Origin of the sequence: Leptospira jelokensis (genome assembly GCF_004769635.1) — a bacterium.
Classification (GTDB): domain Bacteria; phylum Spirochaetota; class Leptospiria; order Leptospirales; family Leptospiraceae; genus Leptospira_A; species Leptospira_A jelokensis.
Map to the genome: position 1 here is coordinate 230686 of NZ_RQGH01000033.1, position 57671 is coordinate 288356.

Consider the following 57671-nt stretch of genomic DNA (forward strand, 5'->3'; position numbering starts at 1 on the left):
TTTGATTCAGAACAAGCTGGTTCCGCACTTGTTCCACCAAAAAACACTTGGGCTATCGGAAAATGGAAAACAAAATCCAATATTGCAAGGATCCAATTACACAATGACGGAACTTGTGAAATGGGTTACGAAACAGCAAAAATGTTATGCACTTGGACAGAAAAAGGAGAAAAGGTCATTGTTAGCCTAGAAGCAACCTTACCGCTCACCAATACTGATATCTTAGAAATCAAACGTAGAGGGAACGTCACTTCACCTACGATTGAAATCAATGGTAAACATGAATTTATCTTAAACCAAGACGAAGTGTAATGAAACTTACTTTAGGTTGTCTCTACCCAAGTTGACCAAATTGTTTCCACCACAGTAGTTTCATTTTCTACTGTGGTTTCAAAATACAAAACCGCATTTTGATAAGCCTTCCCCGAAAGATCTCTAACTGGTGTTAACAGTATGAGTTCACCATTTAGCTCTTTTTCTAATTTTTGAATGGTTTCCCATTCATCAAGTTTTCCTTGTTTTGGATAAGGCAAAACCAAAAGCCCAGAAACAGATTGAAGTTTTGTTTTTCTTTTTTTCCGAACTTCCCACAAAATTCGACCAATCGAATAACGAAAATTAAATTCAGAAACAGGTTGTACTTGCGTAATACCATTTTCTCTAAATAAAAATCCATCAATGGCACAAGGACCAGAATATTCCTTCGGAATTAAATTGTTTAAGTTTTTGACCAAATCATAAACCAAAGGAAGGAAAATAGGTTCGTATTCGTTCTCTCCTCCCCCAATCCGAATCCCACGAAATCCACCATCCGGATCGATCCACATTGATGTGGATGTCAGGTAAAAAAATTCACCTTCTTTCACATCCCAAAGCGTTGAAAAATCAAAATACCGGGTTTCTCCCACCCAATCCTCACAAACAACAGGAAATCCAAACAATCGTTTTTGGACTTGAGACAACTTCCATGAATCAGAAGGGGTTTTAAAGATGATATGATTCCTTCCTGCAAGTCCGTATTCACTCTTTAATACAACGGGTAGTTTTGCCTCTTCCATTTCAGCAAACAGATGTTCTTCGGATGTAATCACTTTGGCAGGGAGTGGGGAATAGTGTTTGCGAAAATCTAGTTGTGTGACCTTTGAATTTAAATACCGAGCCATTTCCAATTGAATGGGATCAATTTGGAGTTCACCTTCTTCCCAATTGTGACGTTTCCCCCATTCAATGAGAGTCACATCTCCTAACAATCCTCCCGCTTGGTATGGGATACCTGGTGTGAACCCCTTCTCTTTCCAATGAGAATACAATGTTTCACTAGGAAGTTCCTCTACATAAACATAATCTTCTTCATTTGTGATGGGGAAAAAAAGTTTTTCCAAACAACGATTCCTCCTTTTTAAAGAGGAATCGAGATTCAGTGGAGAAGAATGGAGGCGATACTCAAATAATGAGTCGAGGTAGTATAACTTTGGCACCAATCAATAGATGCGTCGGATGGCGGTTGCTATCCTTTGCACATTATCTTTTGTTAAGTTAGGATAAATGGGAATACAATGTCCTCTTTGGAATAACCTTTCAGCATTTGGATATTCTAAATGGTTTTCTTCCAAAACTCGATGGAGTGGTTCCTCTACGGTTCGTTGTGTTCCAATATGAATGGATTTAAAATACCTTTGGATCTCTTCATAATTTTGTCCAGAAACAACAATCGGGAACCTTTGGAACGTATCTTCATTTGGATTTTGGAAATAGGTTTCAAGGCGTGAATTTTGCACTGCTTGTAAATACGCAGATGCAATTTTTTTCTTACGTTCTAAAATCACTCCGAGTTTAGACAATTGTTCGATCCCTAAAGCAGCTTGGTAGTCTACTAAGTTATAATCATACTTTGGCTCACCAAAATTACGTTTGGCGGAGGAACCTGATTTATAAGACTTAACACTGTTGGCTAATTGACTTTCTGCTGTGATGATCATCGCACCGTTTCCTGTTGTGATGATGTTTTCAGCACTGAGTCCACAAATGGCGATCTTTGATTGTTTGCCTACTGTGATGGATTCAGAAGTCGCACCAATGGCTTCTGTGAAGTCTTCGATTACTTCCAAGCCTTCAATGGAATATTCATGCAAACGAATTAGGGATCCAAAACTATGATCAAACAATGCAAACTTTGCGCCGGATTCATTTTTTTTACGTAAAAACTCTTCTGGGCAAAGATGGAAGGAATTGCGTTTCAGATCCACTATGACTGGTTTTGCTTGGATGAGAAAAATGGCGTCCAAAGCCGAGATCGGTGCATAACTTGAAAGTAACACAGAATCCCCTGACTTTACACCTAACGCAAGTAATGCGAGGTGATAAGCAGATGTTAACGAATTGGTAGAGATTGCATATTTAATTTTGAATGTATGGCAAAAGGTCTTTTCAAATCGTTCTACGATCTCGCCATTGGAAAGGTGTTCTTCCACGAGACATTCTAAGACACCTTTCAGATCTTCTCTCGAAAGGGTAGGTTTGAAGAATTCGATGTTTTTTTCTTTTCGAATTGGTCTTTGTATTGTTTCGGTGCTCATCCAACAGCACTCCTCTATATTATGTCACTTAAGTACTCGATTCGTGAATTATGTCACTTCATTTTTCGAAATGCGAACATAATTTTATAAAATCCCGAGAAAATTGGTTCTGAGTGGACAAAGTTCTAAAAAAAATGACCGAAACCATGGACCAAAAACACTCCCGTAGGGCCAAACGCCTCCGCGAAAACCAAGGAATCCGATCCCTTATGGAAGATTTGGGAAAACAAACGGGCCACCCCGATGAAATCCCTCTCGGTGGAGGCAATCCCGCTCACATCCCAGAAGCGGAAGCGGTATTCCACGAAACCTTTGCCAACTTGACTAAAGATCCTGCCTTTCGTTCCTTACTTGGTGACTACCAAGCACCCATTGGCAACGACCACTTCCGAGAAATTGCAGCAGAATCCCTTTCTTCGCATCTCGGTGCAAATTTAAGAAAAGAAAACATCGCCTTTTTTAATGGCAGTCAAAATGCCTATTCCTATCTTCTCAATTTGCATTCAGGTATCATGGCAGATGGAAGTTTTAAAAAAATACTTTTGCCAATTGTCCCAGAATACATTGGTTATGCGGACCAAACCATATCGGAAGGTGTTTTTGTAGCAAACCCACCAAACGTTATCCAAACGGGAAAAAATCGTTTTCGGTATGAACTCAACAAATCGTCATTCGATCTGACTGACGTGGGAGTCCTTGCCATTTCTAGGCCAACCAATCCAACGGGGAACGTGATGAATTTATCCGATCTCGAATGGATGGAAGGAAAAACAAAAGAACAAAACATTCCCATTCTCATCGACTTGGCTTATGGGAATCCCTTTCCAAACCTGATTGGGAAAGAAGATCCAATCCATTTTGGTGAAGGACGAACCCTTTCCTTAAGTTTTTCTAAAATTGGATTACCTGGTGTGAGATTGGGCATTGTGATCTCTAATGAGGAAACCATCGAAATACTCTCTTCCTTTGCTGCTGTAGGTAATCTTGCTGTTGGAAATTTAGGAGTGTTTATGATGGAACAACTCTTCCAAAAAAACCTCCTCTCCCAACTCTCCGCAAACATCTTACGTCCGTTTTATGAATCTAGGCGTGATTTCGCATTAGAACAATTCACACTTGCGTTTCAAAAAATGGGTGTTGCATTCGAAATCCATGACCCAATGGGAGGTTTTTTCCTTTGGATACGGTTTCCCAAACTATCGATTTCCAATCACCAATTGTATCACCTTTGTAAAGATAAACGACTCTTCATCGTATCAGGACATTATTTCTTTCCAGGACTAAACACTGATTTTTCGCATACGAAAGAATGCATACGTTTGACATATTGCCGTAAGGAAGAAGAATTAGCCAGGGGAGCCCAAATCCTTGCTGAAATTGTGGCCTCTCACCAGGCGAAATCCGAATGAGCGAAGATAGCATCGATTTATCAGACACAGTCTTAGAGAATCCTTCCTCCAAGGATGAATCTTCTTCCGAAAGGCCTTCCGCTCAATCTTATATTTTTTTATCGGACTCCGTTGGGAGCCTGACTCCCACAGCTCGTTGTATCCTGGACGAACTGAAAGACTGGCACAAACGTGTGGAAAAACATGGAAGTAAGGAAAAACATGCATCCTACCTCATGACTGTGGACAAACTTCCCGAAGCACTTGGAAAGTACACAAACCTAGGAGCGCAAGGCAGATCTGAAAACTCCATCCACCATGCACTGCGCCAAATTTTAGACATAGACCACCGTGGCCAAAACAGGGCCGCCTATGCATACCCTTATCTCATACGAAACGGCAGTAAAATCTCTTCTAAAATTGCCCTCGTAGCACCACAAAACGAGAATAAGACGGACACCCAACCATATAGACAAGCTTGTTTTCGATTTTCACAAGAACTCATCAAAGTATTACTCGAAAACCGAGCCAAAAAAGGAAGGAATTGGGACGAAGAAAACCCGGGAGCCTTACTTTTACAAAAAAACAAAGATGGAAATACTTGGTTGTACCCTAAGTTAGGTTCTCTCGAAGCAGAAATCTCTTCGCTTGTTAGAAAAGGATTTGGGAACTTACCTTACATCCCAATGCCAGATTTTTTACAGGACTTCACTTTGTTTGCTCGAGAACAAAACCTTGCCCTACCGATTTTATCAGATTATCATATCGTTATCGACGAACTCAATATTTTACCCGATGGAAGTTTCAAACGACTGCCTGAAGTAGTGAACCAGATCCTTGCCCACTTAAATGGATTGGAACATTTTACAAAAGAACAACTCACCAAACTTGCTAAAGATGCAAAATACGAATCCTTTTTGGCTCAGTTTAACGAATACACAGCAACTCCAAAATTTTCATCCTTAGAAGCTAAGATGAATCCGGAAGAGGAAGTGAAAAAGTTTTTATCCATCATTGAAAACTTTCCTTACCCCGTAGAAAAAAACAACAGATCTCTTTCGATCAAAGAAACAATAGACCTTAGTGTTAAAATTTTAAAACGCCTTTCTGAAGAAAAGGGATCTGTATTAACAAGAAAGGATGATAACATCTACGGAACGGTTAAAAATGCCGTTATCAGCAAAATCCCCGAACATACAAAAAATCATAATACACTGCTTCGCATCAACTTTGAAGAAGAAGTTGCTAATGCGGGCATCACTGCACCTGAAAAAGTATCTGAATACATCAAACGTTTGAAAGACGATGTTTTGTCTGAACATTCCTATCATGAAGAAAAAACTCCAGATGGCAGGTCGGTGTATTATGTGGTGGACCATGGGTATATGGCTGCGGTCATTCACAAACTTGCGTTTGAAGGGAGAACCAATCCCGAATACAAAAAACAATTGGGTTATGCCAAAATCATCAACCATAAACTTTCCAACCCAAAACACCCAGGTCTCAATAGCAAACTCAAACCCGAGTTAATCGCCAAACTCAATGCCGATGTGAAAAACATGGAAGTGGAGGAGTTGGAAAAAGAAAGATCCAACGAAATCCGATCTCGTTTTAATGTGGTGCCAGGAATTTTAACCTTTGTGGTAAGCACAATGATTTTCATTACAGGTGCATATTACCTACGTTCGGCGATGCCAATCTTTTTTGGAGTTCCTTTTTCAGTGGTGCTAGGGTTTTTAGCTGCCATCTACTTCAGAGAAAAAACAACAGAAGAAATTCGAGAAGATATCAAAAACTCAGGAAAGTTTTCAGGTGTGGGTGATTGGGGAAAACCAAGTTATTCATCTGGTTCCACCCCAAGTTACGAAGAAGAACAAGAAACAAATAAAAAAGAAGAAAAACTTTCCCATATATACAAAGCAGCAGACAATTTTGTTTTTCCAAAACGTTTTAATAAAATCACAGACAAAGTGTTAGATCCTAAATCTTTACGTTCACGCATTTACGAAAATTTAGATAATATCAAACGAAATAACATGACCCTGGCCAAAGAAAAGGACGAGGACAAAGTTGCATCCACCGTTGAATATGCAGTTTTACAATCTGTTTCGACCATTGTCATACCCGACGATGTGGCTGTCCGAGACCTGCCAAACACCATCCTCATCAACCGAAATGATATGAAATCTGCCCTTTTCCGAAGCCAATTGGCAGATTTTTACCGCGAAGAGATGAATAAAAAGAAGTTCGATAAAAAATTAGTCAAATACTACACCTATCTCATCAACACCGTTGAGATGGAGTATTACAAATACCTTCCGAAAAAACGAGTTTAGAAACTAAAATCATTTGATTCTCTGTGGGACATACCTCCTATGGAGTTGATGTATCAAAACGGTATCGTACAATTTCCTATCATCATCATTGATGAAGATTTTCGTTCCGAAAATGCCAGTGGTCTTGGCATTCGAGCTATTGCAAAGGCCTTAGAAGGGGAAGGGATCGAAGTTCTGGGTGTGACCAGTTACGGAGACCTCACGAGTTTTGTACAACAACAGAGTCGGGCATGTGGGTTTATCCTTTCCATCGATGATGAAGAATTCACACCGGAAACGGAAGGTGAAGTACCAGATGCACTCCGCCAGCTGAAAGACTTTGTCACCCAAGTGCGCCACAGAAACGCAGACATCCCACTCTTTTTATATGGGGAAACAAGGACAAGCCGCCACATTCCCAACAGTATCTTAAAAGAACTCCATGGCTTCATTCATATGTTTGAAGACACGCCTGAGTTTATGGCACGTGCCATCCATAGAGAAGTAAAATCATATTTAGATAGTTTACCACCTCCATTCTTTCGCGCACTTACGCAATATGCACATGATGGAAGTTATAGTTGGCATTGCCCTGGCCACTCAGGTGGTGTTGCTTTTTTAAAAAGTCCTGTAGGCCAAATGTTCCATCAGTTTTTTGGTGAGAACATGTTACGAGCTGACGTATGTAATGCGGTAGATGAACTAGGCCAACTTCTAGATCATACTGGACCAATATCAGCCAGTGAACGAAATGCCGCGAGGATTTTCCAATGTGACAGTTTGTACTTTGTAACAAATGGAACTTCCACTTCCAATAAAATTGTTTGGCATAGTACGGTTGCTCCTGGCGACGTTGTAATCGTTGACCGCAATTGTCACAAAAGTATTTTACATGCCATCACGATGACTGGGGCCATCCCCGTATTTTTAATGCCAACAAGAAACCATTTTGGGATCATTGGCCCGATTCCCAAATCCGAATTCACTTGGGAAAACATCCAAAAAAAGATCGCAGAACACCCGTTTGCAAAACATGTTAAAGGGAATCCACGAATTCTTACCATCACCCAAAGTACATACGATGGAATTTTATACAATGTCGAAGACATTAAATCAGAGTTAGATGGCAAAATTTCAACCCTCCATTTTGATGAAGCATGGTTACCACATGCTGCCTTCCATCGTTTTTACACTGGAATGCATGCCATTGGTTCAGACAGGCCTCGTCCGAAAGAAAGTATGATCTTTGCCACACAATCCACTCACAAACTTCTCGCAGGTTTGTCACAAGCAAGCCAGATCCTCGTCCAAAACAGTGAAAAAGAAACCTTAGATCGAAATTTATTCAACGAAGCATTTTTAATGCACACAAGTACAAGTCCACAGTATGCCATCATTGCCTCTTGCGATGTGGCTGCAGCTATGATGGAATCTCCTGGTGGGAATGCTCTTGTCGAAGAGTCCATTGAGGAAGCTTTGGATTTCAGACGTGCGATGCGAAAGGTTGACTTGGAATTAGAAGAAGATTGGTGGTTTAGTGTTTGGGGACCAGAGGCCCTCGCCGAAGAAGGTGCAGGCGAACGGGATGAATGGATCCTAAAGGCAAACGATCGTTGGCATGGATTTGGTGACATAGCGGAAGGATTTAATATGTTAGATCCGATCAAAGCCACTGTCATCACTCCTGGTATGAGTGTGGAAGGGGAATTTGCTGATTGGGGGATCCCTGCTCTAATCCTCACCAAATACTTGGCGGAACATGGAATCATCGTAGAAAAAACAGGACTTTATAGTTTTTTTATCATGTTTACCATTGGGATCACAAAAGGCCGATGGAATACCATGGTCACCGAATTACAACAGTTCAAAGATGATTATGATTCAAACCAACCTCTTTGGAGAGTGATGCCAAAGTTTACGGCAGCCTATCCAAAATATGATCGGATTGGATTACGAGACCTTTGCCAATCCATGCATGAAGTCTATCGTGCAAATAACATTTCTCACCTAACAACTGAAATGTATTTGAGTCCTATGATCCCTGCAATGAAACCATCGGAAGCATTTGCCAAAATGGCCCACCGCGATATCGAACGAGTTCCGATTGATGAATTGGAAGGAAGGATTACCTCAGTACTCCTCACTCCCTACCCACCGGGAATCCCTCTCCTTATCCCTGGCGAAAAATTTAACTCAACGATCATTCGGTATCTACAGTTTGCACGTGAGTTCAATTCAAAGTTCCCTGGATTTGAGACTGACATCCATGGACTTGTAGAAGAAAAATCAGAGACAGGCCACCTAACGTATTTCGTAGATTGTGTGATGGAATCCTAAAAAAAGATTTTTAAGTACGCATACGATGGTTTCTAAAACCAGAGGGTGTTTGCCAAATTACCCTTTGGTTTTAGGAAACGGATTCCCAAGACAAAGTACGAACGTATCACCTGCCGAAAACAATTCCGTACATCACTCGATTCGATGGAATGATTCGATTCCATCCTACACTTCCATCCAGAAGGAGCAATCCATCACAAGCAATCAATGTACTTGGTTTACGATATCCATCCATCATTCCCATTCCATCATCCGGACTACATCCTTTAGGCAATCTTCTCGAACGGAAATTTCTGATTTGGTGATCGGTAATCCTGAATACCATTTCCCATCCGGGAATTTTAAATCCACCCAATAGGTAAAGAGTGTGGTCTCTCCATTATTGTTTTTGATTTCGATATTGAGAAGTTTGAGATCAGATAAACCCGTTTCTTTATAAAAGACTTCTCCGTTTTTGGTGCGGATACGGATTTTTTTGGGAAGCATTTCATAGGTGGTTCCTTTTTTTTCTTCCCGTTTTAATTTGAATTCCCAAGAATCAATTTTGATGGAATCAAGTTCATTCACGTTTAATTTTTTTTTGTATAAAATCCCATCTTTTGTATGTTCAAAGTGAATCACCTGACTACCGCTAGTTGATTCACCACGGACGGTCCGTCCATCGCACAAGGTCAAATTCAAAACCTTGGGTTCTCCCGATTCTTTATCCCCCCTTGCATTCCTTGGTTCCTTGGATTCTTCGCTCGGCATCGTGGGAAGGTTTGGTTCTTTCGGGATTCGTGGTTCTCCGAAGGCGGGCGAAAAAAAACAGAGGGTCCCGAGCCAAAGAAAGAGTCGCAGGCGGAGTAAGTAGTCCATATTCTGACCTTTATCCATGGATGCATTTTTGACTGCAACTTTTCAAACCCTTCCCTTACCCGTACTCGTCCTTGTGATCATAGGTTCCATCCTTGTCCTTGGGAAAGCCGCTGATGTTTTAGTAGACGAAGCTGTTTCCTTATCCGCAAGATGGGGTGTTCCTAAAATGATCATAGGAGCAACGATTGTCAGTTTAGGAACCACACTTCCCGAAGTTTCGGTTTCCGTTCTCGCCGCATTGGAAGGGAATCCAGGAATTGCCCTTGGGAATGCAGTGGGATCTATCATTTGTGACACGGGACTCATCCTTGGCATTGCCATCCTCATCTCCCCACCTGACATAGACAAACGACTCGTGAACCGCCAAGGTTGGATCCAAGTACTCAGTGGATTTTTACTTGTGTTTGCAGCTCTCCCTTGGTCAAACCTAACTTCTGTTTTCTCAACCGGTGGACGCATCGACCAAGGAACCGGGATTGTATTTTTAATTTTACTTGGTGTTTATGTGTATTTGAGCATTCGATGGTCACGTTCAAAACCAGGTGAAGTGGAAGCTGGTCTTGATGACACAACAGAATATGACGAGTCTCCATTTTGGGTCATATTTTTGAAACTTGTTGTGGCAATCACTCTTGTCATTTTGTCTTCCAAAGTCTTAATCCCTTCTGTCCAAGAAACAGCCATTCGGTTGTCTATCCCTGAATCCATCATCGGTGCGACACTCGTTGCGTTTGGAACAAGTTTGCCGGAACTTGTGACAGCCATCCAAGCTTCAAGGCGTGGCCACTCGGAACTTGCAGTCGGTAATATCATCGGAGCCGACATTTTAAATGTATTGTTTGTTTCGGGTGCTGCGGCAGCTGTCACGAGAAATGGACTCGAAGCTCCTGTGAGTTTTTTCAGTTTTTATTTTCCATCGATGCTCATTGTATTAGTTTTATTCCGATTAGGGATTGTCTTTTCAAAAGACAAGATCAAACGCCCGTTTGGCGTATTTTTACTCATCGTGTATGCAATCGCAACGGTTGCTGGATTTATCTTTAAAGGATAAATTGGATATCACTCACCTCCTCTTTTTGCAAAAAATGGGAGGTGTTTTTTTGTTTGTACCACTCTTCATAACCCACTACCTTAGATTCGAACGTATCTCCTCCTATTCCAGTTGTTTCCGCATAGAGCCCTTCAGCACCTTGGCGGATTAACATCTTACCACCTTCATTATCAAATTGTTTGGGATGATCAAAAACAAAGATTTCCCGATTTTGTTCCATGGCACTCATCGCAGTGGAGATAGTTCCCGATTTTTTACCAGATTCCATAATATAAACCTTCTTGGATAACCCAGAGATCACCCGATTGCGTTTGGGAAAAGTCCAACGGGCAGGTTCCGTGTACAATAAAAATTCAGAGATTAACAATTGTTTGGGATCTGATTTGATTTTTTTGTAAAGGTCACGATTGCCTGGTGGGTATTCTATACCAAGTGTGGTGCCAAGCACTCCAACAACTGGAATTCCTAACTCCAAAGCACTAAGGAATGCTTGCCTATCGATCCCAAGTGCCATACCAGAGACAATGGCAACTGCTTCTGATTTGGAAAGTGAGCGAACGAGTGACTTCGTTGCCGTGAGTGAAACAGGTGATGCCTTTCTTGTACCCACAATTGCAACAAGGTTCCTCTGTAACACGTTCACATCTCCCAAACAAACTAAAACGAGTGGGGGATCAAAAATTTCCTTAAGTAACTTGGGATAATTCTTGTCATCATAGGGAAGAAGGAACCATTCAGGATTTTTCTGTTTTTCCCAATCCTCACATTCTTTTAGCCAAACTTGCCAATCTTCTTCGGGAAAAAATTTAGGTAATCTTTGAAACAAAGAATCATAACTTGGATAATCTCGCCAAATCTTAGTTTTGCGTAAAAAAGAGGATACCTTGGGATGACCCAATAGGGAAACTACCACATGGGATTAGGTCAGTTAGATTTGTTTTGGGCCCCAAGAAGACTTAAATTTTTTAAAACATTTTTATAAGACGAGTTTTCTTCCAATGGTTCGCGGATGTTTCCATTTTCTTTCATTTGTTCTAAGATCGATTTGATTCTAGTATATTCTTCGTAAGCAAGTGAGGATTTCCCTATTTGGTAAAGGAAATTCGCCTTTGCAAAACGAGTAGGTACATTATACGGTTCTTTTCTCAAAATTTGATCTAACAAAGAAAATGCGGTTTCAACTTCATCATAACCACTCGAAAGTTTTCCATTCCACGCTTCGTCTTTTAATGAAGAATCAAAATATACCAATGCCAATTGGAATGGGAAACGAGAATCGTCCTTATCGAGTTTTGCCAATTGTTTAAAAAGAGAAATCGCACGACTCCTTCTTGTTTGCTCCCAACCCATATCTTTGGAAGCATTTGCATACGCTACAGCAGTCTCATATAACAACTGCTTATCTAATTTACCGGATTGGATGGCTTTTTCAAAAAATGGTAATGCGGATTCATACGAATGGATTTCAAATCCACCTTGTTTTGCATTGGGAATGGATTCCGTGACCGCTTCTTCATAATAACGAACACCCAAATCGGCAGAACCCGCCCTCATATAAGCACGTGCGATTTTCCAAGAGAGGGCCGCCGATTGGTTGGATTTTTGCACCAACTTACGGATTCGTTTTTCCATCTCTTCCATTTCGGCTTCTTCCAAAGCCAATTTTTCTTTCCAATTGACGATGTCTTTTTCAGAGGTTAACTCACCGCCAATTCGTTTGCGGTATCTGGATTCGGTAAGTGATTTCAGGTATTCGCAACCACAGAAAAAAAAGAGCAAACAGAAAGGTAACACCCACTTTCGTAAGAAAACCAAGGAAAACTCGCTGTTTTTTGTGCCCATCGGTTCGATTTTAGTTTCTTTCTTTTGGATGAAAAGAAAAAAATGTGATTATGTCTCTTAGTTTTCGTAACCTAGGTGAAGGGGATTTGAACCAAATCTTAGATTGGGAAGAATCCTGTTTTCCTGGGGAAACATGGACAGAGAAAATGATCCAAACCCATTTGGAATTCCATGTGGCTTTTGGAATTGGAAACCCAGAGATCCAATGTTATGCGTTAGTATGTGAAACTCCTTGGGAAATTGAAATTTTTAGGATTGCTACTCTTCCGAATTTCAGGAAACAAGGAATCGCAAAACAAATGTTAGAAAATCTTTTTCAAAAATTTCCCAAAAAGGAATTTTTTTTAGAAGTGAAGGAATCCAATGAACCAGCAATCAAACTGTATTTGTCTGTTGGTTTTTTGGAACTGGAGAGACGTAAAAAATATTATCCGGACGGATCAACTGCCGTTCTAATGAAGAGGAATCCCATCGAATGAAAAATGCATATGTAACTGGCGCATCACAAGGAATTGGCAAGGAATTTGTTAGAGCACTCGGCAAAGAGTACAATGTATTTTTAATTTCTAGAACAGAATCCGACTTAAAAAAAGTGATTTTAGATTTAGAACCATCATCGAGAGGAATGCTTAAATATTTTGCTCTTGATCTCACAAAAAAAAAGGATGTTGAGGAACTTGCGAGTATCATAGAAAAAGATAAGGATGCAGAGGTATTGGTAAACAATGCAGGATTTGGAACTGTTGGAGAATTTGCGGCCCTTCCCCTCGAAAAAGAATTAGATGAAGTTAATTTAAATGTAAAAACTTTGGTCCACCTCAGCCACACTGCCCTCAATCGATTCAAAAAAAATAAAAAAGGATTTTTGATCAATGTAGCATCTATTGCTGGTTATTTGCCAGCTCCTGGCAGTGCGATTTATGCCGCAACAAAGGCCTTCGTAAAATCCTTCACGGAATCCATTCACGAAGAAGCAAAAAACTATGGCATCCATGTCCAAGCTTTATGCCCTGGTCTTACTCATTCAGACTTCCATCAGCGTGCCGGCATCAACAAGTCAAAATACCCATCGTTTATGTGGCAGAATGCAGACGAAGTCGTAGAAGAGTCGTTAAATGCACTTAAATACAATGAGGCAGTTTGTATTACAGGTAGTTTTAACCAAGGTGCCATCACTGTATCAGAACTCATCCCTCGTGGTTTTTTGCGGAAACTCAGTGGAAGATATTTAAAACTAGAAGAGGAATAAAATGGATGTTGCAAAACTAGATACTTGGTATCGTAGACTCCTTGTTTTATCTTCTATTGTTTGTGGTGGATTTCAAGTATACTACGAAGGGAATCTATGGATCAATGCAACCTTTGTTGTGCTCATGGCGGGAATGGTGGGTTATTATACCAACTTCCTTGCGATTAAAATGTTATTCCAACCGAAACATGGAAAGGTGCTCGGATGGTCAGGCCTTGTTCCCAAAAACAAATCTAAAATCGCCAAATCCTTAGGGGAAAGTATCCAAAGCAATTTATTACACCCAGACATCATCCTTGCCTATATTTATGAAAGGAATTTGGTGGAGACAGGCATCCAAAAGATAGTCAAAGAGATCGATGAAGCCATCCACAACGAAGAAATTCGTACATTGCTTGTCACAAAAATTATATCCATGTTAAAGGAAAGAGGGCCAGAAATTTTAGAGGTTATCTTTGATTTTTCAGAAGAGACCATGAAAAAAATGGCAGAACGTCCCGAAGAAGTGCAGAAACTTTGGGAGTATACAAGAAACCGTCTAACATACTATCTAACGGAAGAAACCAATCGTGAAGAACTTGGGCAACAACTCCGCGTCATTTTACTCGAAGAAATGCCAAAACTTGCAAACCTTCTGAACGAAGGATTGGAAGAGTATTTAAAAACAAGGAGTACACTGGGTAAAATTGGGATCGGTGTCAAAAAAATATTTTCATTCAACGAAGATGCCATCCGCGAACTATTAGAACGATTTGTGAAAGATCCAGAAACATCCGATCAATTTATGAAAATGATGGATGATATGATGGCAGGTTTACAAGAAAGACTCAACTCCAAAGAAACACAAGAGTTCATCACTGGAAAAATTTCCAATTGGTTGGAAGCAAGTGGTGATTACGCCAGGCAAAATCTATTGCCATCAGGAATTGAACGCCTGCAAGCTTACCTGGATGATCCAAACAACTGGGAAGAGATCGAAAAAAATTTTTTTCGCGCTGTTGATTGGGTAAAAAAACGCCTACTGGAATTTATGAATAGCGAGGAAGGAAAGACCTATCTCAAAACCAATATTGAAAAGTTTGTTCATAATATCAATGTGACAGCACTAGTCGAAGAAAGGGTGATGGCTCTTGATACCGATGACTTAGAAAAAATGATTTTAGATAATACCGGTGGTAATCTCGTCGTAATACAATTTTTAGGTGGAATCCTTGGGATGATTGCGGGTCTCATCCAGGTTCATATCTATTTTGCAGTTCCTGTTGGCGCATTGGTTTTGGTTACATACATTGCACATTACCGTAACCAAAAGAAATTTAATACTCAAATGGAGTCCTAAAAACAATCATTATGAAATCCCTTCAAAAATCAATCATCCTGTTTTGTATTCTTATTACATTTGGAATCCATTTCCAATGTTCCTCCAAAACCAAGTTCCAAAAATTAGAGACCAAACAATTGGATTCGGGGCTTGTGTATGTGATACGACCTGAACACACTGCACTTGCCCTCTGGGATTACGAATGTATGATCTCCAAGTATCCAGATAAATTTTCCACCTCTGTCAATCCAACACCTATGTACAAAATGGATTTGGCGAATGGATCATTGGCTTATGTGAGACTTGCACAAGGAACGTATCGATTGGATGTGACTGGAAAACCTGACGCAACAAAGGTGTTTCAGATCAAATCAGGGGAAGAAAAATTTTTTGAACTCAAAATCTTCAGCGAAACAAAAATGTCTAAAAGTGAAATGATGTTTCGAGAAGTGAATAAAGAAGAAACACTTTCCGAAATCCTATCGGTTCCATTTTTTATCGAAGTAAAACCTGAATCAATATAAATGCCGGTTGAGTAACAAAAGGAAGTCTTTGGCAAATTTAGACTGACCTAAATTCATCCAATCCACATGGCCACCCCCTCTGATTTCCCAAAATACCTTTGGTTCACCAGCCAAACCGAAGATCTCTTTTCCATTATCAAAAAAGACAACGGTATCTTCCGTTCCGTGGATCACAAGCATCGGGATTGGCGCCAAACTGGCAATGGAATCTTTGGGGCTTGTTCCATCATGGAAAATCCAAGAGAATAAATTTCCCATAGGAGGAAAGATCACATGGTTCATCGTTTCTTTGACTACCTTACGATACGAAGCAAAGGATCCATCAATACATAATAGTACAACATGGTTTTTCCCTTCCCATTCAGCCAATGAACGCATTGCAATCGCTCCACCCAAACTTTGGCCATACACAATGAGTTTCACACCTTTTTCTTTTGCTTCTTTTAAGGCAAAGTCCAAAACCAGTTTGCTATCATCGATATTGTCATAAGGATCGGGTTCTCCTTCCGATTCACCATAACCTCGATAATCAAATGTGATGAGTTCATAACCGTGATTCACAAGCCAAGCAAGTGATAAAAAATGAGAACTCATGTTTTGACCATTCCCATGGAACTGCAAAATGACTGCTTTGGGAGTATCCACTTTTTGATTTTTAATTTTCCAAACATTGAGTCCCAGATTGTCTTTTGTTTGGATGAATTCGGATGAATAAGTAAAACCCATTTGTTTGGGAGTAAAATACGTTTGTTTCGTTGGATGGTAGTACAACGAGGAACAACCAAAAAGTAAAAAACTAAAACAAATAATGATAAGACAATAAAGTTTCTTCATAAAATCTTTCTCCATTCACTTCTAATCGCAATTCATGTGTATTCGAAAATGCATATCTCAACTTAAAGGTTGCATAGTATGTATTTAAATTCTGACTCAATTGGTAGTTTTGCGCAGTGGCTCCTGAAAAAATTTTCCAAGCCCCCCATTCCTTTTGGTATAACAAACTAAAATTGACTCCATACCGCACATCATTTTCAAACATTCGTCCGTTTTGTGCTTTGACACCAGCAAGGACACTGAGCACTCCTAAACTCAATGGATTTTTTCCAAATTCATTCGTAAAAGTATAACCAAATCTCAAATCAAAATTCCCCACTTGTTTGCGAAGGACTTCGTCATTATTTTTGTAAACAGCAGTTTGGATTCCTGTATCCAACATATAAGAAAAATCTTTTGAGATCCCATTATAAGGACTTAACGATGCAACTTTTATCACACTCATAGAGGTGAGTTCTGGTCTTTTATTTTCATAAGTGCGGACAGTCGTATCAAAAAACGCCAATTCAGAATTAGGTGCATGCCCGCGGCTTACGTTTAACAAATCATGATAAGCGATTCTGTATTGGAATTCCGCAAAATTCCCGAGAGAGGAAGCTCCCCCACCAACCGAAACCCGACTCAATGGGTGAGAAGTTTCGGGAGGAGTCGATAAGGGAATGTCTTCCTTTGTTGTGTATTCATCATTTTGTTTACTCCGGAAAACTAATAGTTTGTCGTAATAGTCTTTATGTTGTTTTGGAATTTCATTTTTGTTGGCATAACGATACCGATAGGTATCAAGTACCGCATCTGTCACAAGGGCCATTCTAAGTTTTTCATTTTCTCCTGGCAAAAACCCTTTGTCGAATCGAATCATCTGCCAGTATACATCTCGTTCTTCTTCTGACATTTCAAAGATTTTGTATTTAATCTTGGAATACAAAGATGGACGGTACTTTTGTGAAAGGACAAATCCTTCTTCTGCTAAGTAAAACTTAATGGTATCACTCGGAGCGACGATCCAACCAGGTTTATTGCTGATTTGTAAATCAGGTTTGGCTACTTCTAAAATTTCCATCAAGTGGTAGGAACAGTTTTCATTGATAAAATAATAATCAAAATCGGCTCGGCCCATCTCCCAAAGGTGACGTAAAAAACGATCTCTCTCTTCTTGCGTAAGATTCAATTTGTATTCCCAAATGTCCCGACTTTCCATATCATTGTATTCGTTTACTTTGATGTAATAAGGAAAAATTGCAAAGGTTCCAGGATACCCACCGGTTAATCCTTTATACGAATAAGAAAATGCATTCATCTCACCTGGGTTTGCCGCATAATTCACACCATAGTCGAGTAACTCAGCGTTTTCATTCACCTTATTATTGAGTTTGAGTAAGGTATGGCCAAACATCGATGCAGGGGCTTGCATATAATAGGATGAAAAAACAATGGAAACTGAGGAAGGATTCAAAGCTTCTTTCCACACTTCAAATCTTGGGCATTTAATCTCTGTTATCCGACCCAAATCAAATGAAAGTTTTTCCTTTAACCAGTGGTAACGTTCAGGAAAGAAGCATTGTGGGTGCAAAAGTCCTTCCGGGATGGGTTCTTCCGTAAAAAAACTATGGAGAGTGGCAATGAGTTCTTTTTCTGGATTGTATTTACCGTCAGGCGATAGGAAATAACGTTTGTTATCCACTTCACTTTCCCATACCCCCCATCTGGTTTTTTTGAATCGCATGAGGCGGTACCAATGCTTTTCTTCCGCCAAATGGATTTCTTGTGATTTTTGGATGAGTTCTTCTAAGTATTGTTTCGCCTTTGGAGATTTGGGAAGGGACTCGCCATGCCTACGAGAGGTTTGGAAATCTAACTCCAAAATGTCTGAGTCATTCAATGGCTCGATTGCAAAAAGTGGTGTGAGTAGAAGGAATGAAAGGTAAAAATAAAAACGGAACAAGAAGTTCACCAGAGTATCCAAATGAAAGAATACTCTGATTTTTTACAAAGGACTAGATTTTACAGTAATTTTTTACTGTTGCATCTTTTTCTAAAGTTTCATGGAGGTTAGACAACATCAAACTTGGATTTGCTTTTGACTCTTCTGTGAAGATTCTAGAGTAGTTTTGTTTCACTACTTCGTTGAAACGAACACCAGATTTACATTCAAAAAGAGAAGCAAGGTTAGAAAGTTTTTCACCTTTACCAGCTGCCATTTCTTGCTCTAAGCTATCAAAGTTCATATGAACGTAGATTTCACGAGCATGCTCTTTTTGTGCAACGCCATCAGCAGTACAGTTTGAAGTTCCTGAAGTGATACCAAAAGTTTGGCTACCAGCAGTTCCGTTTGTTGTCGCTGCAAATACTTGGTTTCCACCAGGCATTACAAGAGTTCCGAGTCCACATCCAGCCATACCGTATTTTGGTGCAGCGGACATTTGAGAAGCGAGGAGAACCATAGAGATTCCGATTGTGGAGATGAGTGTTAACTTTTTCATTTTATTTCATATCTCCTTAGATTTGTGAACAAGATTTCGCGAGGATTTTGTCGCTTTTAACTTCAGATTTTACTGCAGAAAGAACACTTGCAGGAGTAGAATCTTCAGTGATGAGTTTAGCATAGTTTTCTTTTGTTACTTGGCCAAAACGAGACAAAGAATCGCTAGAGCAACCAAGAAGGTTTCCTAAAGACTCTAATTTTTCCCCTTTTCCAGAAGCCATTTCTTGGCCTAAAGAATCGTAGTTCATAGTCACGAACAACTCTTGCACTTTCTCTTGTTTTACAACACCGTCAGCAGTACAGTTGGATGTTCCAGATGTAATCCCAAACGTTTGGTTGTAGTAGATACCATTTGAAGTTGCAGCAAAAATTTGCGTTTTGTCATTAGAAGTAATGATCAACGAGCCTAATCCGCAACCAGCCATACCATATTTTTTTGCTTCTACAGCAGTAGACGTCATTGTGACAGCTACAACAGCAGCAGACAAAAATAGGATTGAGGTAATTCTTTTTCCCATTTCGAAATCTCCTTTTGAAACTTTCGATTCAAATTGGGTCGAAATGTATCAGAGGTTTTCCTTTAGTCAAAAACTTTTTTGAATCCTTTTATGAAATTATCGAAACACAAGGAATCCCAACTCCGTTAGTTGCCCTTATCTATTTAGAATGACTCTAAAATATGTAGTTTGTATTGGTTTTGCCTACAAAGGGATGGTATGAGGTTTGTGGATGCCAAAAATGAAAGCGGCCTTAGGCGAAGTTCAGTGGCAAAGGGATTGGAAAAAAGTAGTCCTTGGTTTCCCTCCATTGTCTGAACTAAGTTCAAATCAAATTGAGAACCCAATCCCCTCTACCATCTAACATCCATTGGCCTTTGGAGGGTAACACAAAGAAGAGGCTCAAGGTCGGTTTTTATGGGGCTTCATACTCTCCACCAGAATAGAATAAAAATGGCCTTTCGTTTTTTATCCCCAAGGTGAATGTTTCACCCAAATTCCTTCCGTAACCTAATATTCGCAAGGTGTTTTGCGACTCCCATTGGCACGGAACTTGTATAAAATTTTCCATTCCACCTAATTCATAATAAATGGTGAGAAGTGGGAAACCTCGTTTGTCTTTTTCCAATTTGAGTTTGGGAATGATGGCAAAAGGTTCCTTTGTGAAAAAGGTTCCAAAATACATTTCGTCAGGAAAACGATTGTCAGGTGTGAATTTTACGCCAATCCCTGCGGCACCTTTTGGGAGTTCTTTGTCATACAATGTAAAAATGGAATTGCCTTCCCAAACTTCAAATTCCACTCTCATAGCATCGATTTTTGGATCTCTGATGGGGATAAGTCCAAATAAGACTCGTAAATCAATGCCAAATCGATTTTCTTTTTCGATTAGGCCTACATCAAACCCCATTAAACTTAGTTTCGGTGGAATCCCTTTTTTGTATTCATGGATTCCCATCGGGGAAATATAATAACCCTCTTCTCCAAAAACGGTTTCCTTTTTTTCCGAAAGGTTTGAGAGGATTGGTTCTGGTCGAATCCCCATTTTTTCCTCCCATAACAATTCCATGATTTCAGTATTTCTTCCTTTCAAATTTCCAGTTTGCAGACCAAGTGTGTTTCCAACCACAAAGGATACAATTTCAGTTTTCGGATCATAGATGAGGTCTGCAAAAAAAGGAGGAAGTGAACCAGAATGCCCATAAAACCAAATGGTTTTTCCATCGACTTCATAATGATTTTTGAGTACTGGTAGTCCCAGTTTCATTTCAAAATTGGCCTTTGGTCCAACTTGGGATTTGTGAAATTCTGCAAAGCTAACCGCTGATAGGAGACCTTTGTTTTGTTTGCTTTTAAAAAAAGCCTTCATAAAAAGTCCCATATCTTCCCCAGTTGTAGAAATTGAACCTGCTGTCAGGTCACGGATCACTGGGCGTATGGTTTGCGTTTTCCAAAACAATCCAGAATAACCTGGGATTAGGTTCGATTCTCTTAAAAATTCGAGTAAAGTCGTCTCTTTCATTCCCGCTTTTTCAAAGATATGTTTTTTGAAGTATCCTTCAATGGATTCACCTGACGCACGTTCAATGATATTTCCCAAAAGGCCAAAACTTAAATTGGAATAAGAATGGATTTTACCTGGTTCATTCCGCTCTAAATTGGAAACGGATTTCGGAAGGGAACGAAACGATTTTAGTATCTCCTCTTCAGTGCTATCAGGAGGCAGGAAAAAACCATGCGCTAAATCAGAGGGAAGTCCTGATTGGTGTGTGAGTAGGTCACGAATGGTGATCTCACGATAACCGACCTTTTTAGACCTCATAGATTTGATTTCAGGTAGGTATTTGGAAACTTGATCATCTAACTTCAATTTACCGGCATCTTGTAACTGCAAAATGGAAATCCCTGTAAAAAGTTTTGTGATACTTCCAATTTTGAATCGGTAACGTTTTCCAGAAGACAGATTCCCAATCTGACCGGAGTGGGTTTCCCCATCTCCCATCATATAAAGATAGGAGATGGATTGAATGGAGGAAGGGGAAAGTGTTTCCCATCGGGATAGAATTTCTTTATGGATTTTGTTTTTTGTAGCTTTGGTGTTGGAAAGAGAAGTATCTCCACTTGATTGGCATTGGAAAAGGAGTGTGAAAAAAAATACAAAGATGATGCGGAATGGAAAAATGGGATCGAGATTCGAAGGTTCGGTTTTACCTTTCCCTTTGGCCTCTCCAGATTCAGTGTTTCGTTCGAGTGTTTTTGTTAGGGATTTTGTTACCTTTCTTTTACCAGACTGAATCTTTTGGTTTTCCTTCGATTTCATACCCTCAAGGAAAAAAAGATTGGATTTAGGAACAAGCCCATAAAATACAAAACCCCCCAAACCTACGGAATGGGGAGTGATCGCTATGCAAAAGAGAAAGAACGACAACGGAGTCCTTTCAACTAGACTCTGTTTGTTGGAACTTTTCTATCGAATGGGAATCGGCAATTAGTCCTGGATCACACTCATCGAGTATTCAGAAATCGCTTCACGGCGTTTTTCTGCATAGTCTTTGTGGAACCATAAGTCTTGCGTGCTTTTAGCAGTTTTTTTGTTACCAATGGTGATTGTCGTCATACAATGGTCCACAGCATACTTCATCGCTTCTTTTCCTGTTTCCCCAAGACCCTTATTTCGTTTTTTACGAGTGATTTCTGCACCTTGTTTGTTAACCTTTGCAACTAACTTGTCATAGTCGGCATCATCAATACAGAAAACAGTTTCTTTTTTTCCCTCTTTCCACTTCACATCCACCTCGTACAATGGTGCTGCCGAAATATTGATAAAACCTAAATCAAAAAGTTCAGGCCAATACTCGTAAAAGAAAGACAACATAAGAGAACGAATGGCATACCCGTCAAAATCCGCATCTGTGATGATACTGATTTTATCGTAATTCAATTCATCGATGGACTTTACCTTTTGGTCGAGAGGAAGGCCAACAATGGCAACGATGTTTTTCATCTCTTCATTTTGTAATGCCTTTGCCAAGGACATACCTTTACAGTTGAGAGGTTTCCCACGGAGTGGGAAAAGACCATGGAGTTTCGGGTTCCTTGCGGGGCGGAGTCCTGCGATCGCAGAGTCCCCTTCCGCAACAAAGAGAATTCGGCCTGGATCGTTTGGTTTGCCTGTCGGTGGCATAAGCTTAGGGATGTTGTTCCGAGACGCCTTACGGAGGCCTTTCTGCGCATCCTCAAGCTGTTTCATCTGGGTTCTACGTTCCATCACCATCTTAATTTCTTCGATGAGGCCTGTTTTTTTCAAAAGTTTGTCCAAATGTTTGTCCACAGACTTTCGGATGTCCTCATTTAAGTCATTGATGAGATAAGACTTATCTTGGGATTTAAAACGTGGGTTGAGGATACGAAGGTTCACATACATGTGAAAACAACTTCTCACATCATTACGAGTACACTGTGTGTTTAGTTTTTTCTCTAAACTCACAATTTGTGATTTTTTACGGATCTCATCACAAAGCCTATTTTCCAAATACTCAATGGCCGATCCCCCTTGTGGGCAAAAAATGGAGTTCACCCAAGTGAGAGTTTTATTTTGTCCTACCACAACATAGGTATCCATATGGATTTGTGATGCGGATGCCTTATCCGAGTAATCCAATTTGTAGTAAACCATTTCGGAGTTACTAAAGATCTCATCAAAACCTTTTTTGAATTTGTATTTTTCTTTTCCAGTTTTGTGAATGAAAACCACTTCCAAACCAGGATTCGACATCGCTATGTCTTGCAGGTATTGCTTCACCAAATTGATGTTAAAAGATGTATCTAAGTTATTAAAATATGCTGGGTTTAACTCAAATTCAACAGTTGTACCGTGGTCCTCTTTTTTGGCAGTTTCTGTTACAGCAGTCATACCTGTTTTGTCACAAGGACCTTTTAACTGTTTGATTTGGTCTGCTGAGAGTAAAGGGCAATCTACGAATGTTCCATGTTCATCATAATACAAATGGACACGTTCCGTATCTTCTTTGGAAAGTTTGAAACTACGAATGACTTTTTTTACGTCATCGTGGATGCTAAACATTTTTTTGTACGCCTTACCACTGTTAATGGTTTTGACTCGAAAAAATGAAGACACCATACGAACAAGTGAAATCCCCACTCCATTTTGTCCCGCCACATGGTCTTCTTTGACTTTATCATCAAAGTTTTCCCCATACATCAAATGCAAGTAAACACCTTCCGCATTTTCCGCAGGAATCCCACGACCATTGTCTTGGATGGTCACACGTTTGCGATCCGTTGACAATTGAACAATGAGTTTGTTCATTTTGTCTTTTTCCGGGATGGTTTTGTCGTTTAAGTTCTTTCTGTATTCATCCACACAGTTCATACATGCTTCATCCAAACACTTCAGTTTGGCTGGGATGTCAGAAAGTTCTTCGTGGACGATGTCATACTTACCAGAGTTATCTTTTGTAAAAAAATGTTGTTCAAATGTGGAAAGGGAGTTTTGCCCAAGCCACATTCCCGTCCGCATCCGAACGTGTTCTACGTTTGATAATTTCTTAAAATTTCGCGAATTTCCTGAGGTTTTTTCAGTTTTTTGAGCCATATTACTTTATTTCGGATCCCATTTTTTCTTCAGTTCATCTAACTCATCTGTCATAAAACCTGTGAGTTTTTTATCATCTTTTTGGAGAGCTGTATACTCAGTGTATTTGGTTTTTGCTTCCACAATGGCTTCTTCACATTTACGAACTTCTTCCAAAGTCATTCGGTAAACGGGAATCGAAGACAACCATTCAAAGTAAACAAATTTGGCGGCCTTTAACTTCTCTTCAAATTCCTTTTTGGATTTAATGCCTGTTACTTTCTCGTTCCACTTTTCTTTGATGAATCGAATGAGCTCTGAGTTTCGATCAATCTTTTCCTTTTCTAAGCCAGCAAGTCGTTTGAATCGACGGATGAGATGGGTTTTACGGAAGTCACAGAATCGTTTGATGATGTCTTCTGGGCTAAAGTTACGAAGTTTCCCTTCATGAGTAATGACGTTTATCGTTAGGACTTCGTTATTTTCTTTGGAAAAAAGTTCTTTGATTTCTTTCTCCGAAGGTTCTTCCCCTTTTTTGGCGACAAGTTCAATTTTAAAAGTTTGGCTCGAATGATCGATATAGTCCTTTAACCAATTGTCTTTTCGTTCAATGAGATCATCTAAGTAATTCACAACCTTTTCACGGTTCCAATTCATGGGAGAATCCACTAAATACAATTTCCCATCTTCTTTTTTGAACCCAAATGTTGTAGACATCACAGTGCTTCCATTGTCATTTTTTGACAATTTCACTTCGCCACCGTACCCTTTGTACCATGGTGTGATCTTTTTCGGTTTTCCCGTTTTTAAATAGGTGACTTGGGAATCGATGACATCACTCAGTTTGTGTGCTGGGATAAAACAACGAAACCCCGTTGCAATCCCTTGGATGTTATTTAAAAGTACAACTGGAACCTTTCCTACAAAATGGATGGGTTCGTCTTCTGTTTCATCGTAATTTTTGACATAATCAATGTCAGGTAAACTTTCAAAAAAACCTAAGTCTTTCGCAAAGTCAGATAGTTTGACTTCTGTATACCTGGGAGATGCAATGGCATTGGGATCGAGGACATCTCCAAACGTTCCTTCTCCATGCACTAACGGATAATTATTCGCAAAGGCAAAGTCTTGTGCCATTTGAGAGAGGGCATCTTGGATGGATCTGTCTCCATGAGGATGGTATCCCATCGCAAGTCCCGCAACTTTTACCGTTTTGGTATGGCGGTTTCTCGCGTCAGAGTTCCACATAGCCCAAAGAATTCGTCGTTGAACAGGCTTTAGGCCATCAATTTCTTGTGGAATGGCTCGCGAATCGCATACATAGCGGGAGTATTTCCTTTGGTCGTCGTTTACTTGGTCTTCAAAGGGGCGTTTCGGATACTGTTCTTCGTTCTTCATGGTTCCAAATGACACACGGGTGCGATGAATTGACTTGTCAAGCGGTTTTCCCTTTTTAGACTGGCGATACGCACCTATCTATGTCACCACAAACTCAAGATTACACCCGTTTTCATTGGCTTTTATGGTTCTTGATTTTTTTTTCAGGATGGAGCTGCCAAAACCTAAATTCCCTTCTCACTCGAGACAGAAAATCGGAAATCCCCGCATCTGTTTTCTTTCTGAAATCTCCGAGAAAAATGAATCCAACTGTTTTCAAAGATGGTTCCTCCCACTACCGATGTGTGCAATGGGAACCTGGTAAATTGACTGGTTATGTTGAGAAAATTGAATTTAGTTTCATTGCTTACGATCCCAATTTCGCTAACAAAATCAATTCAGAGTTTGGGAATGAAACTGTTGAACTTTATAAAATCATTTGGAATCGCAAAGTAGGCAAATTCCAAAAAGACAAAGTGGAAAAAAAATACCTTTTCCATTACAACGATTCTTACTTTAAAGAGGTAAGAGGAAATTCCATCCAATCCCTTTTAGAAAACCAAATTGCTTACAAAGAAAACAAAACACCCATCGATGAAATGGAAGTGTTTGAGATTTTAGGTGATACTGGCAACTTAATTGAAGAAGGAAATCGTTCTGATATAGGTGGAGAAAATCGTTGGTCACATAACATCGGATCCAACCAGTTCATCACATCTTCCAGTCTCTTTGCAAAATTAAAAAACGAGACGACAGTAGAAGAACATGTTTCAACTCATTATGACTATTCACAACTCAGTTATGAATATAATGAAACAGAAACCGATAAACTCTTCTTCAAACCTATCTTTAAAGAAAACAATATACAATTATACTTTGTGCCTCCCTATACCAATGGTCTAACGACCAAAACCAAAGAACCATTTGGTTACAAACGAATGGGAGATTTTTTACTCAAAGAGGAAATCAAATGACAGAAGTTCGTACCCGTTTTGCCCCATCCCCATCTGGATTCCTTCACGTCGGTGGAGCAAGGACTGCCTTATTCAATTACCTTTATGCAAAAGCCAAAAAAGGAAAATTTTTACTTCGGATCGAAGACACTGACCAAGACAGATCCACAGAAGCATCTTTTAAAATCATTTTAGAATCTCTCAAATGGCTTGGAATGGAATGGGATGAAGGACCAGGAGTCGGTGGCCCTAACGGACCTTATACGCAATCAGAAAGAATTCATATCTACAAAGAATACACAGACAAACTTCTAAAAGAAAAAAAAGCATACCGTTGTTTTTGTACAGCGGAGGAATTAGAAGGCAAAAAGAAACAAGCTGATGCCATGGGAATTCCGTATATCTATGATGGCAAATGTTCTGATTTATCTGAGGAAGAAATAAATTCTCAGTTAGAGAAAAAAACTCCTTTTACTGTTCGGTTTAAAACTCCACACAAAATTGTGATCGTAGATGATATGATCCAAGGCAAAGTGAAGTTTGAATCCAAACTCATTGGTGATTTTATCATTGTGAAATCTGATGGATTCCCTTCGTATAACTATGCTGTGGTGATTGATGACGCTCTGATGAACATCACCCATGTAATCCGCGGAGTTGGACATCTTTCAAACACTCCAAGGCAAATATTAATTTTTGAAGCATTTGGATTCCCACTGCCTCGTTTTGCCCATGCCAGTGAGATTGTAGGAACAGATGGAAAAAAACTTTCCAAACGTGCCGGTGCCACTTCTGTACTTGCATTCCGTGATTTGGGATACTCCAGTGAAACGATGCGAAATTACATGGCGCTTCTAGGATGGACTTCTCCCGATGGCAAAGAATACATGAGTGATGAAGAGCTGTGCTCCGTTTTTGATGTGGAACGCTGCTCAAAATCTCCCGCTACCTTTGATGTTTTCAAAAAACTAAAAGAAGAAGAAAAAGAATCCGTTGATTTTAATAAACTCACCATCCTTGGACTTGCCGAATATTTAAATCCAAAATCCAAACTCAATTGGATGTCCAATAAATACATCCGCGATACGAAAATTGAAACCCTTGGCAAGGCATTGGAACCTTTCCTAAAAGACTGCCAAATCCCAGACGCCTACAAGTCGGGCGAGAACCCACAACTCCTTTCCATTTTGGATTCAGTTCGCGTTTATCTCGATCGGCTCATCCAAGCCCCTCCTTATATTGAAGAGTTCTTTTTGGAAAACGTACAGTTTGAGAACGAGGAAGCAAAACAACTGGTCCTCGAAGGCAAAGGGAAAGAAGTGGTCTCCGCGTTTTACCAAATTGTCAAAACAAGTTCCCTTGCGACCCCTGATGCTTACAAAGATGCCATGGCAAAAGTTGGCGAAAGCACAGGTGAAAAAGGCAGGACCCTTTTTATGCCAATACGAGCCATTACCACAGGAAAATCCCATGGTTTGGAACTCCCCATCCTCTTTAGCTTGCTTGGCCAAGAGAAAATGGTGAAGCGAATGGAACAACTGGCGGGAGCTTTAGGCATTTCGCTTAGGTAAATTTTTTACAGATTCGTTCGGTTTTGGGTTATTTTTGACTTTTTTTCTCACTTCGCATCGTGTAATATGATGAGAGAGAGGAAACGGCGGCCATTGACAGCACCATCTGAAGTGATTCCCTATCTGTTAAGCCCATCACCTGGGTCGTACGCCATGTTTTTGCCTCCCGATATGTCCTCCGTCAAACAGTTCCGTAGCGAACTCAAACGAACTTTGTTAGATAACGGGTTTAGTTCTCAGAATATCATGCAAATTGAACTCGCCGCAGACGAAGCCCTCACCAATGCTGTGGCGGCCAATGTATCCTGCGACTGTGATGAGACCATCATCTGCCGGTGGCGGATTGATTCTGCAAAGTTCACTTTGTACATCTTGGATTACGGGTCAGGACTCTCTGGTGAATCAACTGTTCCTGACAATGATAAAGAACTGTTACGATCCAACCAGTCCCAATGTTTTTCTACCTTCCTCGATCATATCAAACACCACCAAAGTAAAAAACCAAACACCCTTCCTTATAATGGTTCTGGCCAAAAACATAAGAACATGGGAAAAGGATTGAAAATAATCAATGCCATGATGGACTCCGTTAAAGTAATGTTTCACGGAGAAGGAATGGTAGACGAAGCTCCGGCGGGGTTCAAAGTAATGGGCTCCATCATCGCACTCGAATACGACCGTTCCAAACACTTATAATTTGATCCTACATATCAACACATCTCGCGAATGGCGAGGTGGAGAACAACAGCTTTATTATCTCGTACAAGGTTTGGCCAATTACAAAATACCACAAATGGTTGTGGGCCAACCAGGTTCCCCTCTTGAAGCAAAATGCAAAGACAATGGTTATGAGTTTTACCCACTTGAGATGAGAGGAGAATGGGATAGAAAAGCATATAAGAATATTCGATCCCTCTGTTTATCCAAAAACATCAAACTCATCCATACTCATACAGCTCATGCACATACTTTAGCACTTCTTGCCAAACGAAACCATCTAGGTATCCCACTCATCGTTTCTAGGAGAGTTGACTTCAAACCAAAAACTAGTTTTTTTTCCAGATGGAAATACCAACACCCAGCTAACGATTATTATCTTCCAGTTTCTCAAAAAATCAAAGAAGTGATGATGGGAAGTAAAATTGCTCCAGAAAGGATCATCACAGTGTATTCGGGCATCGACTTAAAAAGATTTTCCAAAACAACTCCCCATGAATACTTACGAGAAGAGTTTCAAATTCCGAAAAAAGCAATTGTGATTGGAAATGTTGCCGCACTCGTTGACCACAAAGACCAAGAAACCTTGATCAATGCTGTTTCCAAGATGAGAACAAACCAAGAGTTTCGTGTTTTGATTGTAGGGGATGGGAAATTAGAAAAAAAATTAAAAACCCAAGCTGAAAGTTTAAATCTCAATGATAAAATTATTTTTACAGGGTATAGGAAGGATATCCCCGCCTTACTTTCCTTATTCGACATTTTCACACTGACGTCCAAAGAGGAAGGACTAGGAACCGCCGTACTCGATGCGATGGCTTGTGGTTTGCCGATTGTTGCTACAAATGGTGGTGGAATTGGCGAAATGTTGGACCATAACGAAGGTGCCTTTGTATGCCCAGTGGGAGACTCAGAAACCATTGCACAAGGATTGGATCGTTTGGTGAATTCCGAAGAACTGCGAAGTCAATTTGGAACCTTCAACAAAACTTCTGTAAAACGATTCTCAGTCACAAAAACAATCGATAAAACTAAGCTAATTTATTATTCCTTTTTAGGTGATGCCTTGTATGGAGAAAGCAAATGAGTGGAAGACTTTTAATCATTGATGGACATGCTCTTGCATTCCGCGCCTATTTTGCCTTTGCTGCATCCAATTTAACCAATTCTAAAACTGGGCTTCCAAGTGGAGCCATCTTTGGATTTTGGAGGATGCTTTTCAAACTCTTACAAGATGAACACGTAACCCACATTGCATTTACATTTGATCCAGGCACCAGACTGGAACGTAATGATCTCTATGAAGATTACAAAGCTCACAGAAAACCTATGCCTGAGGACTTAAAACCTCAAATCCAAAAAATATATGAGATGTTGCAGGCCCTTGAGTTTCCAATGTACAAAATCAATGGGATCGAAGCAGACGATATCATTGGTTCCTTATGTAAAAAATTTGGAAAAGATTTTGAAGAGATTGTTATCCTTTCTAGTGACAAAGATTTGTACCAAGTTTTAGACAAAAACATACACATGTTACGTGGGAAACGTGGAGTTTCTGAATTTGAAAAAATTGATCCCAAATGGGTGAAAACAAATATTGGAATCACAAAAGAACAAGTCCCTGATTATATGGGTTTACTCGGTGATGCCTCTGATAATATCCCTGGAGTGAAGGGAATTGGCGAAAAAGGTGCCGCAAAACTCATCCAAGAATTTGGAGATTTGGAAACCATATACAAAAAAATAGATAAGGTTAAAAACAAATCCCTTATCGATAAACTGATAGCAGAAAAAGAAAATGCCTTTTTATCAAGGAAACTAGCAACCATTGTCACTAATCTCAAACTTGATATCAAAAAATCAGATTTAAAGTTACCCAACTATTATGATCCAAAAAAAGTCCAATACTTCAAAGATGAAGGATATAATGTCTTACATCGTGATTTAGCAAAGCAAGCAGGGATTCCGATTGTAAACGACGGCGAAACAAAAGAAGAAAGTGCTCCTGCGAAAAAATCAGCAAAAGGAAATAAAGAATCAAACACAGAGGCAAGTGCCAGCAGTTCCAAAAAAGGGAAAAATGCAGTTACAACATCCAGTGTTGTCGCAAAAAAATCATACAAACGCATCCAATCCATTGATGAATTAAAAAAAATCATCGCAAAACTCAATCCCAAAAAACCTCTTTCCATCGATACAGAAACAACTTCTCAAGACCCAATGATGGCCGAGTTACTTGGTATTTCCTTTTCAGAAGAACCGGGTGTTGCCTATTACATTGCATTTTCACATTCTGAATCCATTTATAGCCACCTACTCCCACAAGCAGAAGAATCTTTAAAGATCCTAAAACCGATGTTAGAAGATCCCAACTGGAAAAAATTAGGTCAAAATATCAAATACGATTTATTAGTCCTAAAAAACTATGGGATTGAACTTAAGGGAATTTATTTTGATACCATGTTAGCTTCCTACCTTTTGAATCCAGGGGAACGAAGGCATAATATGGATGATATGGCCATTGATTACCTAAACTACAAGACGATCACCTATGAAGAATTAGTTGGCACTGGAAAAAAGAAACAAAATCTTTATGATATCGATCCAGATCGGGTTTCAGAATATGCCTGCGAAGATGCAGACATCACTTTACAACTTCACAATGCACTTTTCCCCAAAATGGAAGAAGGTTTAAACAAAAAACTATTTTATGAAATTGAAATGCCTGTACTACTCACATTGGCAGACATGGAATATGAAGGTGTTGCTGTAGACAAAAAGTATTTTGAGTCTTTGTCTGTAACCTTTGATACGAAAATCAAAGAACATGAAAAGAACATCCATTTTTATGCGGGAAGACAGTTCAATGTAAATTCGACAAAAGAATTACAAACTGTTTTATTTGAAGACCTACGACTTCCAGCTGAGAAAAAAACACAAACTGGTTATTCTACCGACCATTCAGTGTTGGAATCTTTGCAAGGCACCCACCCCATCATTGATGATTTGTTATCAATCCGTAAATTTTCAAAATTAAAATCTACTTATACGGACACATTGCCAACCCTAGTGAATCCAAAAACCAATCGGATCCATACAAGTTATAACCAAACCATTGCAGCAACAGGTAGACTATCATCCACAAATCCCAACTTACAAAACATCCCCATTAAGGATGAAGAAGGAAGGCTTTTAAGAAAAGGTTTTATCGCAAAAAAAGGAACAGAAATTCTATCCCTTGACTATAGCCAAATTGAACTTCGCATCATGGCACATTTTTCCAATGATCCGAATATGGTTGATGCATACAATTCAGGAGCCGACATTCACAAACGTACGGCTGCAGGGATTTTTGGAGTGCCAGAAGACCAAGTAACTCCAGATATGCGAAACAAAGCTAAGGTAGTCAATTTTTCTGTGATTTACGGAGTCACCTCTTTTGGATTGTCCAATAATTTGCGCATCAGTCGTAAAGAAGCAAAAGAGTTTATCGAAAAGTACTTTGCCGCATATAAAGGTGTCGCTACCTATATGGAAGAAATTGTGGAGTTTTGCAAAGAAAATGGTTACGTAGAAACCTTACTTGGTCGTAGACGTTACCTTCCTGATATCCATTCCTCACACAAAATGGTAAGTGAAGGGGCAAAACGTGTTGCGATCAATTCTCCGATCCAAGGGACTTCGGCAGATATGATCAAACTTGCCATGATTCGTATCCACGATAAAATCAAAAAAGAATCATTTCGTTCCAAACTTTTATTACAAGTACATGATGAACTTGTGTTTGAAGTGGATCCAAAAGAAAAAAAAGAATTTTATCAAATGGCAAAAGAAGAAATGGAATCTGCCATGAAACTCAAAGTTCCAATTGTCGCACAAGGCAAGTTTGGTGGAAATTGGGATGAAGCACATTAGGCCTATTTTCGGCCTACTTTTCTTTTTCGTAATTTACCTTTGGAACTTTCCTATTGTTTTCGAAACAAGTGATCTCCTAGGAAGATTTGATTGGGATCTATACAGTTTCCATGTTGAGTTTTTAAGAAAATCGTATTTAGAGTTTGGTAGTTTTCCTTTATGGAATCCGTACTATGGTGCGGGTTTCCCTGTTTGGGAAAATCCATCCAGCAAAATCGGAAGTTTTACCCATCTATTTGCAATTTTTTTCCCAAGCACCACTTCCCTTAAAATCAGTTTCCTTTTTTACTTCGCCTTAAGTGGCATATTCAACTACCATTCGTATCAATTATACAATCGATCATCTGGGCTAACGTCCAAAGTATTCGTATGTTTGTTTCAATTCTCAGGGTATTTTTTTCAAAAGTTTTATGCAGGACATATGAACCAAATCCAAGGTTTGTTTTTACCGGCTTTTGTTTTTTATTTTTTGTATCTTTTACAAACCAAAGAAAAATGGATTTTGATTTTTCCCATTCTCATCGCCTATATTTTATTATCGGAAGGTGCCATTTACACGATCACTCAAGTTAGTTTTTTGTTAGTTGGACTTAGTATTTGGGAGATTTATAATGCGACAGAGAAAAAAAGAATTTGTTTTCGTTTTGTTTGGCTTTCCTTTTTCATTCTTCTGGTATTGTCGTTCAAATGGATTCCCATGTTTTTGTTTGTACACCAAGTCGGTCGTTATTTTGTACCGGACCAATTTCCTTTACAATTTTCTGACCTCTTTTCCATCTTTTTTGGTTCTTCCCAACACCCTCTACTATCACAGTCTCTCTCAAAAATGCAATACCGCTATTGGGAATATGGAAATTATTTAGGACAGCTCCCGCTTTATCTATTTCCCATTTTAGTTTTCACCAAACGAAAACTTTGGTTTGTTTTGGTCTTACTTGTTTTCACGATTTGGATCATGTTTGGGAAAGGGCATGGCTTTAGTCCTGTCACATTCTTAGAACAAATTCCCATTTATTCTTTGGAAAGAGTGTATCCCCGATGGAGTCTGAGTGTTGTTTTTTTATATGTTTGGTGTTTGGCGGAAGTGATCCAAACATTCTCAGAAAAATTTAAAGTAAATTACAGAGTTTATTTTTCTTGTATGGTGTTCATTCTTCTGACTTACCACACATTCGATGTGAGAAAAATGAATACAAAATTCTTACATGAAATTTTTGTTTTAACTCCCCCGGCAATCGAATTCCAAAACAAAGAAACTTATCCCATCACGGTGAATGCAGTGCCTGATTACGGGTCTGACTCAAAGATGTTTCCTGCCATTCGAGGGAACCTTTCCATTAACGACATCTATGAAAATCTAACATTTTATTTCTCAAACCAGTCAATGGATTCAAACGAGTATCATGGTGAGTTTTATTTGTATCCTTCTTTCCAAAGGGTTAAGCCAATCGAATGGAAGCCAGACCAATATACCTTTGGCCTCTTACCCAAGGACCAAGTCCTTGTCATCAACCAAAAATTCCACCCTGGTTTTGTGACAAACCTTACCGATGTTACACCTTGTTCATGGAATGGGTATTTGGCGGTTCAAATTGATAAAGGAATTAGGTCCATTGTTTTGGAGTATTCAATGGCAAAGGCAACTAGAGCGAATGCTAAGATGGAAAGGAAATGTAATGTCACAAAATAAATCTAGTAAGAATTTTATAGGTATTCATTAATATGATACAGGCCAAATCTATACGCCTGACCAAGACAGCACAAACCAAGTGGTTTGTGTCACCGATTTGTAATGAAACAATTTCCACATTCTTTCCTGGAATTTCATTGGAATGTCACATAATCGTAACCGAGATCCTTTAGCGTAACCAGCAGATAAACAAGAGGAAAACAAAATCCTATGAAACCAAATACATTAAACAAAACAGAGCGAATCCTTGAAGTTCGTTTAGCGGAAAACCAACTCGAAATTGAAAGGGCACTCGCATTACGTTATGAAGTGTTTAACTTAGAAATGGGAGAAGGTCTGCCACAATCTTCTGCTACAAGAAAAGACCGTGACGAGTACGATTTGTACTGCCACCACCTCATCGTCATTGATAAATCCACTGAAGATAAAAAAATTGTAGGAACTTACCGTATCCTCACACGCCAAAATGCAAAAAACGGAATCGGTTTTTATAGCGAAAACGAATTTGATATCACTTCCATCTACAACCTACCAGATGAAATCGCAGAAGTTGGCCGTTCTTGTGTTCACCCTGATTACAGAGATGGTTCGGTGATTTCTTTGTTATGGCAAGGCCTTGCGGAATTCATGAACAAACATAATGTTCGTTATCTGATGGGATGTGGTTCAATCCACTCCACTGATGCCGATGTTGCTTCCCAATCTTACGGCTTCTTAAAAGCAAAGGATGCGATTGCACCGGAAGAATTTCGTGTGTATCCAAATCCTGACTACGTCCTGCCAGGGTTTGATGCTAATTTTCATGTACAAGATCCGAAAACAATCTCCAAAAATATCCCTCCACTTTTGAAAGGATACCTCCGAGTGGGTGCTAAAATCTGTGGAATTCCTGCACTGGATTCTGTTTTTGGTACTACAGACGTGTTCATTCTTTTCGACCGCAAGGAAATTACGGAGAGATATGCGAAACACTATATGAATGCATGAGCCAAAACCAAGAAATTGATTACCAACACCCAACGAAACAGGATCAAATTCGATTTTTCGGTTTTACCTTCGTTCTGGTAGTGGTGATCACTCTTGGTTATTTTTTAGGCATTCCTCGGTATTATCTCGGATGGTTTTCCTTCGCGATTGCATCATTTTCCGTGGCGGGAAATGATGCAGTCCAAACCATCGGGACCTTTATCGAAAGTAAAAAATCCGTCCATTGGCTCCAGAAGATCCTCGTTTTCGGTGGTCTCTTATTTTTTGTCCACTTACTTGCTTGGTTTTTGCATGGAGGAGAAATCCATTTCCATCGTTTGGATTCCATTCCTGAAACCAAAGACTTCAATTTACTCCAACTTCTAGCACCGGTTTTACTTGTTGTCATCACAAGACTACGTGCACCTGTATCAACTACATTTCTCGTCTTAGGTTTGTTTGGTGGAAAAAGCATCGACCAAATGTTAACCAAATCATTTTTTGGATATGGCCTTGCTTTCCTCGTTGCCATCGTGGTTTGGGCCATCCTTGTCAAAATTGACCCCCATGAATACCATGAAGTCCACACACCCGATCCTGTTTCGGAAAGGCGTTGGTCTCGTTTACAATGGCTTTCCACGATGTATTTGTGGGTGGCATGGTTATTCCAAGACACAGCAAACATTGCCGTATTCCTTCCAAGACAACTCGGAGCCTTCGAATTCCTTTCTGCAGTTTTCATTTTGATTTTTGCCCTCCTCATCATCATCCGCACAAACGGAGGCACCATCCAAGAGGTTGTCTCCGAAAAGTCGGACATCCAATGGGCGAAGGCCGCCACCATTGTTGATTTGGTTTACGGAAGTTTACTTTTTTTCTTCCAAGCCATAAGCAATATCCCCATGTCTACCACTTGGGCCTTCCTTGGTCTCCTTGCAGGCCGAGAGATCATCCTCAATGTCATCACCTACAAAGACCTCCCCTACCTTGACACCTTCCGTAAGGTCGGAAAGGACGTGGTACTCGCCACCATTGGCATCGTCGTTTCCATCCTTATATTTTTCTTATCCTACTTCCTTTACCCAGAGCAAAGGCAATCCACACCCCTAGAATTCTGGAACTCGACAAATCAGGAAGACTCCCTATAAAACGCTTTGACAGTTCCTCCAATTGTCAGGGTAGTGTCATATATGAGATTGATTCTCACATACAGTAATAGGAGTCATTATGTCAGTTGCAATGATGTTACGTGAGGGCACGGCCCAAAAACACGAGGAAACGGAAAAAGTCCCTTATATCCGAGCGATTTTTCGAGGTGGTCTCGATGCGCAAACGTATACCTACCAATTGGAAAGCCTTCTTGCGGTCTACCAAGTGATGGAAGAACTCTACCGAGAAAACAAAGACAACCCCATTTTATCCAAATTATACTTTCCCAGTTTGTTTCGGGAAAAGGCTCTCAAAGAAGATATTGAAAGTTTCCAAAAAAAGTTTGGAACCAAACTTCGTGGGACAGTTTCCAAAGCCACAGAAAACTATATCAACCACATCAAATCGACCGCAAAAACAAAACCGGAATTACTTGTAGCACAGGCTTACGTGCGTTATTTGGGAGATTTATCGGGTGGCCAAGCAATTAAAAAAGTAGTGGCAAAAACCTTCGGACTCGAGGGAAATGAAGGAACTGCTTTTTATGAATTTCCAGAGATTGAGGACCTAATGGCGTTTAAAGGAATTTACAGACAAAATTTGGACAACTTACCTTTGGATGATACACAAAAAAAAGAATTACTCGAAGAAGCCAAAACCACTTTTGATTTAAACAAATTTTTGTTTATCGAACTTGATTCCGATTTAAAAGAAAATATCGGATTAGAGCGTTACCAAACTCTTCTACCGGCAGGTTAATTTTTGGGATTCCCGTACACACTCGTAACATTAGTCTTTTTATCAATGTTACCCGTCACAATGATTGTGCCGGTAGTAAAAGACGTTGTCAAAGATAGATTACTCGGTTCCAACTGGGAAGTGGCTTATTTCACAAGCATACCCATGTTAGGTTCCTTTTTGTTTGCGCCAGTTGCGGGAATCATTTCAGACCGATTCAAAAACAGAAAGTATTTCATCAGTTTTTTCTGTTTTTTAGATGCTGGTTTGTTTTACCTTCTAACAGTCGTAAGGGACATGGATTTATTTTTATTCCTACGGTTTCTGGAGGGTGCTTCTCATATTTTCATCATTGGGTTACTTTTAAGTTCTGCCGCCGACCAAGAAAATGATCCCAAAAACAAACGTTATTATGGGAAAGGGATTCTTATGGGAATCACAGGCATGTTTTTGTCCCTGGGTGGTGCCTTTGGAATGCCACTTGGAATTTTAGGACGGAGTAATCCTTTATTACCTTTTTATGTAGGTTCTGGAATATTGGTTTTTGTGGGTATCATGAGTTTTCTCATGTTAAAAGATAGAGGAATCCACAAGGTAAAGGATTTCAAATTTAATGACCTAAAAATCGCAATCTTTGAAAATCCATTCCTATTTGTGCCTTTTCTTTTTAATTTTATAGATCGATTCACAGTTGGCTTTATCATCTCATCTTTTAATATCCACTTACGAGAAACATTGGCTTTCCATCCAGGAATGCTCGGTGTTTTTTTAGGACTTGTTTTGTTCCCGATGAGTTTGTTATCCTATCCATCCGCTTTGCTTTCTCGCAAAACAGGTGTTTTGCCACTTGTACTTGTGGGTTCAGTCATTTATGGAATGTTTTTAGGTTTGTCTGGAACCACAAATCAGTTCTGGTATTTGTTTTTATTTTTATTATTATGCGGCATTGGCGCAGGTGTGATGTTTGTTCCTTCGATGATGCTTGCCAGCAAAATGTCAAAACCTGGACTCACGGCCACAACAATGTCGGCGTTTACTGGAGTTGGATCTTTGGGATTTATGTTAGGCCCCATTGTATCCGTACAAATGCAGTCTGTTTTTGAATCCCTATTGCCAAAAGAATATAGTTTTTCTGCGCTTTCCTTCTTTTTTGGATTTTTAGAGATAGGACTTGTTTTTATGACAATTCCATTTTTTAAAAAGATTTTGAGTAAAATGAACAGAATCGATGAAGAAAGAGAAAAGATTACACTTGCCAATCCTGATCCCTTACTGTAAAATTTCTCCTAATCCATTTTAGGAAAGGTTTATGTTCAAAAGATTACTCGTTCTTAGCACACTGGCATCGGTTCTCTTCCTTGTGTCTTGTACTTCAGGAAACAAAGTGCAAGCAGGTAGCACAAAAGTTCACCCACACACTGCACTTCGCAAACTAGAAATTGATATGATCAAAGTTGGAGACGGTTTGGTAAAAGCGGAAGCGGTCCTTGGCAAACCAACTGAAAAATCAATCGATCCAAGTGGAACCGTAATGACTTGGTACTTTGCAGAAGACCGTGATGTTCCTGAGCAGTACTACACCCTCAAAGAAAAACCAGATGCAGTGGAAAAGTTTTTAAAACTAACATTTGATCCAAAAAACAAAATCACTGCGAAAGATTTCAAACTGTAAAAAACTAAGGTTCCTCCGACTCTTGGTTGATTTCCTCGTCGGTTGGAGCTGGGAACGGAAAACCAGGGAAACTTGGTTTTTCCTTTCCTTCCACATCATCATCTAACAAATCAATGGTGGTAAATCCTAACAAAAAATCAAATGCTTCTGCCACATTGAATCCAAGCCTTGCACCACCATAAACTCCACCTACAATTTCCAGATTCCAAGAATACCCAGGTGGATACCCAAATGGTTTTAAATCTTCTTTTGGAAGGTAAATTAAAAATTCTTTTTGGCCGGTACTGGCAACGATGTCTTTGGTGAGTTCTCGTCGAAAGTATTCTTTTTTTCGTGCCTTTCTTTCTTTTACTGGATCATAAAAATATGAGTAATATCTCATTTTATAACTTTTGAGGTTGGCCCTTTCATCGTTTGTGAGTGGGATTCCCTTTTTATCTACAAGCCAATTGCCTTTTGCATCGAGAACGGGAGACCCTGAATGAAAACTTTCACCACCTAAGATTCCAAAGACGAGTTGTTGGGAATGATAACCGCCAACCTCACCTCCACGAATTCCAAAGCCACGTCCTAAATCACGTTTGCCCAATTGTGATTCACCACCTTGGAAAACAAATCCAATGGGGAGTGGACCCACTTTGATCGCCGCTCCATACATCGGAGTTTCCGCGCCAACGGTGATGATATCTTTAAAATCATTTTTTCGATTTTTCCAATAAGTGGCACAGTTCGTTGCAAACAAAACGATGGTGATAAGGCTCGTGAAACGCATTCTTTTCCAATTTTTTTCATTTTCTACTTTTCGGAATCAAAAAAACAAACTTTTTGGGAAGATATGGCTTCTTTTGAAGATTTTCCCATGATCGAAGTGAAAAAAATGAACGAAACGGAGGTTCGCCTTTTTAGTTTGCTATTCAATCTTTTACGCGAACCCAAAGGCATTAGTTTCCAAAAGTTTCGAAACATTATGCCACGGTTTTATAAAAACGAAGACATTGAATCGGATAGAAAAAAACTCTATCGAGACCTTAACCAATTAAAAAGTCTTGGGTTTAACATTAAGGTTGCCCAATACGGTTACCAATCGGAAGATTTTTTTCCATATTACATTGAAAAGGAATCCATCGATCGTTCCTTAAAATTTTCCAAAGAAGAATTGGAATACCTTTCCAAATCCCTTTATTCTGCTGAATTAACAAAAGAACTCATTAGCTTATCCCAAAAACTTTTTTCCTATCATTTGGATTTGATTCCCAATCAAACAAAACATCCCGTTACACATGATTCCGACGAAACTAACGTTGATACATCCAATACTGAAAAAATATTACAAGCTATCAAAGACAAACGTGCCATCACAATCGTATATGGGTATGATGAAAAAGAAAGAACCATCGAGCCCTATCGATTGGTACGCAAACACACAACCGACTTCTATGTGTTAGCGTATGACCGCGGGAAAAAATCCTTACGAAGGTTCATCCTTCCAAAAATTACAGTTAAAAAAGAAACCAAAGAAGAGTTTTTTTCCAATTTAAAAATCACAAACGAAGATCTAAATTTCCATCCACTCTCATTGAAAACACACGACGAAATGGAAATCCTGTTCCAAATCCATCCGGAATATGAAGACCGTTGGAAATTATTCTTGGAAGGCGCAAAATTCGAAACCATTGAAAACCAATACAAGGTATTCACAACAAACCAAAATGCACTGTTCCAATTTTTTGTGATTTTACCAGAGGCATTGGTAGAGGCAAGTGCCAGTTGGAAAGATCGGTTTGCGAATCATCTACAGGAATGGGAAAACTTATACCAATTCGTTTGAGAATCCTTTGACTCCCATCACAAAATCCTTATACTTACAATTTTTAAAATGCCAAAATGCATTCCATTTGATCCGAGAGGGTGTTGTTTCCAAACCGAGTACGGCTTCTTTTGGTGGGTATTTGGAATGGGGTGAGTTTCTTACTCTCTGTAAAAACCAATTTCCAAATTTTCCAACGATCGAGAAATCACCTAACAGAGAAGAGGGGTTTGTTCAATCAGAAACGTACATAAAGGAAAACATTTCCCATTTCAATGCACAATTGCGTTTCCAAAACTTTGTGTGTAATGTGGAACTTTTAGAATACGATAAGGGAAGAGATGGTTGGATCCTTTGGGACTTTCGACCCATCGGCTCCATCAAACAAGACATTCTACGATCGTTTTATTTTTACAAACAAGTGGCAAAAGGGATGGGTTTACATATCCTTGCATGCAAAATCATCCGCATCCAAACCAAATTTGTCTACGAAGGTGGGCCCGTTTCACCAGAAGGATACCTTTTGGTTGAAGACCTTACCCCACGGTTGGAATCGGAGTTGGGGACTCGCGAAGAAGAATGGAACCAATTCCAAACCGAAATCCAAAACACAAGCGAACAATCTGTTCCCTATTCCTTTTTAGAGAACAACCCGAGTTGTCGTTCCCTTAAGGCGTGTTTATCGCCATCCCATTGTGCACCCGGAAGAGAAACTGCCAAAGAAATCTTTGAATACCGAGATAGCTCAGAACTTGCAAAACAATGGTTTGCCTCTGGGTACAATTCGTACGATTCTGTGCCTGACACAGAACTTTCCCCCATCCAAAGGATCCAAAAAGAAGCTCACAAAACGGGAACCGTACATTTTAACAAAGAATCACTTTGCCAATACCTTTCTAATGTGACAAAAACAGTTGCATTTCTGGATTTTGAATCAGTCAACCCCTACCTTCCCATTTACCCAGGCACAAAACCCTTCCAACACATTCCCTATTTGTATTCCCTACATATTTGGAACAAGGAAACCGACTCACTCACGCACAAAACGTACTTACATGAAGATGTGGGCAGTGATCCGAGAAAACATGTGTTATTCCATCTGCAAAAAGACCTGCCAACAGGGATTACCATCTTTTCCTTTAATGATTTTTTTGAAAAACTGATCATCCAGGAATCCGCTACCGTTTACCCCGAATACTTAGAATTTTGGGAATCAGTCAAATCGATGTTCATCGACCTTGCTTTGCCTTTTAAAAAACTTTGGATTTACCACCCCGCACAACACGGCAAAGCTTCCCTGAAGGAAATCCTACCATGTTTTAGTAACGAAAGTCATTTTGGACTCACCATTCGGGAAGGGCAAGATGCCAATTACCAATATTTGAGATTGATAAAAAAGCAGGTGACAGCGGAAGAAAAAAAACGTGTTTTGGAGGATTTGATAGCTTACTGCAAATTAGATAGTTATGGTTTGTTTTTAATCTATAGAATGTTACAAGAAAGATTATCGGTTATTTAATGTTAGGTATCAAAAAATCAGTCACACAACTTGTCTTTTCGTTACCCGATAACTGGATTTCCACAATCACTCGTACGAAACACCAAGAGGACACCAATGGATTGGACCCTCGTTGTGCACTGGCTTGTAATATCGCTCGGTTCCTTCCCAAAATGGAACAGATGAGCCCTGAAAAAGCGAGAAAACACTTCCGAGAGCAAATGAAACTCTTTGAAGAAAAAGAATTCCCCATCGCTCATATCGAAGACAAACTCATTCCCACTCCCAGTGCTTCTTTTATCCCCATCCGAGTTTATAATGCGAACCCCCAAAAGAGAAACCTTCCCACCATTCTCTTTTTCCATGGTGGTGGGCTCACCATTGGCAATCTAGATACTCATGATCCGTTCTGCCGCAAATTGTCTCATTACACAAAGAGCATCGTGATCGCGGTGGATTACCGACTGGCGCCAGAACACCCGTACCCTGCTGCCCACGAGGATGCATGGCTTGCATACCAATACGTTCGGAATTCTGCGTATCTATTTGGTGGCTCTCCGAAAGCCATCGCGGTTTGTGGGGATAGTGCTGGGGCACTGCTTGCGACCAATGTTTGCCTCCGTGCCAAAAAAAACAATGTCCAAGCACCAATTTACCAAGCCCTACTCTACCCAATGCTTGATACCTCAAGTGAATCGGAGACATACGAACTCTTCGGGGAGAACTACATCCTCACGAAAACGCTGATGCGATGGTTCATCCAAAACTACCTGCCCAATACGAGAGACCGAAACCTTGTTCAGAACTCTCCGGTCTTGGCAGAAACAAAAGAACTAAAAGGGCTCCCTCCCGCATACATTGGGATCGCTGGCTTTGACCCGCTCAAGGGAGAAGGAGAAACCTATGCCAAACACCTGCAGACTGCGGGAGTGAAGGTAGAAGAACGCCATTTTCCATCCCTTGTACATGGGTACATCCAATTATCGAGTCTCATCCCAAAGGCAAAAGAAGCCGAAGAGGACCTTTTCCAGTCCTTATTACGATTTTTTTCCCAAATAAAAATCTAACCCACTTCCATTCAAGAATCGACACAGAAAGATTCGATACTATAAAGGACAACATCTAGAGGTATGTCATGATGCTACGATTTTCCATCCTTCTTTTTACTCTCCTTGGGATGACTGCTCTTTTCGCAGAAAAACCTGCTTCCGCCACCTTAAAGGAAAGGGAGACCCAAAAACAAATCGACTTACAAAGGAAAAATGGCTTTGGTGATAACGAAATTGATACCCTTCACGCCAGTATCATCGAAAACCTTCGTAAGATGAAAAAACTCCAAGAATTAGGTGTGGATAAAACGGCAGCCCAATACCTCGCACAAACTCCACAAGAACACAAGGAGTTGTATAAAAAAGATAAAGATGGAAAACCTTATTTGGAAATCAAACTCCCGCAAGGCCAATCTTACATCGATTGGCCAACTGTATTTTTATATGATGGGATTGCTTACCTTTATCCTAAAGAAGACTTTAGCGACTTAGACAAAATCATTTTATCGTTTCGAAGGGTGAATGCGGATGGAACCATCCATGTCAAAGAAATGCGTAGGCTCATCAACCCAACACCAAGGTCCGAAGGCACTGAAAAAGATGAAAAAGGGGAAGCAAAACTAGATACCAACTCGGATATCCGCTTGGAATACTTTCGCTCCTTAACTTCCGATACCATTTGGCCAAATGATCCGGTCCAACCACAAGAAGCAGACATTGCGATGGTTTTAAATGATGAAAAAGATCCACTCCCGTACGACAAACAAAAACACATTATGATGTCTTACAAAAAGATGTTACGTAAAATTGCAAAATTCACTGCATTCAAATTACGTAATATTGAGTTGGACCAAAAACAAATGATCACAAAAATTTTGGATTATAACACAAACTAAATTGAATCCGATTTAAACAATACCTCAAGATTGTTGTTTTTCCCTTCGACTCATGAGGAGCTGCGAAATCGTTTGCTCCTCCGTCACATACTTCCTCTTTAAGTACGACAAAGCATTATTGATAAAACGAGGAACCTTTTTCTCAGCATCCAACAAATCCATTTTCGTTAACATCAATTCGTCGATGGTAGCGAGAGCCAAATTTCTTTGGCTCTGGTGTAATTCAAAATCGTCCTCGTCTTCTACAATCATGTTTTTTCTTGGAACCGATTGGCGGCTTCCACTCCTCTCTCTTCATTCACAAATAAGTTTATGATTAGCGAAATTAAGTAAAAGAAAGCAACAACAAGGAAGGCATTTCGTAAACTGAGTAAGGTTTGGATGTAACCAAATAAAAAGAGTCCTGCCGCCGCCGCAATTTTACCAGAAAGTCCCCACATTCCAAAAAACTCACCCGACTTAGACTCAGGGCTAAAAATACCTACGAGTGCACGAGATGCAGATTGAGTGGAACCAAGTCCCATTCCTGCAAGGGAAGAGATAAACACAAACACCCATTGCACCGTCCAGTTTTTACCAAGAGCACCATTCAAAAAGGATGTAAGGTCATGCACATAATAAATCAAACCACAAGTTACGAGCCATAAAACAAGCGTAAGGTTGAATGTCTTTTTGGCGCCAATGCTATCCTGGATCACTCCAAATGCAAGGGCACCGATTGCCGCCGCAATTTGGATAAAGATAAACATGGCTTGTTTGTGTTCTGATTGGATCTGAATCTCTTGGGATCCGTAGATAAAGGCAAACGAAATGACGATGGCAAGAGCTGCCATGGTAAAAAACAAAGATACCAAATAAATCATCAAATCTTTGAAGTGAGTTGCATCTTTTAAAGTTTGGACCACGCGGTCTTTTCCTATCTTAAAATAGTTTACTTTGTGTGTCACACCGAGAGGCAAATGAGGTTCTTTTAAAAATAAAAAGGTTGGGATTGCTGCGATGAGAAAAAAGACAGCAGTGTAAGGACCAACTAACTTTAAGTTTTCGAAATTATCTAAGGTGTAATCACCAAGTGTAGTGGCAAGAGCAACCGAACCGATCCCACCAAAGTATCCAATCCCCCAAGCATACCCTGAAATTTTTCCGAGGTCTTCTTTGGAACCAAGAAAGGGCAAAAAGCTGGATGCAAAGTTTTCACCAGAGGCAAAGAAAAAATTTGAAAAAGCAATGAGTACCATTCCAAACGCAACCATACCAGGTTCTACATAATAAAGCAGAAAAGTAGAGATCACACAGCCAATGTAACTTAGGAATAAAAACAGTTTTTTCTTTGAACTATAATCGGTAATCGCACCAAAAATAGGACCTGTGGCAACAACGAATAAATATGAAGCCGCAAGCGCCCACGCCCAAAGAGTGTTCCCCATGCGGAAAGGATTGTCCGATCCTACTTCTTCTGGAACGACAAGTCTTGTAAAAATCTCACAGTAAACGACACTGATAATGACCGTTGTGTACGAAGAATTCGCAAAATCGAACATACACCATCCGAATATTTCGCGATTTTTTTTCTTTTTGGCTTCCGGGTTTTTGTCTTTGGACATAGAGGGTTTTAGAATTTTCCTTGGTTGAAAGTAATTAAAGAGTTTCCCTCCCTTTCGTAAATCTGTCAAATGATTAGTTCAGGTATGGATCCTTTCGATTTAAATTCCCTCATGAGACCCAAACGGGTCTGTTTATGTCGAATGGTGACGGAAGAAGAATTAGTCCGTGCCATCCATGCGGGTGCCGTAACCATGGAACAAATTAGAGAAACAACAAGAGCCTCTACCGGCTGCGGGACCTGCTCCATGCAAGTCTACCACATCCTCCAGCGCGAATTGCAGAATCTCTCCCGGAGGAAAATTTCATGAAATTATCGATCAATATGGCGATGACCTTAGATGGAAAGGTGGTACGCCCTGACGGCCGTTGGTATGGCCTCACTTCTTCAGAAGACAAAACCCAAATGGACGTCTACCGTTCCCAGTCTGACGCAGTCCTCATCGGCAAAAACTCCATCATAAACGACAATCCCATTGTGAAAATCCGGGCCGTTCCCAATGCCCTAAACCCTAGGCCTGTCATCTTGGTACGAAAAGGGACACTCCCTCCAGACAAACATGTCTTTGAAGAATCCGACCACATTCCCCTCGTCATCTGTACCAAAACAAATTTAAAAGAAATCAAAACCAGTTTAGAGAACAAAGCCGAAATCTTTGCCTTGGATTCGGATGATATCGATCCCAAAAAAGTGACAGGCATCCTCAAACGGAAGGGGTATAAAAATGTCCTTCTCGAAGGTGGGCCGAAACTCAATTTTTCCTTTTTAGAAGCTGACCTGGTGGACCGCATTTACCTCACGGTTGTTCCATTTATCATTGGGAAAACTGGCCTTGCGGGCATAGCAGACCGGAATGCAGAACTACCAGAGTTTGATAAACAAAACTGGTCTCTCAAACAACATTTTGCAAAAGGGAACGAAATCTTTCTCGTTTACGAAAAATCTTAAAAAAAATCGATTTTTTGGTTTGACCTAAAACTCCATCATCAAATAGTTTGATATTAAACTATTTAGCAATAAGAGGTTCTATGTTTTACAAATTGCTCGCAACCAACAAAGACATCACTCTCACGATCCTTCGTGTGACACTTGGTGTTGTCATTCTCCCACACGGCGCTCAAAAAGTTCTCGGAGCTTTCGGTGGATACGGATTCGAAGGAACCATGGGATTTTTTACAGGGATGGGAATTCCTTATGTCCTAGCCTTACTTGCGATCATCGCTGAATTTTTTGGTGCGATTGGCCTTATCCTTGGACTCCTCACAAGAGTGGCTGCGTTTGGAATTTTTTGCACCATGCTTGCAGCAACCGTTCTTGTACATTTGCCAAATGGATTTTTTGCAGACAAAGGTGGATACGAATTCCATATCCTTACATTTGGTCTTGCGATTCCATTAATCATCAAAGGGGCAGGATCGTTCTCTTTAGATGATATCATTGCCCACAAAATCGAAGGGTAATCAAAACTTTGTTGGCTGAGACTACCTAATAGTGTTAGCCAAACTTTAACCTCTCTGATTCCTTGTCTTAAATCCATTGATAAGGAATCGGAGATGACTCAAATCAATCTTACTTCACTGCAAACACTTCTTCCAGATGCGAAATTCCATAATTCCGAAACCATAAAGAATGTAAACTTCACTGGTCTTACTTCCTTAACACTTGCTGGTCCTACTGATATCTCCTTCGTTGCTTCCAAAACATTTGTGAATGAAGCCAAAGCATCCAAAGCTTCCTTATTAGTTGTCTCCGAAGAAACAGCTGAGTCCCTGAGTGACAAAGCCATTCTTGTGGTCCCCAAAGTAGAACTTGCAACTGCTAAAATCATCCGAATCTTTTTCCCCGAAAAACAACCTTCTGGAAAACGAAGTGCCCAGGTTGCCATTGATCCAAGTGCTAAAATTGGATCCAACACAGACATCGGACATTTTGTAACAATCGGAAAAGATTCAATCATTGGAAACGACTGCATCATTGAAGATGGAGTGAAAATTGGTGACCGAGTGCAAATTGGTGATGGAGCTCGCATCGGTAAAAACTGTGTTTTCTTTGATGATACCATCGTTGGAAAACGTTTCATCGTGTTTGGAAATTCTACCTTTGGTGGTGATGGTTTTGGATTTGTTTTTGCAGAAGGCAAACACAACAAAATCCCTCAAGTCGGGCGTGTGGTCATTGGAGATGATGTGGAAGTTGGAAGCAATTGTACGATCGACCGTGGTGCACTAACTGATACAACCATTGGCAATGGGTGTAAATTTGATAATATGGTTCACATTGCTCATAACTGTAAGGTGGGAAACCATGTTATCATTGCCGGCCAATCTGGTCTTGCTGGCAGTGTGACCCTTGGGAACAATGTCATCATTGGTGGTGCTTGTGCTATCAGTGACCACTTAACACTGGTAGATGGAACCATTATCGCAGGTGGGTCAAGCCTACGCACATCACCGAAAACAAAAGATGTGTATGTTGGTTGGGACTTAGGACTTACTTTCCCTGAATTCCAAAAGTACAGAGTGAACATCAAAAACATTGTAAATTTGAACAAATGGCTAAAACGCATCGAAAACATTGAAAAAAAGGTGGGGATCGAAGCAAAAGAATCGTAAACTTTTGCGATTGTTTTTAGAAACTGAAATCACAGTTTACGCCTCGTAAGCTGTGATGGTGACAAATACCATTGCCAATCTCTATTCTGGTATCGAATTAAACTTTTCATTCTTTCGAAAATCGATCGGAGATATGTTTATAAAGAGCCCTTAAACAATTGAACCTTTCCGTAGCCATCAATATCGCCTTTTTGATTCGTTGTTTTATACAAATAACCATCATGAAAGGTTTCTAAAATATGCAAATAAGTGATCGTATTTAAGCCTTTATTGATGCTATCAGGTGACAAAATTGGATCATTCATTTCCAATGTCTTTTTTTCTGCTGTACAGGAAGAAATCCATTTAACGGATTGCCGAATATAGTGATTGGGATATTCTCTATAATCAATTTCTTCCTTTTCTCTCCTTATGATGATGATATTTCCTACCTTACTCTCATAAATGAAAGTTCCTACATGGAATCGATCACATTTGTTATTGTTGTTGAGAGCAAAGTTGTATTCAGGTATCAATAATAAAATAATGAGGAGTATACTTTTGAGATTAAAGTTCGACTTGATTTGATACCAAAACTTATCTTTCATGATGCAAATCTCTTGTTTTAATTCACGTTCTCGAATCTAAATACAATTGCACCCTAGATCTCACATCTTCCATGACGGAAGGATTTGGAAAAGAGACAGGATTCCCTTCGGGATCGGCCCAAGAGAACACATCTCCTTCTAACTTTCGTAAGCTCAAATAAAAAATGGGAGCAGGATTACGACGGTTTCCCTCAACCCCACCTAACCTAAGTGTAATGGAACCCATATCAGAGACCACCCATTCAAAGACCTCAGTTTCTATTTTGGTTTTCCACCGAATGGGAAAACTAAGGCCAAAATTTGGATCAAAATTTGGTTGGTGATCAGACTTAGGATAGTTTTCAGACAACCATTGGTAGGCAATGATCGAATATTCTTTTAACGTAGGTAAGTCGTTCAAATCAAAAGAAGTCATATGATGCTCATTTAACTTTTCTTACGTAACTCATTCTTAGCCTTATCCCAATACTTATCAAGTTCTTCTAAAGAATGATCTTTCAAAGTTTTTCCCGTACCAGCTACATACCCTTCTAACAAACGGAATCGAGATTCAAATTTTTCATTGGCACGACGGAGGCAAGTTTCGGGATCAATGGAAAGTTTACGAGATAAATTCACAAGTAAAAAGAAAAGATCACCTAACTCGTCTTCAATCCTTTCATCATAAGGTAATTTTTTGGAAGTGAGGGAGCCTTGTTTTTGGAGTTCCGAGTTAAGTTCCTGAATCTCTTCTTGGAACTTTTGGAAAACTCCTTCTACATTCGGCCAATCAAACCCTTGTTTGGTGGCCTTTGATTGGATTTTTTCGGATCGTTGGATGGCAGGAAGTGCCTTTGGAATGCCAGACAAGATACTTGGATCAGAGTTTTGGATTCCCTTTTTCTCTTTTTCCTTTTCTTTTAATTGGTCCCATTGGGTGAGAACCTGATCACCCGTTCCAATTCCCTCTTGTTTACCATAAACATGAGGGTGGCGGTACACCAATTTTTGAAAGACACCGTTTGCCACGTCATGAAACGTAAAGGCCCCACGTTCTTCGGCAAGTTGGCTATGGAAAGTGATTTGGAAGAGTAAGTCTCCCAGTTCCTCTTTTAGGTGGTTGTCATCACCACGTTCGATTGTATCCACCACTTCATAGGATTCTTCTAATAGGTGGGGGATCACAGAAAGATGGGTCTGTTCTTTGTCCCAGGGGCATCCTTCGGGACTTCGTAAGTCCGAAGTGAGTTTGAGTAAATTTTGGATGGGTGAATCAAAATTAGGAGGGTTCACTCGTTGTATTTTTCCCGATCCACGCGAGAAGCAAAGGCAAATTTTATCTTGCGAAAGCCCCCCCCCTTTACGAGTCTATCCCTATGTTCCAATCTCGTGTTTCTGTTGCCATCCTGATGGTGATTGCCACTGTCCTAAGCCGTATTTTACCGCACCCTCCGAATTTTACGCCAGTTTTGGCTGTTTCACTTTTTTCTGGTGCTTACTTAGCGGACAGAAGGCTTGCTCTCGTTGTTCCCATACTAGCAATGTTTGTCTCTGATCTTTACCTTGGGTTTCATAACCTAATGCCAGTTGTGTATGGTTTCATGATTGTATCCGTCCTTTTCGGAAAACAAATTGGAACTTCCATGGCAAAATCCTTTGGGTACACTGTGGTTGGTTCTGTCATTTTCTTTGTAGTGACAAACCTTGCTGTTTGGGCCACAAGTGGGATGTACAGTTTGGATGTAGCGGGGCTTAGCCAATGTTTTGTGATGGCTCTTCCTTTCTTCCAAAACTCCATCTTGGGTGATGTAGTGTATTCAGGAATTTTGTTTGGATCGATGGCATTTCTCAACCGCACCGTATTCCAAACGGCGAAACAATCCGCTTAAGTTTTTCTTACAATTCGTTTAAGATTCGGTGGATTCGGTCTTTTGGACCATCCGCCGGATTCTGAATTTTCTCCACTAATTTCAATCTACTAAGTAAACCCTTTCGATTGGCAATTTGGATTCCAAGGCCTGGCCTTGCATTCATTTCTAAAAGCAAAGGGCCTCTTGTTTCATCTAACACGATATCGACACCTAGATAACCAAGGCCTGACATATCATAACAACGAGAAGACATCTCTAAAATTTCATTCCAGTCAGGGATCACCCTACCAGATAAGGTTTGTTTGGTGTCTGGATGGAAATGGATGAGTTTGTCATTACAAACCGAATGGGTTAATGTTCCATTTGATAAATCCACACCAACACCGAGAGCCCCTTGGTGCAGATTTGCTCTTCCCCCGGATTCTTTTGTAGGCAATCGTAACATGGCCATCACCGGATAACCTAGGTACACAATCACACGGATATCAGGAATTCCTCGAAACGAAATCTCTTGGAAGAATGGATGGCACTCCAATCGTTCTTGTAAGATACAAGTGTCCGAGTTTCCATCCAACGAATACAATCCTGATAAAATGCCTGAAACATGATGGTTTAGTTCTTTTTCACTGACAATCTTTCCATCAGATTTATGATAGCGAATCTTTCCATTTTCAAACGTTTCAGTTTGACTGATGACTAAAATTCCATTTCCCATCCCACCATTGGCAGGTTTGACAACAAATCCAGGATGGTCTTTTACCAAATCTTTTGTTTTTTGGATCCCACCAAAGGTATCAATCACACCATAATGCTTTGGCATTGGGACATGGAATTGTCTTGTGAGTTCTGCTGTTTTCCATTTATCATCTACGAGTGGATAAAACTCTCTTGGATTGTTTGGCAAAATGTATTCACCAATCCTTCTGTTGATCCCAAGGACCCCTTCCCTTTCGAATTGTTTGAAAATCGAAATCACGATTTAAAAATTTCCTTAAAACGAAAGAGCTCTGAAACGCGATACCCTTTGTACAATCCCAGAAAAATTTGAATCGCTATCACGATGAGTAAAAGTTCGGGATGTGTGAAAAATAAAATCTGTAAAGAACCGAAGAAAAAAATCATATAACTGATAAGAGCAATCACAAGGGTTCCAAGTAGTGTGACCATTGTATGCATCACACCTTCTTCAATGATCATAATCGAAAATCTTTCAACAAAAATAGTTGTGATCACAATTGGAAATAAGGTCACACTCATTTGGTTAAAAATTGAGATTTCTTCATTCAAAATCGAAAACAAAATTAAGGTGAGAACTGTGATTGTGAGTAAAATCGATAACCTTGGCACAGCGAGTAAATAAAATTTGTCGAGAGCATACCGTTCAAAAAAACCAAGTCCTATCATAAGCAAAAAGAAACCGATTCCAAACCAGAGATTGGTTTCATAAAAAAACATGGCAAGTAAGATTGGTGTAAAAATTCCAAAGGTTGGAATTCCAATCATATTCCGAGCTACAGACAATACAAGTGCCCCAATTGGAATCAAAATCACAAGACGAAACAAGTTTTGTAAAGGTGTAGGCAAACTATACAACGAGTAATAACGCAAAAAACTATTACTCGATGCAATTTCTTCGCTATACTCTTTAAAATTATACCGATTCACGTTTGATTTAGTGATATAGGCCGTATAACGAAACGTAGCCGGATCTTCTCCCAAATTTCGTTTTTCTTCTACTGACTTCCAAATTGGCAAATAACCGGAAACGGAACTGGCAAAAACATTTTTATAAGTAGATACAAAATACCATTTCCCATGAAAACGAATTTCGTTCCAAAATGTGATTTTACTTTTATTGTCTTTTTCGGTTTGTTTGTTCAAATCAAATCCCGCAACTGTACGCGCCTGGATCCCACGCATACGACAGAGCAAAGAAAAAAGTAATGCTTGTGAGTAGGCGCTACCGCTTCCCAATCGAATCGTATCAGAAAGAGAAATATCCTTATAGGTATTGATAATTTCTTCAGATATAAAATAATAAATCTGTTTTGCAGAAGAAACATTATCCTTGTCATAAGGATGGATTTGCTCGTAGAGCTTTTTTGCAAGGATCAGTTCTTCCGAAGAGTAATGTTTTAAGGATAAATAATAAGGTTCTTTTGTGACTGGTTTTTTAGTTGGAGTTGGAATTTCTGGTTCCGGGTCAGCATTCTCATATGGCAACATTTTGATTTTCGCATAATAACCAATCGGTGAATTCCAATCCTCTCCTTCCCAAATTCCCAAATGGCCATATTGTTTTTTCAGAACTCGAAATTCTAAATCTTCTGTTTTGGTATTTGATTTTAATACTTTTGATTGGATGAATTGTTTGGGAATCGGAAAGTTTACTTCCGAAATTGCAACATTTTCCTTGGGAGAAATGACTACCTGAACATTTACAGTATCATCGACCGCTACAGGCAATAATGACAATTCAGCAACATTCAATTTGTATAAGATTGAAAGGATCGGTATTACAATCAGTAAGACAATGGTTATATATGTTTTTCGATCCAAATTAATCCCCTAATTGGTGTGACAAAGACACATCGACTAAAAATTTACCACGTAAAAAATTCCTTCCTACTAAGATTGGATAATTTAAGTTGTTACGATCATTTAAATTGATCATTGTTTCTTCTTTGTATTTTCCAATTTTCATCAACTCACTAATCATAATTCGTTTTTCCGACACACCGGAAGTACTTGTCACCTTAGCTTCTTTTACAAACTTACTTTTCAATCGAACTGGTTTTTCATTCACAAAGGTATCAAATAAGATATACGTTTCCCCGTTTTCCACAACTCTTTCGATATTGATGGCATTGATGGAACAAGACAAGGCACCAGTATCAATCCTTGCCCGAAGTTTTAATTTCCAATTGGGAAATTCAACCCACTCCACCCTTCCAATGATTGGTTTTAGGTATTGTGGAGGGATCACAATAGGTTTGATGTGTTGGTCCGGTTTTTTTTCAACCACTTGGCCCGTTCCAATACAATTTGCAAACAGGAACAATATGACAAATAAATTAAAAATTGGAATGGATCTCAATACGAATGTTATAATTTTAGAATGATCTTTCTTATTTGAATCTCTCATACAACTTTTCTTTGTTTGTTTTTATTTTTCACTTCATTTTGGTATGCATTGAACAAATCAATATAACGTAAATAACCTAAACATCGATTGTCTTCGACGATGGCAAGTTTGTCGACATCATATTCCAATAAAATGCGAAGGGCTTTTCCAAGTGTATCCGATTGACACACTGGTGGCACATCTTGTACAATTTCTGCGCATGTGATTAAATTTTTAAGTTCTTCTTCATATTCTGGAAGGATTCTATTTTTACGAAGGGAAACAATTCCTTTGTATTCTTCATTTGATCCTACTAAAATAAAATCACTTGCTTGGATTCCTGGTGCATTGGATTGCAACTGGGTTAATGAAAGATGTTCGGAAACCATTGCATACTTTCGAAACTCAGTAAAATGATCCAATATCCGAATCCGATCCATAATGTCTTGGTTCATATCCCAATGGTGGGAAGGTGATAAAAATCTGTTTTTGATTTGGTTACGATAAATGGAAATCTTATGCGATAAAACCACTGCGATCATAGCAACAATCATAAGTGCAGGAAGTAATGCATAACTTCCGATCATATCACACACCATAATCATTCCTGCAATGGGTGCCCTTGCCACTCCTGCAAAAAAGGAACCCATTCCTACTAGTAAAAAAGGAAACACAATGATATTGAGTTCGGGGAACAAAACATTTGCCATTGTTCCTACAAAGGCACCTAACATCCCTCCTATGGCAAATGATGGCCCGAGTAACCCTCCCGAACTTCCAGAGCCGACGGTAAGGGATGTGGAAAACACTTTAAAGATGGCAACAGCAAGTAAAAAAAACGGCCCTGAAAAACCAAAACTCGTTGAGGTTAAGACTTCTCCATTGATCATCCTTTGGATGAGGCCAAAGCCCGAACCTAATACTTCTGGAAAAAGTAATGCAATGCATCCAACGATCAGTCCACCAAACGCTGGTTTTAGGAAATTGGGCAACGGAAGTTTCGAAAAGACATCTTGAACGAAGTGGTATACCTTTACAAAAAAGTAACCAACCACATAACATAAGAGTCCAAGCAAAATGTAGAGAGGGATATGCCGGTAATCATTTAAACTATATTCCTGTACAGAAAAGATCGACCCACTTCCAGCGATACTGGTGTAAGTCAGGTAAGCGGTTACAGAGGATAAGATACAAGGAACAAGAGAATCACTTTCAATGTCTTCTTGGTAAACCATCTCCACTGCAGTAATGGCACCACCGAGAGGTGCACGGAAAATGGCACCAAGCCCCCCAGCTGTTCCGGCAAGCATAAGGGTTCGCCTTGCTCTCGCACCTGCTCCTAAAAAATTTGCAAGGCTTGATCCAAAACCCGCGCCAATTTGTGCAGTAGGCCCTTCTTTTCCCCCCGATCCTCCAGAACCTAACGTAAGTATGGTGGCGATTGCTTTATAAAAAGGAACTTTGGTCCGAATTTTTCCTTCATTGAAATGAAAGGCATGGATGAGTGAATCAGTTCCTCCTCCCTGTGCTTCCGAACAGAAAAAACTTGTGATGATCCCAACAAGCAAACCACCAATCGCCGGTAAAAATAAAATCCATAGTGGGGACAATTCTCCCACATGTTCCACCGAATGGAAATGTAGGTCACCGGCAGGTGTGCCTGGGTCATAACCAATCAGGTTGCCAAAGGTAAACGACTCTGTCCATGTCAGAGCCCAATTGAATCCATATGCGCCAACCCCAGAAAGTAACCCGATGAGAAGGGAATAGACATAAATCGACCTAGGTCCCTGGATCGACAGCATGGTGTTTAGACCGAATGGGAGCCGCATAGGGCAAGTTTATAATTTCCTCCAAATTTCCCAAGGAAATTCTGAATCCTCTTGACCCGATAAGGAATTCCTGGGACGATAGGATCGTATGTTCCGAATTTACCTCGCATTTTTGGTTCTTTCCGCATCCTTTTGGGGCTGTGGCCTCAAAAACGAAAACAACGCGGCCCTAACGGTTCTCGATGAAAGCACTCCTGCTTTATTTGCGTTTAATGGAGAAGTGGATACAAGTGTGACAACCAGTTGCGGTCGTGCGGCACCTGCAACCAACACAACAGGAACTACCGGAACAACGACAGGAACCACAGGCACGACGGGATCGACAACAAACAATACACGATTTTCGGTGATCTCTCAGTTGATCTTCAAAACCAAAGAAACCTTAAACATCCGATTCCAATACGATAGCACACAAATCCAAGGGAACATTGACCCACAACAAGGTTTTATTTTAGCAGGTGGGCTATTTGGAAAAACAGTCCAAGGAACCCAAGGGACTGTGGAATGGTTCAACCAAGGGATTAACATTGATACTTCAAGCCAAACCACACAGCAGATTTCCTTTTTCAATTTAGAAATTCGTTTGAATGGAACTTACAGCACATCAACGACAAGTGCCGCCACCATATTACCTCAGTGTAATACAACCGATGGGGTGAACTGTACATCAGCACAAACCACAACCCAATGTTTTACTTCTGATAACAGAACTTGTATTGTGCAAAATACAAGTGCAGATGCAAAACCCGTGATCATATCGGGAACCATCAAATGCAATGCACCGAACATCGTGCCACAGTGAAGTGATTCAATTCGTTTCCCTCTTTGCGACGTAGCTTAGCATTCCTTCTTTTTCCCTTTTTGCTTTATGCAGAAGGGGAACCATTCCTAAAACATTTAGGCACAAACCCAAACGTATCCAACGAGCAAAACGCAGAAAGTCAGGAACTCTACTACTTTGGTTTTACCAAAGAGAGCCACTACTACCAAATCACTCTTCCAGAAGATGGAGAACGGTATTTCCATTTTGAAAATGGAATGTTTTCAGAATTTGATTTTGCCTTATACAATGAAGGAACTCTTGTAAAAGCCTATCCTTCCGGTCTACTTCGAAAAAAAAATCCCATCGTTTCTTATACCGGTGGTTTTTTAATCCCCGCTAAAGAAAAAGGAACGTATCAATTTAGGATCCGATCGGATGATACGCATCGGATTAATTTTCGGATTCGCAAAGAATCGGAACTTTTCCAATACACGAAGGCATTGTCTTTGTGGCAGGGACTTTATTTAGGCCTCTGTTTACTTTTGGCTCTCTTTACGGCGATCCAGTATGCTTTGTTACGGGAAAAAATTTCTCTTTATCTAACCATTGCAATCTTAACTGTTTTGTTTACCAACTTACTTAGGTCTGGTTTATTTTATGAATATGAATTTAGTAACCTAACATGGTTTTTTCGGTATGTACCAGGACTCTTGGCACTAAGCCCGATTGGCCTCATTCTATTTTTACGTGAATTCCTTCATACAAAGAAGTTGTATCCTAACTTTGACAAATACCTCATCATCTATATTTACATTTTGTTAGTTTCCATCTTCATTGTATTGATTGACCTTCAATTGTTTTTTCGATTTATATATACCAATAGTTTGATGTTATCCACTTTTACTTTTGGATACTCGATCTATAGTTTGTTCAAAAAAGAAGAACATGCCAAGGTTTTATTTTTTGCATTTTTCGTAAGGCAGATCAGCACCCTATTATTAATTTTTACAAATACTGGATTTTTGCCATCGTTTCCTTTTTTGAGTTCTGCCAATGAAATTGGAGCCGCGATCCAAATGACAATTTTTACGATTGTTGTTTCCAAATTCCAAATCCAAACACGAATATTGAAGGAACAAACTGTCACAAAGGTTAACGAAGAATTGGAATTTATGGTTTCGGAACGAACAAAAGAACTCCAACTCCAAAAAGAAAAACTAGAAAACACAATTTTACAATTAAGCCAAACAGAAAACCAACTGGCTCTCTCTGAAAAAATGACAGAGTTAGGAAAACTTGTCGCAGGTGTTGCACATGAAATCAATAACCCACTGAGCGCCATAAAAGCGTCCATCGAAACTTTGATGGAATCCAAACAAAATGAAACCAATCAATTAGGTTCTAAGGAAAATATCTATTCCTCACTCGACACAA

The 57671-nt window shown here is 39.8% G+C and carries 53 protein-coding genes (2 of these 53 only partly in view); 31 read left to right on the plus strand and 22 right to left on the minus strand.

The window, feature by feature from the left end; genetic code table 11:
* On the plus strand, positions 1–312 hold the final stretch of the coding sequence (locus EHQ62_RS16540; RefSeq protein WP_135644857.1) for an NADase-type glycan-binding domain-containing protein. Its footprint begins 477 nt before the window's first position; 312 of the gene's 789 nt are visible here — the last part of the coding sequence; the start codon falls outside the window, past its left edge; it ends in the stop codon at positions 310–312.
* Between the two features lie 11 nt (positions 313–323).
* On the opposite strand, the gene EHQ62_RS16545 is transcribed toward EHQ62_RS16540, so the two are convergent.
* The gene (locus EHQ62_RS16545) at positions 324–1382 is read right to left on the minus strand and encodes a hypothetical protein (RefSeq protein WP_135644859.1); all 1059 of its coding nucleotides are present in this window, start codon (positions 1380–1382) and stop codon (positions 324–326) included.
* 99 nt (positions 1383–1481) lie between these two features.
* Positions 1482–2576 (minus strand): DegT/DnrJ/EryC1/StrS family aminotransferase, encoded by a 1095-nt coding sequence (locus EHQ62_RS16550; protein WP_135644861.1) that lies wholly within the window; start codon positions 2574–2576, stop codon positions 1482–1484.
* Between the two features lie 134 nt (positions 2577–2710).
* Between EHQ62_RS16550 and EHQ62_RS16555 the strand changes: the two genes are divergently transcribed.
* Genes EHQ62_RS16555 through EHQ62_RS16565 form a run of 3 tightly spaced genes read left to right on the plus strand, consistent with a single transcriptional unit; the run spans position 2711 to position 8616 of the window.
* Complete coding sequence (locus tag EHQ62_RS16555; protein WP_135644863.1) at positions 2711–3985, plus strand: valine--pyruvate transaminase; 1275 nt, start codon at positions 2711–2713, stop codon at positions 3983–3985.
* Positions 3982–6300, plus strand: coding sequence for a hypothetical protein (locus EHQ62_RS16560; protein ID WP_135644865.1), 2319 nt, complete (start codon positions 3982–3984; stop codon positions 6298–6300). The genes EHQ62_RS16555 and EHQ62_RS16560 overlap by 4 nt, the downstream gene beginning before the upstream one ends.
* 48 nt (positions 6301–6348) lie before the next feature.
* A complete protein-coding gene (locus EHQ62_RS16565) occupies positions 6349–8616 on the plus strand; it encodes an arginine/lysine/ornithine decarboxylase (protein ID WP_135644977.1) in 2268 nt (755 codons plus the stop codon).
* A 234-nt stretch (positions 8617–8850) separates the two neighbouring features.
* Here EHQ62_RS16565 and EHQ62_RS16570 read toward each other — a convergent pair whose 3' ends face one another.
* Positions 8851–9492 (minus strand): hypothetical protein, encoded by a 642-nt coding sequence (locus EHQ62_RS16570; RefSeq protein WP_135644867.1) that lies wholly within the window; start codon positions 9490–9492, stop codon positions 8851–8853.
* Between the two features lie 10 nt (positions 9493–9502).
* Here EHQ62_RS16570 and EHQ62_RS16575 point away from each other — a divergent pair, with 10 nt between their 5' ends.
* Positions 9503–10525, plus strand: a complete 1023-nt coding sequence (locus EHQ62_RS16575) for a calcium/sodium antiporter (protein WP_244241822.1) — start codon at positions 9503–9505, stop codon at positions 10523–10525.
* On the opposite strand, the gene dprA is transcribed toward EHQ62_RS16575, so the two are convergent.
* A complete protein-coding gene (gene dprA / locus EHQ62_RS16580; RefSeq protein ID WP_135644871.1) occupies positions 10515–11438 on the minus strand; it encodes a DNA-processing protein DprA in 924 nt (307 codons plus the stop codon). The two genes, EHQ62_RS16575 and dprA, sit on opposite strands and share 11 nt — an antisense overlap.
* A gap of 11 nt (positions 11439–11449) precedes the next feature.
* Positions 11450–12367: a tetratricopeptide repeat protein gene (locus EHQ62_RS16585; protein WP_135644874.1), complete on the minus strand. Its 918-nt coding sequence runs from the start codon at positions 12365–12367 to the stop codon at positions 11450–11452.
* A gap of 50 nt (positions 12368–12417) precedes the next feature.
* Between EHQ62_RS16585 and EHQ62_RS16590 the strand changes: the two genes are divergently transcribed.
* Genes EHQ62_RS16590 through EHQ62_RS16605 form a run of 4 tightly spaced genes read left to right on the plus strand, consistent with a single transcriptional unit; the run spans position 12418 to position 15461 of the window.
* On the plus strand, positions 12418–12846 hold the full coding sequence (locus tag EHQ62_RS16590) for a GNAT family N-acetyltransferase (RefSeq protein WP_135644876.1): 429 nt from the start codon (positions 12418–12420) through the stop codon (positions 12844–12846).
* The gene (locus EHQ62_RS16595; RefSeq protein ID WP_135644878.1) at positions 12843–13616 is read left to right on the plus strand and encodes an SDR family NAD(P)-dependent oxidoreductase; all 774 of its coding nucleotides are present in this window, start codon (positions 12843–12845) and stop codon (positions 13614–13616) included. The genes EHQ62_RS16590 and EHQ62_RS16595 overlap by 4 nt, the downstream gene beginning before the upstream one ends.
* Before the next feature lies 1 nt (position 13617).
* Complete coding sequence (locus EHQ62_RS16600) at positions 13618–14955, plus strand: DUF445 family protein (RefSeq protein WP_135644880.1); 1338 nt, start codon at positions 13618–13620, stop codon at positions 14953–14955.
* A gap of 11 nt (positions 14956–14966) precedes the next feature.
* Positions 14967–15461 (plus strand): hypothetical protein, encoded by a 495-nt coding sequence (locus EHQ62_RS16605; RefSeq protein ID WP_135644882.1) that lies wholly within the window; start codon positions 14967–14969, stop codon positions 15459–15461.
* Here EHQ62_RS16605 and EHQ62_RS16610 read toward each other — a convergent pair.
* The 7 genes from EHQ62_RS16610 to EHQ62_RS16640 all read right to left on the minus strand — a co-directional run bounded on the left by EHQ62_RS16610 (position 15453) and on the right by EHQ62_RS16640 (position 25266).
* Positions 15453–16295: an alpha/beta hydrolase gene (locus tag EHQ62_RS16610; protein ID WP_244241823.1), complete on the minus strand. Its 843-nt coding sequence runs from the start codon at positions 16293–16295 to the stop codon at positions 15453–15455. The two genes, EHQ62_RS16605 and EHQ62_RS16610, sit on opposite strands and share 9 nt — an antisense overlap.
* On the minus strand, positions 16258–18246 hold the full coding sequence (locus tag EHQ62_RS16615) for an Lnb N-terminal periplasmic domain-containing protein (RefSeq protein ID WP_208720714.1): 1989 nt from the start codon (positions 18244–18246) through the stop codon (positions 16258–16260). The genes EHQ62_RS16610 and EHQ62_RS16615 overlap by 38 nt, the downstream gene beginning before the upstream one ends.
* Positions 18247–18289: 43 nt before the next feature.
* Positions 18290–18775, minus strand: a complete 486-nt coding sequence (locus EHQ62_RS16620) for a DUF3015 family protein (protein WP_015677470.1) — start codon at positions 18773–18775, stop codon at positions 18290–18292.
* Between the two features lie 16 nt (positions 18776–18791).
* A complete protein-coding gene (locus EHQ62_RS16625) occupies positions 18792–19295 on the minus strand; it encodes a DUF3015 domain-containing protein (RefSeq protein WP_135634380.1) in 504 nt (167 codons plus the stop codon).
* 394 nt (positions 19296–19689) lie between these two features.
* Positions 19690–21594, minus strand: coding sequence for a serine hydrolase domain-containing protein (locus EHQ62_RS16630; RefSeq protein ID WP_135644884.1), 1905 nt, complete (start codon positions 21592–21594; stop codon positions 19690–19692).
* A 168-nt stretch (positions 21595–21762) separates the two neighbouring features.
* On the minus strand, positions 21763–23889 hold the full coding sequence (locus tag EHQ62_RS16635; RefSeq protein ID WP_135644886.1) for a toprim domain-containing protein: 2127 nt from the start codon (positions 23887–23889) through the stop codon (positions 21763–21765).
* 6 nt (positions 23890–23895) lie between these two features.
* Positions 23896–25266 carry a DNA gyrase subunit A gene (locus tag EHQ62_RS16640; protein WP_135644888.1) on the minus strand — a complete coding sequence of 457 codons (1371 nt, stop codon included), beginning with the start codon at positions 25264–25266 and terminating at the stop codon, positions 23896–23898.
* An 80-nt stretch (positions 25267–25346) separates the two neighbouring features.
* Here EHQ62_RS16640 and EHQ62_RS16645 point away from each other — a divergent pair, with 80 nt between their 5' ends.
* The 11 genes from EHQ62_RS16645 (at position 25347) to EHQ62_RS16695 (ending at position 38616) form a co-directional block, all read left to right on the plus strand.
* Positions 25347–26219 carry a hypothetical protein gene (locus tag EHQ62_RS16645; protein ID WP_135644890.1) on the plus strand — a complete coding sequence of 291 codons (873 nt, stop codon included), beginning with the start codon at positions 25347–25349 and terminating at the stop codon, positions 26217–26219.
* Positions 26216–27769 carry a glutamate--tRNA ligase gene (gene gltX, locus EHQ62_RS16650; protein WP_135644892.1) on the plus strand — a complete coding sequence of 518 codons (1554 nt, stop codon included), beginning with the start codon at positions 26216–26218 and terminating at the stop codon, positions 27767–27769. Before EHQ62_RS16645 ends, gltX begins: the two co-directional genes overlap by 4 nt.
* 93 nt (positions 27770–27862) lie before the next feature.
* Positions 27863–28465, plus strand: a complete 603-nt coding sequence (locus EHQ62_RS16655) for an ATP-binding protein (protein ID WP_244241824.1) — start codon at positions 27863–27865, stop codon at positions 28463–28465.
* A 1-nt stretch (position 28466) separates the two neighbouring features.
* On the plus strand, positions 28467–29573 hold the full coding sequence (locus EHQ62_RS16660) for a glycosyltransferase (protein WP_135644894.1): 1107 nt from the start codon (positions 28467–28469) through the stop codon (positions 29571–29573).
* Positions 29570–32401, plus strand: a complete 2832-nt coding sequence (polA, locus tag EHQ62_RS16665) for a DNA polymerase I (RefSeq protein WP_135644896.1) — start codon at positions 29570–29572, stop codon at positions 32399–32401. The genes EHQ62_RS16660 and polA overlap by 4 nt, the downstream gene beginning before the upstream one ends.
* Before the next feature lie 421 nt (positions 32402–32822).
* Positions 32823–34091 (plus strand): hypothetical protein, encoded by a 1269-nt coding sequence (locus EHQ62_RS16670; protein ID WP_341866985.1) that lies wholly within the window; start codon positions 32823–32825, stop codon positions 34089–34091.
* Between the two features lie 210 nt (positions 34092–34301).
* Complete coding sequence (locus tag EHQ62_RS16675) at positions 34302–35078, plus strand: GNAT family N-acetyltransferase (protein ID WP_135644900.1); 777 nt, start codon at positions 34302–34304, stop codon at positions 35076–35078.
* The gene (locus tag EHQ62_RS16680; RefSeq protein WP_135644902.1) at positions 35075–36205 is read left to right on the plus strand and encodes a hypothetical protein; all 1131 of its coding nucleotides are present in this window, start codon (positions 35075–35077) and stop codon (positions 36203–36205) included. Before EHQ62_RS16675 ends, EHQ62_RS16680 begins: the two co-directional genes overlap by 4 nt.
* Positions 36206–36284: 79 nt before the next feature.
* A complete protein-coding gene (locus EHQ62_RS16685; RefSeq protein ID WP_135644904.1) occupies positions 36285–36965 on the plus strand; it encodes a biliverdin-producing heme oxygenase in 681 nt (226 codons plus the stop codon).
* A 3-nt stretch (positions 36966–36968) separates the two neighbouring features.
* Positions 36969–38222 (plus strand): MFS transporter, encoded by a 1254-nt coding sequence (locus EHQ62_RS16690; protein ID WP_135644906.1) that lies wholly within the window; start codon positions 36969–36971, stop codon positions 38220–38222.
* 31 nt (positions 38223–38253) lie between these two features.
* Positions 38254–38616 (plus strand): LIC13410 family lipoprotein, encoded by a 363-nt coding sequence (locus EHQ62_RS16695; protein ID WP_015676529.1) that lies wholly within the window; start codon positions 38254–38256, stop codon positions 38614–38616.
* Positions 38617–38620: 4 nt separating this feature from the next.
* Here the strand turns inward: EHQ62_RS16695 and EHQ62_RS16700 are convergent, their stop codons facing one another.
* Positions 38621–39388, minus strand: a complete 768-nt coding sequence (locus EHQ62_RS16700) for an LIC13411 family adhesin (protein WP_135644908.1) — start codon at positions 39386–39388, stop codon at positions 38621–38623.
* 63 nt (positions 39389–39451) lie between these two features.
* Between EHQ62_RS16700 and EHQ62_RS16705 the strand changes: the two genes are divergently transcribed.
* From EHQ62_RS16705 to EHQ62_RS16720, 4 genes are all read left to right on the plus strand, one after another.
* Entirely contained in the window at positions 39452–40444 is a 993-nt protein-coding gene (locus tag EHQ62_RS16705; RefSeq protein WP_135644910.1) for a helix-turn-helix transcriptional regulator, read from the plus strand.
* Positions 40398–41942 (plus strand): DUF2779 domain-containing protein, encoded by a 1545-nt coding sequence (locus tag EHQ62_RS16710; RefSeq protein ID WP_244241825.1) that lies wholly within the window; start codon positions 40398–40400, stop codon positions 41940–41942. Before EHQ62_RS16705 ends, EHQ62_RS16710 begins: the two co-directional genes overlap by 47 nt.
* Positions 41942–42988, plus strand: coding sequence for an alpha/beta hydrolase (locus EHQ62_RS16715; protein WP_135644912.1), 1047 nt, complete (start codon positions 41942–41944; stop codon positions 42986–42988). Before EHQ62_RS16710 ends, EHQ62_RS16715 begins: the two co-directional genes overlap by 1 nt.
* A 68-nt stretch (positions 42989–43056) precedes the next feature.
* Positions 43057–43866, plus strand: coding sequence for an LIC13212 family protein (locus tag EHQ62_RS16720; RefSeq protein ID WP_135644914.1), 810 nt, complete (start codon positions 43057–43059; stop codon positions 43864–43866).
* Between the two features lie 24 nt (positions 43867–43890).
* On the opposite strand, the gene EHQ62_RS16725 is transcribed toward EHQ62_RS16720, so the two are convergent.
* A complete protein-coding gene (locus tag EHQ62_RS16725) occupies positions 43891–44118 on the minus strand; it encodes a hypothetical protein (protein WP_015677408.1) in 228 nt (75 codons plus the stop codon).
* Complete coding sequence (locus EHQ62_RS16730) at positions 44115–45470, minus strand: MFS transporter (protein WP_135644916.1); 1356 nt, start codon at positions 45468–45470, stop codon at positions 44115–44117. Before EHQ62_RS16730 ends, EHQ62_RS16725 begins: the two co-directional genes overlap by 4 nt.
* A gap of 111 nt (positions 45471–45581) precedes the next feature.
* On the opposite strand from EHQ62_RS16730, the gene EHQ62_RS16735 reads away from it, so the two are divergent.
* The 4 genes from EHQ62_RS16735 (at position 45582) to lpxD (ending at position 48081) form a co-directional block, all read left to right on the plus strand.
* Positions 45582–45779, plus strand: a complete 198-nt coding sequence (locus EHQ62_RS16735) for a (2Fe-2S)-binding protein (RefSeq protein ID WP_226992927.1) — start codon at positions 45582–45584, stop codon at positions 45777–45779.
* Entirely contained in the window at positions 45776–46417 is a 642-nt protein-coding gene (locus EHQ62_RS16740) for a RibD family protein (RefSeq protein ID WP_135644918.1), read from the plus strand. The genes EHQ62_RS16735 and EHQ62_RS16740 overlap by 4 nt, the downstream gene beginning before the upstream one ends.
* A gap of 80 nt (positions 46418–46497) precedes the next feature.
* Entirely contained in the window at positions 46498–46929 is a 432-nt protein-coding gene (locus EHQ62_RS16745) for a DoxX family protein (protein WP_015677119.1), read from the plus strand.
* Positions 46930–47022: 93 nt separating this feature from the next.
* Positions 47023–48081, plus strand: coding sequence for a UDP-3-O-(3-hydroxymyristoyl)glucosamine N-acyltransferase (lpxD, locus tag EHQ62_RS16750; protein ID WP_135644920.1), 1059 nt, complete (start codon positions 47023–47025; stop codon positions 48079–48081).
* A 137-nt stretch (positions 48082–48218) separates the two neighbouring features.
* Here lpxD and EHQ62_RS16755 read toward each other — a convergent pair whose 3' ends face one another.
* From EHQ62_RS16755 to mazG, 3 genes are read right to left on the minus strand one after another with little or no spacing between them, the layout of a single operon-like run.
* On the minus strand, positions 48219–48668 hold the full coding sequence (locus EHQ62_RS16755) for a hypothetical protein (protein ID WP_135644921.1): 450 nt from the start codon (positions 48666–48668) through the stop codon (positions 48219–48221).
* Between the two features lie 22 nt (positions 48669–48690).
* Positions 48691–49083: an LIC_13241 domain-containing protein gene (locus EHQ62_RS16760; protein ID WP_135644923.1), complete on the minus strand. Its 393-nt coding sequence runs from the start codon at positions 49081–49083 to the stop codon at positions 48691–48693.
* An 11-nt stretch (positions 49084–49094) separates the two neighbouring features.
* Positions 49095–49940, minus strand: a complete 846-nt coding sequence (mazG, locus tag EHQ62_RS16765; protein ID WP_135644925.1) for a nucleoside triphosphate pyrophosphohydrolase — start codon at positions 49938–49940, stop codon at positions 49095–49097.
* A gap of 83 nt (positions 49941–50023) precedes the next feature.
* Here mazG and EHQ62_RS16770 point away from each other — a divergent pair, with 83 nt between their 5' ends.
* Positions 50024–50536, plus strand: a complete 513-nt coding sequence (locus tag EHQ62_RS16770) for a DUF6580 family putative transport protein (protein ID WP_135644927.1) — start codon at positions 50024–50026, stop codon at positions 50534–50536.
* A gap of 7 nt (positions 50537–50543) precedes the next feature.
* Here the strand turns inward: EHQ62_RS16770 and EHQ62_RS16775 are convergent, their stop codons facing one another.
* The 4 genes from EHQ62_RS16775 to EHQ62_RS16790 are packed head-to-tail and all read right to left on the minus strand — an operon-like array spanning position 50544 to position 55447.
* Positions 50544–51494: an alpha-L-glutamate ligase-like protein gene (locus tag EHQ62_RS16775; protein ID WP_135644929.1), complete on the minus strand. Its 951-nt coding sequence runs from the start codon at positions 51492–51494 to the stop codon at positions 50544–50546.
* A complete protein-coding gene (locus tag EHQ62_RS16780) occupies positions 51491–53077 on the minus strand; it encodes a 7TM domain-containing protein (protein WP_135644931.1) in 1587 nt (528 codons plus the stop codon). The genes EHQ62_RS16775 and EHQ62_RS16780 overlap by 4 nt, the downstream gene beginning before the upstream one ends.
* A gap of 1 nt (position 53078) precedes the next feature.
* A complete protein-coding gene (locus tag EHQ62_RS16785; protein ID WP_135644933.1) occupies positions 53079–53663 on the minus strand; it encodes an ATP-dependent zinc protease family protein in 585 nt (194 codons plus the stop codon).
* Entirely contained in the window at positions 53660–55447 is a 1788-nt protein-coding gene (locus tag EHQ62_RS16790; protein WP_167482891.1) for a chloride channel protein, read from the minus strand. Before EHQ62_RS16790 ends, EHQ62_RS16785 begins: the two co-directional genes overlap by 4 nt.
* Before the next feature lie 115 nt (positions 55448–55562).
* Between EHQ62_RS16790 and EHQ62_RS16795 the strand changes: the two genes are divergently transcribed.
* Together EHQ62_RS16795 and EHQ62_RS16800 are read left to right on the plus strand one after the other, a co-directional pair.
* A complete protein-coding gene (locus EHQ62_RS16795) occupies positions 55563–56276 on the plus strand; it encodes an LIC10920 family plasminogen-binding lipoprotein (protein WP_135644937.1) in 714 nt (237 codons plus the stop codon).
* 23 nt (positions 56277–56299) lie between these two features.
* Positions 56300–57671, plus strand: partial view of an ATP-binding protein gene (locus tag EHQ62_RS16800; RefSeq protein ID WP_135644938.1) — the 5' portion only. It continues 812 nt past the right edge of the window; 1372 of the gene's 2184 nt are visible here — the first part of the coding sequence; it begins with the start codon at positions 56300–56302; its stop codon lies off the right edge, out of view.

What these genes read in the sequence shown, in the direction of transcription:
- EHQ62_RS16550 (WP_135644861.1), bottom strand. Translation starts at nt 2,576, where the DNA reads ATGAGCACCGAAACAATACAAAGACCAATTCGAAAAGAAAAAAACATC.
- EHQ62_RS16555 (WP_135644863.1), top strand. Translation starts at nt 2,711, where the DNA reads ATGACCGAAACCATGGACCAAAAACACTCCCGTAGGGCCAAACGCCTC.
- EHQ62_RS16560 (WP_135644865.1), top strand. Translation starts at nt 3,982, where the DNA reads ATGAGCGAAGATAGCATCGATTTATCAGACACAGTCTTAGAGAATCCT.
- EHQ62_RS16565 (WP_135644977.1), top strand. Translation starts at nt 6,349, where the DNA reads ATGTATCAAAACGGTATCGTACAATTTCCTATCATCATCATTGATGAA.
- EHQ62_RS16570 (WP_135644867.1), bottom strand. Translation starts at nt 9,492, where the DNA reads ATGGATAAAGGTCAGAATATGGACTACTTACTCCGCCTGCGACTCTTT.
- EHQ62_RS16585 (WP_135644874.1), bottom strand. Translation starts at nt 12,367, where the DNA reads ATGGGCACAAAAAACAGCGAGTTTTCCTTGGTTTTCTTACGAAAGTGG.
- EHQ62_RS16590 (WP_135644876.1), top strand. Translation starts at nt 12,418, where the DNA reads ATGTCTCTTAGTTTTCGTAACCTAGGTGAAGGGGATTTGAACCAAATC.
- EHQ62_RS16595 (WP_135644878.1), top strand. Translation starts at nt 12,843, where the DNA reads ATGAAAAATGCATATGTAACTGGCGCATCACAAGGAATTGGCAAGGAA.
- EHQ62_RS16600 (WP_135644880.1), top strand. Translation starts at nt 13,618, where the DNA reads ATGGATGTTGCAAAACTAGATACTTGGTATCGTAGACTCCTTGTTTTA.
- EHQ62_RS16605 (WP_135644882.1), top strand. Translation starts at nt 14,967, where the DNA reads ATGAAATCCCTTCAAAAATCAATCATCCTGTTTTGTATTCTTATTACA.
- EHQ62_RS16610 (WP_244241823.1), bottom strand. Translation starts at nt 16,295, where the DNA reads ATGAAGAAACTTTATTGTCTTATCATTATTTGTTTTAGTTTTTTACTT.
- EHQ62_RS16620 (WP_015677470.1), bottom strand. Translation starts at nt 18,775, where the DNA reads ATGAAAAAGTTAACACTCATCTCCACAATCGGAATCTCTATGGTTCTC.
- EHQ62_RS16625 (WP_135634380.1), bottom strand. Translation starts at nt 19,295, where the DNA reads ATGGGAAAAAGAATTACCTCAATCCTATTTTTGTCTGCTGCTGTTGTA.
- EHQ62_RS16630 (WP_135644884.1), bottom strand. Translation starts at nt 21,594, where the DNA reads ATGAAATCGAAGGAAAACCAAAAGATTCAGTCTGGTAAAAGAAAGGTA.
- EHQ62_RS16635 (WP_135644886.1), bottom strand. Translation starts at nt 23,889, where the DNA reads ATGGCTCAAAAAACTGAAAAAACCTCAGGAAATTCGCGAAATTTTAAG.
- EHQ62_RS16640 (WP_135644888.1), bottom strand. Translation starts at nt 25,266, where the DNA reads ATGAAGAACGAAGAACAGTATCCGAAACGCCCCTTTGAAGACCAAGTA.
- EHQ62_RS16645 (WP_135644890.1), top strand. Translation starts at nt 25,347, where the DNA reads ATGTCACCACAAACTCAAGATTACACCCGTTTTCATTGGCTTTTATGG.
- gltX (WP_135644892.1), top strand. Translation starts at nt 26,216, where the DNA reads ATGACAGAAGTTCGTACCCGTTTTGCCCCATCCCCATCTGGATTCCTT.
- polA (WP_135644896.1), top strand. Translation starts at nt 29,570, where the DNA reads ATGAGTGGAAGACTTTTAATCATTGATGGACATGCTCTTGCATTCCGC.
- EHQ62_RS16670 (WP_341866985.1), top strand. Translation starts at nt 32,823, where the DNA reads ATGAACCAAATCCAAGGTTTGTTTTTACCGGCTTTTGTTTTTTATTTT.
- EHQ62_RS16675 (WP_135644900.1), top strand. Translation starts at nt 34,302, where the DNA reads ATGAAACCAAATACATTAAACAAAACAGAGCGAATCCTTGAAGTTCGT.
- EHQ62_RS16680 (WP_135644902.1), top strand. Translation starts at nt 35,075, where the DNA reads ATGAGCCAAAACCAAGAAATTGATTACCAACACCCAACGAAACAGGAT.
- EHQ62_RS16685 (WP_135644904.1), top strand. Translation starts at nt 36,285, where the DNA reads ATGTCAGTTGCAATGATGTTACGTGAGGGCACGGCCCAAAAACACGAG.
- EHQ62_RS16695 (WP_015676529.1), top strand. Translation starts at nt 38,254, where the DNA reads ATGTTCAAAAGATTACTCGTTCTTAGCACACTGGCATCGGTTCTCTTC.
- EHQ62_RS16700 (WP_135644908.1), bottom strand. Translation starts at nt 39,388, where the DNA reads ATGCGTTTCACGAGCCTTATCACCATCGTTTTGTTTGCAACGAACTGT.
- EHQ62_RS16705 (WP_135644910.1), top strand. Translation starts at nt 39,452, where the DNA reads ATGGCTTCTTTTGAAGATTTTCCCATGATCGAAGTGAAAAAAATGAAC.
- EHQ62_RS16715 (WP_135644912.1), top strand. Translation starts at nt 41,942, where the DNA reads ATGTTAGGTATCAAAAAATCAGTCACACAACTTGTCTTTTCGTTACCC.
- EHQ62_RS16720 (WP_135644914.1), top strand. Translation starts at nt 43,057, where the DNA reads ATGATGCTACGATTTTCCATCCTTCTTTTTACTCTCCTTGGGATGACT.
- EHQ62_RS16725 (WP_015677408.1), bottom strand. Translation starts at nt 44,118, where the DNA reads ATGATTGTAGAAGACGAGGACGATTTTGAATTACACCAGAGCCAAAGA.
- EHQ62_RS16730 (WP_135644916.1), bottom strand. Translation starts at nt 45,470, where the DNA reads ATGTCCAAAGACAAAAACCCGGAAGCCAAAAAGAAAAAAAATCGCGAA.
- EHQ62_RS16735 (WP_226992927.1), top strand. Translation starts at nt 45,582, where the DNA reads ATGAGACCCAAACGGGTCTGTTTATGTCGAATGGTGACGGAAGAAGAA.
- EHQ62_RS16740 (WP_135644918.1), top strand. Translation starts at nt 45,776, where the DNA reads ATGAAATTATCGATCAATATGGCGATGACCTTAGATGGAAAGGTGGTA.
- EHQ62_RS16745 (WP_015677119.1), top strand. Translation starts at nt 46,498, where the DNA reads ATGTTTTACAAATTGCTCGCAACCAACAAAGACATCACTCTCACGATC.
- lpxD (WP_135644920.1), top strand. Translation starts at nt 47,023, where the DNA reads ATGACTCAAATCAATCTTACTTCACTGCAAACACTTCTTCCAGATGCG.
- EHQ62_RS16755 (WP_135644921.1), bottom strand. Translation starts at nt 48,668, where the DNA reads ATGAAAGATAAGTTTTGGTATCAAATCAAGTCGAACTTTAATCTCAAA.
- EHQ62_RS16760 (WP_135644923.1), bottom strand. Translation starts at nt 49,083, where the DNA reads ATGACTTCTTTTGATTTGAACGACTTACCTACGTTAAAAGAATATTCG.
- EHQ62_RS16770 (WP_135644927.1), top strand. Translation starts at nt 50,024, where the DNA reads ATGTTCCAATCTCGTGTTTCTGTTGCCATCCTGATGGTGATTGCCACT.
- EHQ62_RS16785 (WP_135644933.1), bottom strand. Translation starts at nt 53,663, where the DNA reads ATGAGAGATTCAAATAAGAAAGATCATTCTAAAATTATAACATTCGTA.
- EHQ62_RS16790 (WP_167482891.1), bottom strand. Translation starts at nt 55,447, where the DNA reads ATGCTGTCGATCCAGGGACCTAGGTCGATTTATGTCTATTCCCTTCTC.
- EHQ62_RS16795 (WP_135644937.1), top strand. Translation starts at nt 55,563, where the DNA reads ATGTTCCGAATTTACCTCGCATTTTTGGTTCTTTCCGCATCCTTTTGG.